The sequence below is a fragment of the Mesorhizobium sp. CNPSo 4689 genome, from assembly GCF_057784325.1.
This window is the reverse complement of record NZ_JBWLUZ010000036.1, coordinates 1-48,244: the sequence shown is the minus strand read 5'-3', so window position 1 is coordinate 48,244 and position 48,244 is coordinate 1. Positions and strand designations below refer to the sequence as shown.

The 48,244-nt window shown below is 63.2% G+C and carries 50 protein-coding genes and 1 pseudogene; 26 read left to right on the top strand and 25 right to left on the bottom strand.

The window, feature by feature from the left end; translation table 11 throughout:
- Positions 1-151 precede the first annotated feature (151 nt).
- Entirely contained in the window at positions 152-883 is a 732-nt protein-coding gene (locus AC04SI_RS28305; RefSeq protein WP_404281322.1) for a DUF2270 domain-containing protein, read from the top strand.
- An 89-nt stretch (positions 884-972) separates the two neighbouring features.
- Here AC04SI_RS28305 and AC04SI_RS28300 read toward each other — a convergent pair whose 3' ends face one another.
- The 8 genes from AC04SI_RS28300 to AC04SI_RS28265 form a co-directional block, all read right to left on the bottom strand.
- Positions 973-1,602, bottom strand: coding sequence for an ATP-dependent DNA ligase (locus AC04SI_RS28300; RefSeq protein WP_488475323.1), 630 nt, complete (start codon positions 1,600-1,602; stop codon positions 973-975).
- Positions 1,603-1,893: 291 nt separating this feature from the next.
- On the bottom strand, positions 1,894-2,232 hold the full coding sequence (locus tag AC04SI_RS28295) for a slr1659 superfamily regulator (RefSeq protein ID WP_404281324.1): 339 nt from the start codon (positions 2,230-2,232) through the stop codon (positions 1,894-1,896).
- Between the two features lie 18 nt (positions 2,233-2,250).
- The gene (locus AC04SI_RS28290; protein WP_404281325.1) at positions 2,251-2,811 is read right to left on the bottom strand and encodes a slr1658 superfamily regulator; all 561 of its coding nucleotides are present in this window, start codon (positions 2,809-2,811) and stop codon (positions 2,251-2,253) included.
- Positions 2,812-2,813: 2 nt separating this feature from the next.
- On the bottom strand, positions 2,814-5,180 hold the full coding sequence (locus AC04SI_RS28285; RefSeq protein ID WP_404281326.1) for a SpoIIE family protein phosphatase: 2,367 nt from the start codon (positions 5,178-5,180) through the stop codon (positions 2,814-2,816).
- A complete protein-coding gene (locus tag AC04SI_RS28280; RefSeq protein ID WP_404281327.1) occupies positions 5,177-6,346 on the bottom strand; it encodes a methyltransferase domain-containing protein in 1,170 nt (389 codons plus the stop codon). The genes AC04SI_RS28285 and AC04SI_RS28280 overlap by 4 nt, the downstream gene beginning before the upstream one ends.
- On the bottom strand, positions 6,343-6,864 hold the full coding sequence (locus AC04SI_RS28275; RefSeq protein ID WP_404281328.1) for a ubiquinone biosynthesis methyltransferase UbiE: 522 nt from the start codon (positions 6,862-6,864) through the stop codon (positions 6,343-6,345). Before AC04SI_RS28275 ends, AC04SI_RS28280 begins: the two co-directional genes overlap by 4 nt.
- Positions 6,865-7,040: 176 nt before the next feature.
- Entirely contained in the window at positions 7,041-8,783 is a 1,743-nt protein-coding gene (locus tag AC04SI_RS28270) for a putative bifunctional diguanylate cyclase/phosphodiesterase (RefSeq protein WP_404281329.1), read from the bottom strand.
- 330 nt (positions 8,784-9,113) lie between these two features.
- A complete protein-coding gene (locus AC04SI_RS28265; RefSeq protein ID WP_404281330.1) occupies positions 9,114-10,256 on the bottom strand; it encodes a helix-turn-helix domain-containing protein in 1,143 nt (380 codons plus the stop codon).
- Between the two features lie 231 nt (positions 10,257-10,487).
- Between AC04SI_RS28265 and AC04SI_RS28260 the strand changes: the two genes are divergently transcribed.
- Positions 10,488-10,790, top strand: a complete 303-nt coding sequence (locus tag AC04SI_RS28260; protein ID WP_192181569.1) for a hypothetical protein — start codon at positions 10,488-10,490, stop codon at positions 10,788-10,790.
- Between the two features lie 27 nt (positions 10,791-10,817).
- Complete coding sequence (locus AC04SI_RS28255; protein ID WP_488475320.1) at positions 10,818-11,138, top strand: hypothetical protein; 321 nt, start codon at positions 10,818-10,820, stop codon at positions 11,136-11,138.
- A gap of 48 nt (positions 11,139-11,186) precedes the next feature.
- Here the strand turns inward: AC04SI_RS28255 and AC04SI_RS28250 are convergent, their stop codons facing one another.
- Both AC04SI_RS28250 and AC04SI_RS28245 read right to left on the bottom strand, forming a co-directional pair.
- On the bottom strand, positions 11,187-11,777 hold the full coding sequence (locus AC04SI_RS28250; RefSeq protein WP_488475322.1) for a sulfotransferase family protein: 591 nt from the start codon (positions 11,775-11,777) through the stop codon (positions 11,187-11,189).
- Between the two features lie 37 nt (positions 11,778-11,814).
- On the bottom strand, positions 11,815-12,714 hold the full coding sequence (locus tag AC04SI_RS28245) for a VOC family protein (protein WP_404281331.1): 900 nt from the start codon (positions 12,712-12,714) through the stop codon (positions 11,815-11,817).
- A 155-nt stretch (positions 12,715-12,869) separates the two neighbouring features.
- On the opposite strand from AC04SI_RS28245, the gene AC04SI_RS28240 reads away from it, so the two are divergent.
- Together AC04SI_RS28240 and AC04SI_RS28235 are read left to right on the top strand one after the other, a co-directional pair.
- On the top strand, positions 12,870-13,676 hold the full coding sequence (locus tag AC04SI_RS28240; RefSeq protein WP_404281332.1) for a class I SAM-dependent methyltransferase: 807 nt from the start codon (positions 12,870-12,872) through the stop codon (positions 13,674-13,676).
- A gap of 223 nt (positions 13,677-13,899) precedes the next feature.
- Positions 13,900-14,205, top strand: coding sequence for a hypothetical protein (locus AC04SI_RS28235; RefSeq protein WP_192181564.1), 306 nt, complete (start codon positions 13,900-13,902; stop codon positions 14,203-14,205).
- A gap of 56 nt (positions 14,206-14,261) precedes the next feature.
- Here the strand turns inward: AC04SI_RS28235 and AC04SI_RS28230 are convergent, their stop codons facing one another.
- Entirely contained in the window at positions 14,262-14,894 is a 633-nt protein-coding gene (locus AC04SI_RS28230) for a Vgb family protein (protein WP_404281333.1), read from the bottom strand.
- A 35-nt stretch (positions 14,895-14,929) separates the two neighbouring features.
- The gene (locus AC04SI_RS28225) at positions 14,930-16,150 is read right to left on the bottom strand and encodes a helix-turn-helix domain-containing protein (protein WP_488475319.1); all 1,221 of its coding nucleotides are present in this window, start codon (positions 16,148-16,150) and stop codon (positions 14,930-14,932) included.
- A 118-nt stretch (positions 16,151-16,268) separates the two neighbouring features.
- Between AC04SI_RS28225 and AC04SI_RS28220 the strand changes: the two genes are divergently transcribed.
- The 3 genes from AC04SI_RS28220 to AC04SI_RS28210 all read left to right on the top strand — a co-directional run bounded on the left by AC04SI_RS28220 (position 16,269) and on the right by AC04SI_RS28210 (position 17,946).
- Positions 16,269-17,015, top strand: coding sequence for a DUF899 domain-containing protein (locus AC04SI_RS28220; protein ID WP_404281335.1), 747 nt, complete (start codon positions 16,269-16,271; stop codon positions 17,013-17,015).
- A gap of 99 nt (positions 17,016-17,114) precedes the next feature.
- Positions 17,115-17,399 carry a hypothetical protein gene (locus tag AC04SI_RS28215; RefSeq protein ID WP_404281336.1) on the top strand — a complete coding sequence of 95 codons (285 nt, stop codon included), beginning with the start codon at positions 17,115-17,117 and terminating at the stop codon, positions 17,397-17,399.
- A 67-nt stretch (positions 17,400-17,466) separates the two neighbouring features.
- A complete protein-coding gene (locus AC04SI_RS28210; RefSeq protein ID WP_404281337.1) occupies positions 17,467-17,946 on the top strand; it encodes an SRPBCC family protein in 480 nt (159 codons plus the stop codon).
- 49 nt (positions 17,947-17,995) lie between these two features.
- Here AC04SI_RS28210 and AC04SI_RS28205 read toward each other — a convergent pair whose 3' ends face one another.
- Positions 17,996-18,292 carry an antibiotic biosynthesis monooxygenase gene (locus AC04SI_RS28205; RefSeq protein ID WP_120018249.1) on the bottom strand — a complete coding sequence of 99 codons (297 nt, stop codon included), beginning with the start codon at positions 18,290-18,292 and terminating at the stop codon, positions 17,996-17,998.
- Between the two features lie 223 nt (positions 18,293-18,515).
- Positions 18,516-18,979 (bottom strand): annotated as a pseudogene (locus AC04SI_RS28200) (class I SAM-dependent methyltransferase); the annotation flags it as partial.
- Here AC04SI_RS28200 and AC04SI_RS28195 point away from each other — a divergent pair.
- The gene (locus AC04SI_RS28195) at positions 18,956-19,678 is read left to right on the top strand and encodes a LysR family transcriptional regulator substrate-binding protein (RefSeq protein WP_404281338.1); all 723 of its coding nucleotides are present in this window, start codon (positions 18,956-18,958) and stop codon (positions 19,676-19,678) included. The pseudogene AC04SI_RS28200 and the gene AC04SI_RS28195 sit on opposite strands and share 24 nt — an antisense overlap.
- Positions 19,679-19,686: 8 nt before the next feature.
- Here AC04SI_RS28195 and AC04SI_RS28190 read toward each other — a convergent pair whose 3' ends face one another.
- Positions 19,687-19,878 (bottom strand): hypothetical protein, encoded by a 192-nt coding sequence (locus AC04SI_RS28190; protein ID WP_404281339.1) that lies wholly within the window; start codon positions 19,876-19,878, stop codon positions 19,687-19,689.
- A 191-nt stretch (positions 19,879-20,069) separates the two neighbouring features.
- On the opposite strand from AC04SI_RS28190, the gene AC04SI_RS28185 reads away from it, so the two are divergent.
- Positions 20,070-20,381 carry a hypothetical protein gene (locus AC04SI_RS28185; protein WP_404281340.1) on the top strand — a complete coding sequence of 104 codons (312 nt, stop codon included), beginning with the start codon at positions 20,070-20,072 and terminating at the stop codon, positions 20,379-20,381.
- Between the two features lie 120 nt (positions 20,382-20,501).
- Here the strand turns inward: AC04SI_RS28185 and AC04SI_RS28180 are convergent, their stop codons facing one another.
- On the bottom strand, positions 20,502-20,834 hold the full coding sequence (locus AC04SI_RS28180) for a hypothetical protein (protein ID WP_404281341.1): 333 nt from the start codon (positions 20,832-20,834) through the stop codon (positions 20,502-20,504).
- A gap of 171 nt (positions 20,835-21,005) precedes the next feature.
- Here AC04SI_RS28180 and AC04SI_RS28175 point away from each other — a divergent pair, with 171 nt between their 5' ends.
- The gene (locus AC04SI_RS28175; RefSeq protein WP_488475318.1) at positions 21,006-23,123 is read left to right on the top strand and encodes an alpha/beta fold hydrolase; all 2,118 of its coding nucleotides are present in this window, start codon (positions 21,006-21,008) and stop codon (positions 23,121-23,123) included.
- 37 nt (positions 23,124-23,160) lie between these two features.
- Here AC04SI_RS28175 and AC04SI_RS28170 read toward each other — a convergent pair whose 3' ends face one another.
- The gene (locus tag AC04SI_RS28170) at positions 23,161-24,015 is read right to left on the bottom strand and encodes an aldo/keto reductase (RefSeq protein WP_404281343.1); all 855 of its coding nucleotides are present in this window, start codon (positions 24,013-24,015) and stop codon (positions 23,161-23,163) included.
- 244 nt (positions 24,016-24,259) lie between these two features.
- Between AC04SI_RS28170 and AC04SI_RS28165 the strand changes: the two genes are divergently transcribed.
- Complete coding sequence (locus AC04SI_RS28165) at positions 24,260-24,469, top strand: hypothetical protein (protein ID WP_404281344.1); 210 nt, start codon at positions 24,260-24,262, stop codon at positions 24,467-24,469.
- Positions 24,470-24,512: 43 nt separating this feature from the next.
- Here AC04SI_RS28165 and AC04SI_RS28160 read toward each other — a convergent pair whose 3' ends face one another.
- Complete coding sequence (locus tag AC04SI_RS28160; RefSeq protein ID WP_404281345.1) at positions 24,513-25,130, bottom strand: TetR/AcrR family transcriptional regulator; 618 nt, start codon at positions 25,128-25,130, stop codon at positions 24,513-24,515.
- Between the two features lie 355 nt (positions 25,131-25,485).
- Between AC04SI_RS28160 and AC04SI_RS28155 the strand changes: the two genes are divergently transcribed.
- The 3 genes from AC04SI_RS28155 to AC04SI_RS28145 are packed head-to-tail and all read left to right on the top strand — an operon-like array spanning position 25,486 to position 29,248.
- Positions 25,486-25,971 (top strand): (2Fe-2S)-binding protein, encoded by a 486-nt coding sequence (locus AC04SI_RS28155; RefSeq protein WP_404281346.1) that lies wholly within the window; start codon positions 25,486-25,488, stop codon positions 25,969-25,971.
- On the top strand, positions 25,968-26,951 hold the full coding sequence (locus AC04SI_RS28150) for an FAD binding domain-containing protein (protein WP_404281347.1): 984 nt from the start codon (positions 25,968-25,970) through the stop codon (positions 26,949-26,951). Before AC04SI_RS28155 ends, AC04SI_RS28150 begins: the two co-directional genes overlap by 4 nt.
- Entirely contained in the window at positions 26,948-29,248 is a 2,301-nt protein-coding gene (locus AC04SI_RS28145) for a xanthine dehydrogenase family protein molybdopterin-binding subunit (protein ID WP_404281348.1), read from the top strand. Before AC04SI_RS28150 ends, AC04SI_RS28145 begins: the two co-directional genes overlap by 4 nt.
- Before the next feature lie 71 nt (positions 29,249-29,319).
- On the opposite strand, the gene AC04SI_RS28140 is transcribed toward AC04SI_RS28145, so the two are convergent.
- The gene (locus AC04SI_RS28140; RefSeq protein ID WP_404281349.1) at positions 29,320-30,081 is read right to left on the bottom strand and encodes a slipin family protein; all 762 of its coding nucleotides are present in this window, start codon (positions 30,079-30,081) and stop codon (positions 29,320-29,322) included.
- On the bottom strand, positions 30,078-31,445 hold the full coding sequence (locus AC04SI_RS28135) for an NfeD family protein (protein WP_488475317.1): 1,368 nt from the start codon (positions 31,443-31,445) through the stop codon (positions 30,078-30,080). Before AC04SI_RS28135 ends, AC04SI_RS28140 begins: the two co-directional genes overlap by 4 nt.
- A gap of 208 nt (positions 31,446-31,653) precedes the next feature.
- On the opposite strand from AC04SI_RS28135, the gene AC04SI_RS28130 reads away from it, so the two are divergent.
- The gene (locus tag AC04SI_RS28130; RefSeq protein WP_404281351.1) at positions 31,654-32,142 is read left to right on the top strand and encodes a hypothetical protein; all 489 of its coding nucleotides are present in this window, start codon (positions 31,654-31,656) and stop codon (positions 32,140-32,142) included.
- 30 nt (positions 32,143-32,172) lie between these two features.
- Here AC04SI_RS28130 and AC04SI_RS28125 read toward each other — a convergent pair whose 3' ends face one another.
- Genes AC04SI_RS28125 through AC04SI_RS28115 form a run of 3 tightly spaced genes read right to left on the bottom strand, consistent with a single transcriptional unit; the run spans position 32,173 to position 34,238 of the window.
- Complete coding sequence (locus tag AC04SI_RS28125) at positions 32,173-32,583, bottom strand: TadE/TadG family type IV pilus assembly protein (protein ID WP_404281352.1); 411 nt, start codon at positions 32,581-32,583, stop codon at positions 32,173-32,175.
- Entirely contained in the window at positions 32,573-33,013 is a 441-nt protein-coding gene (locus AC04SI_RS28120; RefSeq protein WP_404281353.1) for a TadE/TadG family type IV pilus assembly protein, read from the bottom strand. Before AC04SI_RS28120 ends, AC04SI_RS28125 begins: the two co-directional genes overlap by 11 nt.
- Before the next feature lie 4 nt (positions 33,014-33,017).
- Positions 33,018-34,238 carry a pilus assembly protein TadG-related protein gene (locus AC04SI_RS28115; RefSeq protein ID WP_404281354.1) on the bottom strand — a complete coding sequence of 407 codons (1,221 nt, stop codon included), beginning with the start codon at positions 34,236-34,238 and terminating at the stop codon, positions 33,018-33,020.
- Between the two features lie 314 nt (positions 34,239-34,552).
- Between AC04SI_RS28115 and AC04SI_RS28110 the strand changes: the two genes are divergently transcribed.
- From AC04SI_RS28110 to AC04SI_RS28080, 7 genes are all read left to right on the top strand, one after another.
- Positions 34,553-34,711: a hypothetical protein gene (locus AC04SI_RS28110; protein WP_404281355.1), complete on the top strand. Its 159-nt coding sequence runs from the start codon at positions 34,553-34,555 to the stop codon at positions 34,709-34,711.
- An 843-nt stretch (positions 34,712-35,554) separates the two neighbouring features.
- Entirely contained in the window at positions 35,555-36,151 is a 597-nt protein-coding gene (locus AC04SI_RS28105; RefSeq protein WP_404281356.1) for a CDP-alcohol phosphatidyltransferase family protein, read from the top strand.
- Between the two features lie 23 nt (positions 36,152-36,174).
- A complete protein-coding gene (locus tag AC04SI_RS28100; protein WP_404281357.1) occupies positions 36,175-37,962 on the top strand; it encodes a bifunctional alpha/beta hydrolase/class I SAM-dependent methyltransferase in 1,788 nt (595 codons plus the stop codon).
- Between the two features lie 3 nt (positions 37,963-37,965).
- Positions 37,966-39,306 (top strand): phosphatase PAP2/dual specificity phosphatase family protein, encoded by a 1,341-nt coding sequence (locus tag AC04SI_RS28095; RefSeq protein WP_404281358.1) that lies wholly within the window; start codon positions 37,966-37,968, stop codon positions 39,304-39,306.
- On the top strand, positions 39,303-39,749 hold the full coding sequence (locus AC04SI_RS28090; protein WP_488475316.1) for a hypothetical protein: 447 nt from the start codon (positions 39,303-39,305) through the stop codon (positions 39,747-39,749). The genes AC04SI_RS28095 and AC04SI_RS28090 overlap by 4 nt, the downstream gene beginning before the upstream one ends.
- Positions 39,746-40,414, top strand: a complete 669-nt coding sequence (locus AC04SI_RS28085; protein WP_404281384.1) for a lysophospholipid acyltransferase family protein — start codon at positions 39,746-39,748, stop codon at positions 40,412-40,414. Before AC04SI_RS28090 ends, AC04SI_RS28085 begins: the two co-directional genes overlap by 4 nt.
- 92 nt (positions 40,415-40,506) lie before the next feature.
- Positions 40,507-41,439, top strand: a complete 933-nt coding sequence (locus AC04SI_RS28080) for a phosphatidate cytidylyltransferase (RefSeq protein ID WP_488475321.1) — start codon at positions 40,507-40,509, stop codon at positions 41,437-41,439.
- 8 nt (positions 41,440-41,447) lie between these two features.
- Here AC04SI_RS28080 and AC04SI_RS28075 read toward each other — a convergent pair whose 3' ends face one another.
- Entirely contained in the window at positions 41,448-42,377 is a 930-nt protein-coding gene (locus AC04SI_RS28075) for a hypothetical protein (RefSeq protein WP_488475315.1), read from the bottom strand.
- Positions 42,378-42,643: 266 nt separating this feature from the next.
- Here AC04SI_RS28075 and AC04SI_RS28070 point away from each other — a divergent pair, with 266 nt between their 5' ends.
- Entirely contained in the window at positions 42,644-42,877 is a 234-nt protein-coding gene (locus AC04SI_RS28070; protein ID WP_404281360.1) for a hypothetical protein, read from the top strand.
- Between the two features lie 82 nt (positions 42,878-42,959).
- Here the strand turns inward: AC04SI_RS28070 and AC04SI_RS28065 are convergent, their stop codons facing one another.
- The gene (locus AC04SI_RS28065; RefSeq protein ID WP_404281361.1) at positions 42,960-44,888 is read right to left on the bottom strand and encodes an AI-2E family transporter; all 1,929 of its coding nucleotides are present in this window, start codon (positions 44,886-44,888) and stop codon (positions 42,960-42,962) included.
- A 676-nt stretch (positions 44,889-45,564) separates the two neighbouring features.
- Here AC04SI_RS28065 and AC04SI_RS28060 point away from each other — a divergent pair.
- On the top strand, positions 45,565-46,635 hold the full coding sequence (locus AC04SI_RS28060; protein WP_404281362.1) for a sensor histidine kinase: 1,071 nt from the start codon (positions 45,565-45,567) through the stop codon (positions 46,633-46,635).
- A gap of 895 nt (positions 46,636-47,530) precedes the next feature.
- A complete protein-coding gene (locus tag AC04SI_RS28055) occupies positions 47,531-47,992 on the top strand; it encodes a BA14K family protein (RefSeq protein WP_404281363.1) in 462 nt (153 codons plus the stop codon).
- The last annotated feature ends 252 nt before the right edge of the window (positions 47,993-48,244 follow it).

Sequence of the window (48,244 nt, the reverse complement as noted above, 5' to 3'; positions counted from 1 at the left end):
CCCCCGCCCCCCGCTCGTCGGTCGCCCTATTTTTCCACGCCAGACATTCTGAGCCGCGCTGGAACGTTTCAGCCGGCCGCGCGTTGTGTTTTTCGGGGTGTGGCCGGTTTGTTTCGGCCGGCCACTGCGTTCGGGAGGCGCATGGCAGGGGATGTCCCAGGTCCAGACCGTGAAATCCACCGAGGCGGCAGCAGCGCCGCGGGCGTCGGATGCGTTCGCGATGAAGCTCACCTCATCGGAACTGGCAACGACGATGTCGCATTTCCATCGCGCCGAGATCGGCCGCATGGCCGGCTGGCGCGACCGGCTCGACCGGACCAGCAACTGGGCGATCACGGTCGTCGCCGCCATGCTGTCGGTGTCGCTGTCGACGCCCAGCGCCCATCACGGCGTGCTGCTGTTCGCCATGCTTTTGATCACGCTGCTGTTGTGGATCGAGGCGCGGCGCTACCGCTTCTTCGACGTCTACCGGGCCCGGGTACGCCAGTTCGAACGCTATTACTTCGCGCAAATCTTCTCGCCGCAGCCGGACTACGCCTCCAACTGGCTGGCCATTGTCGGTGAAGGCTTGCGCTCGCCCCGCTTCCTGATCTCGCAGCGTGCGGCCCTGGTGCGGCGGCTTCGTCGCAACTACCTCTTCATGTACACGATCCTGATGCTGGCCTGGGTGCTGAAGATCACGACGCCCAGCCTGCAGCGCGAAGGGTCACCGATCGGCTTCGGCGCCTCGTTCCTCGACGCGATGCGGGTAGCATCGCTCGGTCCCGTGCCCGGCATCGTCGTCGCGTGCATAGTGGGGTTCTGCTATGCCGCGCTGCTCGCCGCGGCCTTGCTCGTCAGCAGTGAGGAAGGCGAGCTGTCGCATGGCACCGTGCATGTGTGAGCATGGCAATTCCGCCATCGTTCCGAAACGTTCGGTTCCTATTTCAGCGACATTGTCGAGCGGAAGTCCTTGCGCTGTTGCGGTTGGGATCAAGGCTGGTCTGGCACGGCAATGGGCGCAGAATATTTGGCCTTCAGCCATGTGTTCGACGATCCGCTCCTGTAGCGGCTGTCGGCGCGCTTGGAGATGATGCCCTCGAGCCCCATCTCATCGACGGCGCGGAAGATCGCTAGCGCACTGCCTTCGAAATGCGCGCTGTACTGGATCTTGCCGAGGCCGGGCTCAACCAGCTGCCACAGCGCCTGCTTGCGCTGCAGCAGGGGCAAGGAGGCAAGATTGCGACCGTCGAGATGGAGAATGTCAAATGCGACGAACACCAACCGGCTCGGCTCGTTCCAGATCGCGGCTTCCAGCGCGGGACAATCGGGAGCGCCCTGCTCGCCCGCTACAATGACCTCGCCGTCGAGAATGGCAGCCCGGCATGGCAGCTCGGCTGCCAGCGCGATGGGCCAGTATTTTGTGGTCCAGTCGTGGCCGTTCTTGCTGTAGAGACGCACGCCGCCTTTATCGATGATGATCTGTGTCCGGTAGCCGTCGAACTTGATCTCGTGAACCCATCCCTCATCTTCGGGCGGGTGCTCGACCGGAGTCGGGATCTGCGGCGGAATGAACTGCAGCCGGCCGCTGCTGACTTTGGGACGCTTACTCAAGACGACCACCTTTGACCGCGTGGCGGCGGCATGATCGGCACAGGCGGCCCGACATCCCCCCAACGTGGACGCCTGCCGCCTGTGCCGAGCCCCCGCCAAGCCACTACGAACATCTACGCACGAGGCCGGATTGTCGTTAGCTTCGCATCCAAATACTTGTCCGGGCGTACATATCTCGCTGTAGGCGGCGATCCTGCACCGTTCTCACTGTCGGTACAGGCTCTCGCACCGTCCCCGGCTGGCCTATGCTATCTCGGGTTGCCGGCCCACGCAGTCCCCTGCAAATTTTGGGCGACCTGGTCAGTCCATCAAAAGCACCACAGCGGGATGCAGCTTCTTCAGATTCGGCAATGATTTCGATTGCCAGGGTATGTCGGGCGTTCCACGCACGATGAGTCGAACATCGGGATGCTTGCGCACCTCGATGGTAAATTTCGCCAGCAGGTTGATACCGGAAGAATTGAGAAACTGAAGGTCCTTTAAATTGAGCGTAACGGAAGAGGGATTTGAGGCAAGAACACCGATCGCCAAAGCCATGATGGGTGCACCAGCCTCGGAACTGGCAAGCCGCATTGCACCGTCGAAAAAGATATCGCTTCCTTCGATCCACACGCGGTAGTCGTCTGTTTTGATTTCCATGGCCTGGCTTCGTTTCATCTAGTTGTGCGTTTGCGAGATCGGAATGGAGGCATATGTCTCCAGGCAAATCCGATCGCTTTCGTCGGCAGAGCTGAATATCCAAGCCAAACGCGCGTCATAGTCGCTCATCAACGTCAGCAATCCGAGTCCTGAGCGTACCACGTCGGGGTTCGCAGCATTCGCTTCGATTCGCTGTATCAGCAGGTCTCTGGGGTCGCCAACCGTGATGTCCGCCAGGAGACTTTGGAACTCGGACGCGTTTTCACCATCGAGGTCATTCGACACCTTGAGCTTGAAGCACTCCGAATCCATCGACGCCTCGATCACGATTTCGCCCGGTGCGCGAAACTTGACGGCATTTTCGATGAGCTCGTTGACCAGATACCCGATGCTGTGCCGCACTTCCTTGTAGTCGTTGCGGGACGACTGAAAGCGCAATGCGAAAAGATCGGCGATGAAGTCCGAAGTCGTAGCACAATGACGCCAACTCAAGTCGAGAGGTCCGTCGAACAGCCGCACCCGGCTGACACTTTCCATCATCCCGATAGCAAGGTCAGGGGTACCGAACAGCGTGGTCATTCCTATGTGTGCCTTATGATTACGAGGGTGATGTCGTCGTGGATCTTCTGGATTCCGATATGGGCCATAAGATCCTCAATGATCCCGGTTTTGATTTCCTCTGCGCTCCTGCCATAACGTTTTCGTGCGCTCTGGCAGAGGCGCTCGAACCCGAATAGCCTTCGGTCCTGGTCTTCCGCCTCGGTCACACCGTCGGTGTGCAGCACGATCACGTCGCCACTCCCGAACACGATGTCGCGCGTGGCAATGAACTGCGAGATGTCATGCTCCAGACCAACCGGCAGACCCAGATCAAGCGTATCGATGCGTTCGACTTCCCCACCCGCACGGACGACCAGAACGTCCTCATGCTGGCCGGATAGCGTTACCTGCTCACCCTCAAAGTCAAGAAAGGCCAGCGAGAGATGCTTGTCCGTGTTCGTGCGCTCAATGTTCTTGTAGATCGCCCTGTTCAGCCGATCCAGAAACTGGTGCGGATCCCCTTCGTTGGTCTCCTGCAGCGCGCGTGCAACGGATTGGACCATCAGCATCAGCACGCCGCTCTCGAGACCATGACCGGTCACATCGCCGATCCCGATCTTGACCCGTGACCCGTTCTGCAGGACGTCGTAGTAGTCACCGCCGACCTCGTCGGCAGGCCGCATGTAGGCTGCGATCTCCAGCCCCGGAATCGCTTCGAGTTCGAATGGTTTCGGCAGGACCATCATCTGGATCTGCCTGGCAACTGCGAGCTCGGCACCGAGGCGGACGTTCTCGTCCCGCAACTTTTCATTGAGTGCGGATATCTCCTGATTTGCGTCCCCGAGCTCTCTGGTTCGGTCGTCGACGAGTTGCTCGAGGTTTTCCGTGTGAAAGCTGATCTGCTCAGCCATCCGGTTGAAAGCTATCCCTGCCGCTCCAACTTCGTCGCGCGTCGGAATGCTCACGCGGACTGAATAATCTTTGGACTGGAGCCGCTGGGCGGCGCTGGCAAGCGCCCTGAGGCCCGCGGTGATCCGCTTCGAAATTCCGAGCACGGCCGCGAAGACAATCAGAAGCGAAACGACGATCGCGGCGATCTGAAACAGCAGGATACGATTGGTTGCGCGAGAAATACTCTCCTGAGCGGCGAACAGGGATGCATAGATCTCCCGTTCGGGAACGACGATGCCGACCGACATCGTTTCGGACTTGATCGGTCCCGAACTCCACAAATTGGTCGGCTTCAATCTCTTGAGGACGACAATGTAGGGGACGCGTTCGCCCTTGTTGTCGAGCATGATATGCTGAATGACCCCGTCATTGTTCTGGTCGAGAGGCAGCGACGCGATAGCCGGCTGTGTACTTCCCCGCAGAGACCTCTCCAGGCCGGTGACGCCCTGCGTGCCCGCATCGCTCGATGAAGTCAGGCCGATGATCGCCTGGCCCGACGGATTGATCGCCACCACGTTGCCAGTCGACATCGTAAGGAAGCCGAACCCGGTTTCAGCGATCTTCACACGTTCGACGACTTCCGCGAGCTGATCGAGAGTGATGTCTGCTCCTGCCGTACCGGCGATACCGGTGCGATCGCGCGTCCACAGCGGGTGGAAAAAGCTGACGATCAGCTTTCCCGTGATTGCATCGGTGTAAGGCGCCGTCTGGGTAATGTCGTCAGGAACCGGACGTGAGGCTGGATCCTTGGCCCATTGCTGCCATGACCCATAGATTCCCGGAAAGAAAAACTCCCAGAACTCCGCCTTGTTGTGGCCTGGATAGAGCCGGTCGAAGGTCTGTGCCTGGTCCGTATACGGTACCGTCCTGAAGATCGGCCGTTCTTTGGGACCAATGTAGTACATCTGCAGTTTGGACGACCCGCTGGCCATGAGAGTCGGCGCGACGAGATCGATCACGGTACTGTCTTCTATTTCCTGCTGAACGGCCGGCAACGGACTGTGGTCGGCGCCCAGCAGGTAGCCCCAGACGCTTACCACGGAAGGCGCGCCCGGCAGATTCTGCGCCCAATCGCCCTGCGTGTCGTAGACGACCTTCACGGAGCCGGGCGTCTCATGCGAAAGGGTCGCTCCGACCTGTTGCTGCCTCATCGGATCGTCGATCTGGGCCTGCAGCACGCCGGCCAGCGCCTTGACGTCCCCATGAACCCGATCGAGCAGCAGGTCGACACTCAATGCTGTCGAATCGGCATAGGAACGAAGGTATTCCTCGTTTGCGGTCGTCAGGCCCTCACCGACTTCCGACGTGGCATCGCGCGACAGCTCTTGAACGTTCCAAAGCGCCAGACCACCGCTCAGCAGGAGATCGAACAGTACGGCGCCGCCAACGACCAATACGAACTTCGCTCGAAAGGAGCGCAGGCCGAAGCGCGGTGTGGGCTCACTGTCGGTTTTCATTGCGGCCGTCGCCCCGATGCGACCCAGATCGGCCAACCCGCATAACCCTTGGGATGGAGCGCAGCGAAAATGTGGTCCTGGAAGCCCTGCCGGAACCGTGCGACGAACTCCGGACAGTCGCCGCGTTTGCTCGCCATCTCGCCCGCATAGACATCGGCCCAGGCCGCAATGACATCGGCAAAATCCTGCGGATCGCCGTCCAGGTTAGTGACCATGAAGGTCTCGACACGGATGTCTTCGAATCCGGCTTCGATCAGGTATCGCCGGCTCTTGGGCCCAAGCTCGACGTCCATCTCGAAATGCCCGAACAGCTTCGCCACCTCGTTGTAGGTCCAACGAATGCTTTCGGCGCGCGGCTCGCCGAGGCAATGCGAATTTTTCTCGTTGGTGATGTAGACCCGCCCGCCTGGCTTGCATATGCGGTAGAGCTCCTTGAGGATGAGTTCAGGTCGATTGAAGATTTGAAGGGAGTGGCGGCAGGTCACCAAGTCGAACTGCGCTTCGTCGAGCAGCATCTCCGACGCATCGCCATAGGTATATTCGATGCCCCGGATATCGAACTCCCGCATCACGCGTCGAGCATAATCCAGGCTTGATATGGAGTGGTCGAGGGCGACGATCCGCGACGGCTGGAACTCCTTCTGCACGAGCACGGCGAAATCACCGATCCCGCAACAGATGTCGGCCATGACAATCCCGGGCCTCATGCCGTGTCGCGGCAAGATCGCGCGCTCGTGGCGCCAGGTCATCTTTGTCTGTGTGCGCAGGATTGGAACGAACCCGCCTTCCTCAAGGAAGCCCTGCCCCGGATAGAATTCGCTGTCATACTCTTCGACCGTGATGTTCGGTTCGATTCCGCTCAAGCGACCGAATTTTCGCGACGTCCATCCGACGACACTTGACGTGATGACGACGAATTTGAGATCGGGCCGAGCGCGGCAAGCGTCAATGATGATCCTTGAAAAGGCGTGAAACGCAGCGTTGTTCATCTGCGTCAGGCGTCTGACGTTGACGTAGAGAACGCCGCGCACCCGGCCGATCGCATCGCGGAGCAATGCTATGCTGGGCCCAAGCTCATCGATGGCCTGAGGCCGGACCACCCCCGATATGGAGAACTCCTGGTTGTTGGCGTCGTATTGCGCCTTGAAACGCGGGAGAAGGCTCAATTTCGCAGGCCCTCAAGCGGAAGATCCACGACAAGCTTGATTGCATCACCATCGGCTTCCTCCAGCCTGAGTGTCGCGTTGTAGTCGACAGCCAGTTCCAGGAGTACGACCTCCCGGCTGGGCGCGAGATCGCCAGACACCGAATTGAGGTATCGCTCCCTGGCCTCTATTCCTGCGACTTGCGATACGGCTTCTTCGTAGAACCGGCGCTCCTCTGGCACACAAGGAAGTATCAGCTCGATCCTGTCCGTCGCGCCATGGCGGGACACCCTGCATGCCAGTTCGCCGTCGGCATGGCGCGTACGAAAGGCGACTTCCAGCAATTCGTTGAAGGCAGAGGAAAAGAGATTTGAATGCCGGACCGAGTCTGACCTGTTTTGACTGATCATCCGGGCCATGTATGTCGAGACATAATCGCAGTGTCTCCAAACGGAGACAAAAGCTTTGATTTCCATGTCAATCTGGATCATGGGCTCAAAAGCCGGCCCGCCAGCCAGGTCATGATGAACAGGTTCCATCGGCATCCTCCCTTGTTCCATCAGTACTGTGCCCTGGTGGGGCGATGACCTCCGAGGCGGATAATTTCACCGCGGCCCGTTATGAGTCAGTCTCGCATCGACTCGAAGAATGCGCGGTATCTGCCTCGATCGTTTCTACAAATCTCCCCTTCACAGTTAACAAAGGGTGCAAGGCGCTAGACCGCCCGATTTGATCCCTCCATCGCTCGTACCACCCTCAGCGGGGACCGCCTGATGAAATCGCTGGTTGCCTCGGCTCCGAGCGGGCGTCCCAGGAAATTCCCTTGCAGGCAATCGCAATTCTCCTTGATCAGCCACCGTGCCTGTGCCGACGTCTCGACCCCCTCGGCGGTAACGCTTATTCCCAGGCCGTGCGCCAGATTCATGATCGATCGCACGATGGTCTGGCTTTTGAGGTCGGTCTCCAGGTCCGCGATGAAGTATCGATCTATCTTCAGCGTGTCGAAAGGAAAGTTCTTAAGGTAGCTCAACGATGAATAGTATGTTCCAAAATCGTCGAGCGATATTCGTATCCCCAAGACGTTCAGGGTATTTAACGTGTCGATATTGTCGATCGTCTTCTCAAGAAGAACCGTCTCGGTTATCTCGAGTTCAAGTCGGTCTGCTCGGATTCCCACTGCGTCGATGACCTGAGCGACCGTGTCCGTCAGCGAACCGCTAAGGAACTGAGCCGGCGACAGGTTCACCGCGACCGTCAGCGAGGAGGGCCACGTCAATGCCTGGCGACAGGCTTGCTCGAGCACCCATCGTCCAATCTCGTCCATCAGACCGTCGGCTTCGGCGATCGGTATGAACACACTGGGTGGAATGATTCCGATCTCGGGATGCCGCCACCGCAGTAGCGCTTCGAAACCGATCACCGACGAGGGAGGCCGAATGAGCGGCTGATACTCCAGATAAAGCTCGCCCCGCTCCAGAGCGGTTCGAAGGCTGCGCCTCAGATTCTCGCGTTGCTCGAGCAAGAGCAGCATCGAACGGTTGAACGTTCGAGCGCAACCGCGCCCATCCGTCTTGGCTGCGTAAAGTGCAATGTCAGCAGCTTTCATCAGCTGCTCGCCATCGGTCCCGTGCTCCGGCCCGAAAGCAATTCCGATACTCGAGCCGACGAAGACGGCAATGCCGTTGATGACGAACGGCTCCTTGAACGCTTCGACCAGCGATCCGGCGAGGCGCTCGGCTTCCGCCGGCTGATCCTTTCCCAATTGGATGACAGCGAACTCATCGCCGGCATACCGGTACGCGGATTCGCCGTCCTGCAGCGCGTCGCGGATTCGACCTGCCGCGAGCTGAAGAAGCGTATCGCCTGCTCCATGGCCGAGCGTGTCGTTGACCGCTTTGAAATCGTCAAGGTCGATTTGCAGCAGGGCGGCTTTCGGTTTTGGTCCGCCGATGGCCTCCAGTGCCTGCTGCAGCCGCTCGCCGAATCTCCGCCGATTCTGCAGGCCGGTCAGCACGTCGTGCGTCGCCTGGTGGAGCAGAATTACATGCTCCTGTTCCTCCGCCGCGCTCCGCCCGCCGTGCTCCCTTGATTCGATGATTCCCACACCATTTGCAGTAGCGAAGACGAAAGCGGACCGTGGCGCTTGGCCCGACGATCGCGGCAAATCGATGCTGGCCGGAGAGCCGCCGTGGAGCACACGAAGAAATTCGTCGCGATGCCTCGCATCGAGGAAGCTCGGGTAGATCTCCCAAACAGCGGCGCCCGGCGCCACCGCGCCTCCGTACACACCTTTGAGCCTGGTTGCGTAGTGCGTCAGGTTGAAGTCGCGGTCATAGAACGACAAAAGTTCGGTCGTGTTCGCCAAAAGGTCAGCGAGAAGCGCTTCGCCGGCACGTGGAACATCGCTCGAGGAAGGCCCCTCACTCTCGGTGCCGACGCCTGATGCCTCTGGATGCAAGAGCCACCTCCGTAAACGGTGCAAATCCGCGTCCCCCAGTCTAGAAATAACATAACTATCAAGCTTGGCAAACTTTCAACTCGCAGTCTTAACAAGCGCCGCATGCGGCGTAGTTGCAATGTACGCTCCGCTGCAATTGGCGGAAAATTATCAATAACGATGAACAGTCGCAACTCGTTAATAAATCGGGAATTGGCGGGGATTAGCCATACGATTGGCGGCGCGGTGGACGCGACACGAAGTATTGTGATCTATGAGGCGGCGTGGCCTTCCCCGCCCCGGCAAGCCTGTTTTGAGCCCCGCCCCGTCCCAAGATCGCCGATCCCCAATTCAGTTTCCGAGCGCTTTGAGCCAACCTTCAAAGGAAGGGGCCTTCTCGTGTCCCGCAAGCGAAACAGAGTTGGCGGGGCGCGGCAATACCACAGCAGTCCGGCCTTCGCGGGGGCTGTAACCGAATTCCTTGCTGAATGCCCGGCTGAAATTCGCCGCAGAACTAAACCCGAAGGCTTCAGCAATTTCAACTATACGCCGGCTGTCCGCCGGATCGCTAAGCGCAATATGGGCTGCCAGAAGGCGGCGACTTTGTATGTAATGGAGAACACCACCGCTCGGTTCGAACAACTGATAGAGACGAGAGCGTGATACGCCGAGCGCCCGGCACATTGTATCCGGTGTCAAATGAGCCGCATCCAGATTGTTTTGGACGTATCGACGCGCTCGCTCCATCAACGCGACACTCGTCAATTGTTCGGAGGCCGCAACATGTTCCGCCGGAGGCGTGAGGCAGGCAATGATCATGCTGCGTGTTGCGTGTACGATGCGAGGCAGATCTTCAGCCGTGAGACTGCGCAGCCTTGCTTCAATGCTGTTTACGTAGTCAACCAAGAGGTTGGCAAAGTTGCCGGACAGAATTGAATTGTTCTTTGCGTCGAGAGTTGCCGCCGCATCAGAGAACAAATCACGCGGCAGATAGAGAAAGAGACTTTCGGAGTCCGTTGTCCTCCCGCGAAACGGATAGCCAAGCGACCTGATCTCCAATTTGCCCGGCTGGCCTTCTGCAACACGGCGATCGACCTCTGTCCACGACCGGCCAATACGTGGCAAGACGATATACCAGTGATCGATCGAGCTGGACCGAAGCTTAGCGGCAGAACGGATGTAACTATGTGCCGGAGCGTGCTGCTGGACGATCAGCATGCCACCGAGGTTCCAAGCCGTGTGGTTGGCGGGAAAGCCATCGTCCAGCGATCTGTCATCCGGCAACCTGACCTCGACAAGCGGCGCCATATGCGCTTGCCAAGCGGCGAATTGATCCTCTGGCGCCAGTTCGAGCGTTGAAAAGGGCAGAGGTTCGAGCGCCGGCGCGAGTAACGGAGCAGCCTCATTGTGAGGTTGAGCTTCGCGTGCCCAGCGACGTCGATCACGCTCCGGTGCCTGCTTCGCAGAGGTCTTGTCTTGCCTTTTAGCGTCCATCGCGTGGTGCCATATCCGAATCGGCTATGCCCATGCCCCTCTCAATCATGTGGTGTAACTCAGGCATCTGGCAAGACTGGCGGACTCGAGTCGACTGAAACGGCGATCACGCTGGATTACGGCAAGAAATGCATTCCGAGATAAGTTTCTGGATGCGAAGCTAACGACACTCTTCAACCTGATGCGTATAGAATCGAGCATCGTGAAATATTAGTTGAGGAGACCACCGAAGTGACCACAAAGCTCAACAGCGAAGCTCGTCGCAGGATAATTCTTGATGGATACGGTAACAACGAACCGTTGAAGGATATTGCGGCAAAGATCGGATGCTCCCTGGCGAGTTTGAAAGTCACCGCCAGTAAACTCGGCTGCACTCGAACACCGAAAGAGGCGGCGGAATTTCGACGCGGCTTTCATGTTCCGGAACACAAACGGCAAGATTATTACCAACTTATGGTTGCTGGACAATATAAAGCTCGTGAGTGTGCGCTGATTTTGGGATTAATTACAGAGCAATCATCAGCAAACAAGTAAACTTATTCAAATACACTGCAGACGATATTGTCACTTAAGCAGTCCATCGCTTCAGCGGTTCATCAGCAAAAAAGCCCGCCGCAAGCACGGGTAGCGGGCCCTGAAAGGTTCGCACGGATGCTGCGTCGACGTTTCAATCGCACCTGCCTCAGCCTTCACGATCTGGCTATTTGCGAACGCGTATTCGATCAGGTCTGTGCGGATGAGCATCTCGACCCTTTGGACCCGGACACCGAAATCTTGGCGGTGATGGTTGTGGCCATTTTTCGAAATGCTCACACCAGCGAGCGCGAACTGATGGAGGCGGTCAGATCTCGTCGGCAAAAGGTCGGGGGAAGCGGGCATTAGAGCGTGTCTGAGCGCGGCAATCGCCCATCGCTTTGAAAAGTGCGATCCCTATTTCAGCGACAGCCATGTCGAGCGGAAGTCCTTCGTGTTGTTGCGGTTAGGATAGGGCTGGTCCGGCACGGCAACGCCAAGATGGGCGCAGAGCGGCTCCCAGCCGTCGCCCAGCCTGTGGACCAGCAGGCGCTCGGCCGGCACTGTGGCAATGACACCCTCGACATTGGCCTCATAGGCGGCGATCGCGGCCGCGCGATCCTGCGGCCGGCCGGCGAAGACCTGCTTGGCGATGAGGGCGACGCCTAGCGAATCCGGCTCCTGGCTAGTGGCGATGCCGGCAACGATCGTCTTTTCGAAACTCTCCCACCAGCTTTCCGGCGAGCGCCAGGTGAGGATGACGCGGGCGTCGGGGTAGAAATCGATCAACTCCCGCCAGTAATAGGCCGACGGCCAGTCCATGCAGGAGACATAGCCGGAGAACAGCGTGTTCCAGTCGGGCGCGGCACCCTTGGCCAGCGCGCGCCAGAGCCGCTTCTGCTCTTCGTTGGTGTTGACCGCGGACATGTGGTGGCAGGGGCCGTAACCCAGGATCGCAAGCGCCTCGCGCATCGAATCCGTGCCGGTGCGGCCGAAGCCGGTTCCTATTATTTTGATATGCCACCCCTCCCCTTGATCGAGCAGATCAGTCTCCCGCCACCACGATCCGCAGGCGGTTGCCCTCGGGATCAGCGAGGTGCAGTGCCCCATCCGTTTGCGTCGAAGGCAGGTTCGCGTTGCCGAGCCGCCGCGCGACCGCAGCGAGATCTTCAGCCGATGGAACCACCACGGTGAAATGATCGAGACCGGCGGCACCGGGCGGCGGTTCGCGCAATTCGTCGCGAGCCCAGATATTGAAGGCGACCATGTGCGGGCGCCGGTCGGTGCCGCAGTCGAACAGGCCGAACGAGCGGGACTGGATGTGCGGCCCGAAGCCGAGCGCGCCGAGATAGAATGCCATCAGCGCTTCCGGCGAGCGGGCGCGCATATGAATATGGCCGATGAAGGCGTGCGCCGCCAGCATGGGTTCGACATGGCCGGAATTGCCGAGCTCGCGCAGCAAGCCCGCGACATCCAGCGGCTCGAGGCCGGAATGGGCGCTGCCGTCTCTGGCGATCAGGGTGACGCGGCCGTCCGCGGTCTCCTGTCTCGAGGCATAACGCTCGGGCGTGTCGAAACAGATCTCGATGCCGTTGCCGGATGGGTCGGAGACATAGAGGGATTCGGAGATCAGGTGGTCCTGGGCGCTGTGTCTCAGCCCCGACGCCTTGAGCCGGGCGGCAACGCGCGCCAATTCCTTGCGCGTCGTCACATGGATGGCGACATGGAAGAGATCGCGCGACTTCGGCGGCAGCACGGCATCCGCCCCGGCATGAAGCACGATCAGCGCCTTGCCATCGACGCCGAGTCCGACTGTTGCGCCATCATCGCTAAGCACCGCGAGGCCGACCGCGTCGACCCAGACCGGCAAGGCCGCTGCGATATCGATGACGCGCAGATGAACCGGCCCGAGACAGGTCGCGCTGGCCAGCAATTCTTCGCTCATCGATCGTCGTCCGGATTGCAGCCTCAGAACATTAGCTTTGAACGATATAGCTGTCTTGTGCAAAGTGACCGGTCGCGCGTCCCACTGGTCCTGTCAGGGAGGCGGGCGTATCCTGCAGTCCAATGGTCTGAAAACGATCTCGCTAGGAGATTGCGATGGCTCAGGCAACGCGTCACGACGCTTGGCAGGCGGGAGACAGCTACGACCTCTATATGGGGCGATGGAGCCGTCAGATCGCTCCTCTCTTCCTGGATTGGCTCGATCCGCCCGAGGGGCTGGATTGGCTGGAGGTGGGGTGTGGAACCGGGGCGCTGTCCGCGGCCATCCTTGCGCGATGCAGCCCCGCGAGCCTGGTCTCGATAGATCCCTCGGAGGGCTTTCTCGCCAAGGCGCGCGCAAACGTGCCTGACGGCCGTGTCGAGTTTGCCCAAGGTGATGCGCAGGCGCTGTCCGTCCAATCGGGCAGCAAGGACGTGGTCGTGTCGGCGCTGGTCCTCAACTTCATCCCCGACAAGCAGAAGGCGCTCGCGGAGATGCGGCGGGTTGCTCGCCCTGGAGCGGCGATCGGGCTCTATGTATGGGACTATCCTGGCGGCGGCGTGGAATTCATGCGGGCATTCTGGACAGCAGCGACGGCCCTCGACCCCGCCGCCATCGACCTTGCCGAGGACAAACGCTTTCCATTCTGCACACCGGACGGATTGACCGACCTCGTGAAGACGGCGGGACTGGTTTCCATCGACTGCACCCAGATCGAAATGCCGGCTGTGTTCAAGGACTTTGACGACTACTGGCGCCCCTTCACGCTGGGCGCAGGTCCGGCGCCGGGCTACTGCATGAGCCTCGAACCGCCAGCCCGCCAGCGCCTGATGGAGAAATTGCGTGACAGCCTGCCGCGCGGCGAGGACGGATCAATCCCCATGAAAACCAGAGCCTGGGCAGTGCAAGCCAAGGTAAGCTGAAGGTCGCTGCGCCAGACCAGGAACGATATCGCTCTCCGGAGCGGTTCACCGTTTCGCGGAACGCAGAACCGCTCCATCCTTTTGTTTTGACGCAATTCCGGACGGAAAACCGCTACGCATTTTTCCTGGAATTGCTTTAGCGGAAAGTTCGGGTTGACCGCTCCCGGGCACGAAGCGACTATCGGGTCCAGCCAGCCGGCGCAGACTGCAGGGAGGAAATGCAATGGACGAACCCGATCAGTGGCGTCACATGTCGAGCGCGCCACGGGACGGCAGCCGCATCCTGGTCACAGTGCGGCCGTCCGAACAGGGGCCAGCGGAAGTCGACATGGCCTATTGGTCGCGCGCCGACCAGTTCGGCGCCGAAGGCTGGCGCGCCTCCGACTCCTCGCCGGGCCGGGTGGTCGAATATGCCGACCCGGAGCTGAAATGCTGGATGCCGCTGCCAAGGGCCAATCCGGGCCGGGCCTCGATGCCGGCGCCCTGGGAAGGCGAAGACGTGCCGCTGCTCGACGGCTCCGGCATATGAGCGGGAGCGGCCGGCGACGACCAGTGCAACCGCATCGGGTTTGACCCCTTCGGTCGTTACCTCGGCCGGCGCACCGCTCGCACCGTTCCGCCGGATCCGCTGCCGCAGAAGAAGCAGTCGCCGCCATCGGATTCGAGGCCGGACACGCCGGTGCCGGCCGGCATGTCCAGCCGCTCCAGGACCTTTCCGGTTTGCGGGTCGACGCGCCGCACATCACCCTGGTCGCCTTCCCAGGTGCCGTGCCACAGTTCTCCGTCGACCCATGTCACGCCGGTGACGAAGCGGTTGGATTCGATGGTGCGCAGGATTGCCCCTGTCTCGGGGTCGATCTGGTGGATCTTGCGCTCTCGGTACTGGCCCACCCAGAGCGTCCCTTCGGCCCAGGTGAGCCCGGAATCGCCGCCGCCGCCCGGTGCTGGAATCGTGGCCAGCACCTGGCCGGTGTCCGGATCGATCTTCTGGATCCGGTCCTTGGCAATTTGGAACAGGTGCTTGCCGTCATAGGCGGTGCCGGCATGGGCGGCGACATCGATCGAGCGCAGCGTCTCACCGCTTGCCGGGTCGAAGGCGGTCAGCTTTTCGCCGGAGGCAAACCAGACATTCTTTCCGTCAAAGCTCACCCCATGCACGGCGTCCACCCCCGGAAAGGGTCCGTATTCGCGCAGGATTTCGGCCGCTGCATGTTTCATATCTTTGTCCTCGCCAAGATTATCAATGATAGCTCCTAGCCGTTCGGCAGCGGTGCCGGGAGTAACAAGGTGGTCGTGAATCCGGCCACCGGTGGCGTCATCCAGCGGCGCGCGCGGCCGTGCCCGAATGACTGCACCTTGCCGGTCAAGGCGAGCTGCTCCAGCGCCCGCTGCACGCTGCGCTGTCCGGCGCCCAGCGCCAGCGCCAGCGCCGAGCTGGCCCAGGATTCACCATCGGCAAGGAAGGCCAGCACCGCCGCGTGCCGCTCTTCGATCGGCCGCGCCAGCACCAGCACCTCGCCGGCCTGGCGTGGCGTCAGCGCGAAGCCTCGCTTGGTCGCGCCGATGTCGGCCAGCGGCCGCAGTTCGGCGCGCAGCCGGCCGATCTCGACCCGCAGCCTGGCGCGATGCGATTCATCGGCGTGCTTGCCGCCGAAAGCCCGTGCCACGAGTTCCTCTCTCGACACATCCCCCGGCCACGCTTCGGCGAGCGCCCGTGCCAGCGCAAACAGCACCGGGCGCGTGGCCAGCGAGATTGTCGCTTCCTGCTTGCGCACGAGATGGCGCAAGGCATCGACGACCAGAGCCGGCGAGGCCTGCAACGCCTCGACCTCCTCGAGCAGCAGCGGGCGCTCTTCGCCCTTGGCGATCAGCCGCGCCGCGGGTGTCTCCAGCGCCAGGAATGCACTGTCGACCTCCGCCGTCAGCCCGGCAATGCCGGCCCGGTTCGCGGCCAGCCTCGCCCACTCCAGCGCCTCGCGCGCTGCTTTCGTCCTGAGGCGACGCATCGCGATCCCGGCGACGGCGAGCTCGTGCGCGGCCCGCGAGGCCGGCGGAAGGGGCGCCGGGTCGAGCCCGGCCAGCACACGCTCGGCTTCGTCGAGGCGGCCGATCAGCAGCAGGCGCCGCACCGTGAGGTGTCCAGCGTGCGCTGCGTTCAGCCGGTCGCCATGCTTTTCCAGCGTCGCCCGCGCCGCGTCGAGCGTCTTGGCCGGCCAGCCGAGATCGCGCGAGACCAGCGCGATCTCGGCCTCGGCAACAATGCATCTGGCGCGCGCCACGGGCTCTTTCGGGCTGAAGCCGCGCACGGCGCGCCGCAGCAGCAGCTTGGCGCGATCGAGGTCGCCAAGCTGTGCCATGGCGATGCCGCGCAGCGCCAGCGCCGGTGCATCCTCACGCAAGGCGACGCGGTCGAGCGCGCCGAGCGGATCACCGGCCGCCAGCGCCAGCCCAGCCGCGGTGATCAGCGAGTCCATTCAAATCCCGTCACACTTGTAACTCCCACCTTTCGGCACAGGGCCCTACTCTATCTCACCATCGGCAACCAACAACACGTCGCAACGGCGTGACGACAGACTGGCAAAGGAGAAGACCATGACCAAGCACACCGCAATGAAGACACCGCCTGTTGTTTCGCAGCAGCAATGGGAAGCCGCGCGCGAAAAGCTGCTGGTGAAGGAGAAGGCCACGCTCCGCGCCAAGGACGCTTTAGCCGCCGAGCGCCGGCGGATGCCGTGGATGGAAGTGGACAAGACTTACACGTTTGAGGGACCCAACGGCAAGGCGAGCCTGCTCGACCTGTTCCACGGCCGCCGACAGCTGATCGTCTACCGCGCCTTCTTCGAGCCCGGCGTCTATGGCTGGCCTGATCACGCCTGCCGCGGCTGTTCGCTGGGCGCTGACCAGGTCGGCAATCTCGCCCATCTCAACGCCCGCGACACCACGCTCGTCTACGCCTCGCGCGCTCCGCAGGCAGACATTGCGCGGCTGAAGAAGCGGATGGGCTGGGAGATGCCCTGGTACACCATCACCGACAGCTTCGACAAAGACTTCGGCGTCGACGAATGGCACGGCCACAACGTGTTCATCCGCGACGGCGACCGCATCTTCCGCACCTACCTCATCAACAGCCGCGGCGACGAGGCGATGGGCACCGTCTGGAGCTACCTCGACGCCACGCCGCTCGGCCGCCAGGAGGTCTGGGAGGACTCGCCCGAAGGCTATCCGCAAACCCCGACCTACAAATGGTGGAACTGGCACGACAATTACGACGCCGCGCCCGACAAGAAATGGGCCGAAGTGTCGGATGCCGGAGAGGCAGCTTTCCGGGACAACAACTAGCTGGCGGGTTTGGCAGGGCGCCCGGTGCCGTCGGCGAGCGGGCGGCCTCCCCTGACACGTGCCAGTGGCGCAATTGCGCTCCATCAAGGGAAAGAGACCATGAGCGAGACCCATGCAGGCACCGGTGGTGCGATCCCCAGTGATCAAGCCAATGCAGTTACCCTTGGCACCACCGACTGGCTGTGCCTTGCCGCGGCACCGACCTTTGCGCTGATGGCGCTGCTCACCTGTGTTCAGGGTGGCGATGCGGCCACGCTGTGCATGGGCGCGAATGCCTCGCCGCTCACCGGAATGCCGGCGATGTATCTGTTGATGAGCGCCTTCCATTTGGCGCCCTGGCTGCGGGTGATTTCCGGCCGGCAGGCACGCCCGGGCCGGGAATAACCAACCTCAGGCATTTGAACCCTTTTGATCGCTGACAAGCAGACCCATCACGAAACAGGAGACCGTCATGACCAATCGCAATTTCACCACTGCCTTCACGGTGGACCAGACGCCGGAAGCAGCTTTTACGGCCATCAACAATGTCCGTGGATGGTGGTCGGAAGAAATCCAAGGCCGAACCGACAAATCCGGCGAAGACTTCAACTACCACTATAGCGATCTCCACCGCTGCAAGATCAAGGTGACGGAGCTCGTCGCCGGTAAGAAGGACGCCTGGCGCGTGCTGGACAATTATTTCAGTTTTACCGAGGACAAGACCGAATGGACGGGCACGGAGATCATCTTCGATATCTCCGGCAAGGACGGCAAGACCGAGGTCCGCTTCACCCACCAGGGCCTGGTTCCGGACTATGAGTGCTACGACGCCTGCTCCGACGGATGGCGCACCTATATCAACGGCAGTCTGCGCAGCCTGATCGCAACAGGCAAAGGGCATCCCAATGTCGGGGACCCCATGACCGACAGCGAACGGACGCTTGTTGCCTAGCTGGTTCCCCCGAGGGGTGGATCGCGAGGGGGGATTGGCTGTTGCTCCCTCAGTGCACTTCCGCGACAACCGTCCCCGAGACCGGGTCCGTCACGCCGAGATTGCCGCCGAGGTCTTCCAGCGTATCGCGGAATGTGTCGAGAAGGCCGATCATCGATGGCCGCGCGGCGGCGAGGCTGTCCATGTCGTTCCACTCGCCGACAAAGCAGAACGTGCCTTCGCCGGTCTTGATCAGGGCGCCCTTGCGAAAGCCCGCGGCGTTGAGCGCGATTTTCTCATGCGCTTCGATGAAAGCCTTTTCCTTGCCTGGCTTGGTGCGAAAACGGACGACATTGTAGGCGGTCATAATTTCCTCCCATCGGTTCAAGTCATGCGCTCCGGTCCACATGGAGCAGAACGCTGCTCTAACCATCTGTTTTTCCGCATTTATGCGGACACCATAAAATAGCATTCGGCAGCAGAATACTCTATAGCGGTTCTGCTTCTGATAGAGTGGCTGGCCCGCTCTAAATATTTGTTTTTTACGCAATTCCGGACGGAAACCGCTACGCACTTCTCCTGGAATTGCTCTATGGACGTGCCTCCAGAACCATGTTGAACGGCGTCTCGGTGGCGCGGCGGAAGCGCTTGAAGCCACCGCCGGTCACGACCTTGCGCAATCGCGCCTCGCCGGCCTGGGCGCCGAGCCCGAGCCCGACCTCCTGCGACAGCGACGCCGGCGTGCACACGAAGGTGGAAGCGGCATAGTAGACGCGTCCGACGGGATTGAGGTTGGCGGCCAGATGATCATGCGCGAAAGGCTCGACGATCATCCAGGTGCCGTCCGGCTTGAGCGAGCCATGGACATGGGTGGCCGCGCCTGCCGGATCGCCCATGTCGTGCAGGCAGTCGAAGAAGGCGACGAGATCATAGGTGTCCGGATAGGTCTTGGCGGCTGCGACCTCGAAGCGCGTGTTGGCGCTGACCCCGCTTCCTCGGCGGCCTTGCGGGCGCGTTCGATCGAAGGCGCGTGATAGTCGAAACCGACGAAGCGATGCGGACCCATCTGGATGAGATATTGCAGCGCTCGGAGACGGCGAAGAAGACCGCCAGAAGCTTCCTCTCGCTTGAAAGCGCCTCGCTGACGCTGGGCGTCATGTGCACCATCGGCCCGTTGTGTTTCATCAGTTTCCTCAATGCCTTTCGCGAGCGCTATCCAGGCGTCGAGGTGACGGTGATCGAGGGCGCGGCCAACCACCTCACCGACCTGCTGACCGAGGGCACGCTCGACATCGCGCTGCTGGCCAGGCCCGAACCGTTCGACCACCGGCTGAGGGCCGAGCCTGTCTATCGCGAGCGCTTCGGCCTCGCCTTCTCGACCGGCCATCCCTTTGAGACGCGCAACACGCTGCATCTGACCGACGTCCAAGGCGAGGCCTATCTCGAGCGCATCAACTGCGAATACGGCAATCACATAGACGAGCTCTGCCGCAACATCGGCTTCGACATCCGCAGCGCCTTCCGCTCGGAGCGCGAGGACTGGATCCTGGCAATGATCGCCGCTCGCATGGGTGTCTGCTTCATCGCCGAGTACTCGGCCAATCATCCCGGCGTCTGCCACCGGCCCGTCGTCGACCCTGAGATTATCCGCGAAGTTTCGCTGGTTTCGGTGGCCGACCGCGCGCCCTCACCCGCCATCTCGGCCTTCGCCAAGGCAGTGACCGAGCACGACTGGCAAACGGCGGAAGCCTGAGCAAGGCCTCATGGCCAGGCGCGCACCATTGCATTCGTCGAAAGCCAGGCCGTCAACGGCAGCGTCAGCAGGAGCGCCAGCCGCAGGCCCGCCGATCGTGCCTCGTTCATTTCGCCACGCCGGAGCCGTCGCCAAGTCTGCATGGCTGCCACAAGGGCGAACAGCGCGTAGAGGCCGGCCAGAGCCCAAATGAGCTGCATGCCCGTTACCGGGACGCCGGCCATTGCGCCATGAACGCGCCTTGCTTGTGAGGGGCAGGATGGGCAACGCCTCGGCACCCGGCCTCAGCGCTCGCATCCTCTTTAATTGTCGCGAAATCTAAGGCTTTTGGAGAGCTGGTGCCCTTAGACAGAAACACTAAAGTAAATGTGTTGAAAGTGAGGGTTTTAACATGGCAACGGAAAGCCCAAAACTGTCGGAGTCCGAGAGTCTGGTTTCAGAAGCTCAGGCGCGGCGCGATTTTCTCAAGAAGGCCGGGCGCTTCGCGGCAGTGACACCGCCGTCCGTAACGCTTCTGCTCGGCACAAGCCTGAGCTCCGCGGCGATCGCCAAATCGGGTGGATCACGTCCCGGCAATGGCTGGGGGGACAAGAACCACATCCACCGCGGCCCTCCCGGTCAAGCCCGGAAGGCCGCTCATGGTCGTTCCGACAACTCCGGCGGCGGGTCTCACGGGGGCTCGAGGTCCGGCGATCCTAACTAGCAGGGTACTCGGCATTTATATGATGGCCCGGGCTGCTGTGCCTCGCCTTCTCTCCTTGTGGGAGAAGGCCTCACCACTCAGCCGCCTCACCCTTTCCCGCTCCGAACCTCAGCCCGCCCATCAGCGGCTTGACCAAACGGCGCGAGCGGTCGCGCCAGTCATGTCGGGTACGGTATCCATGCCCACGCTGGGTGGCGATGCAGTCGATGAAGCGCTGCGTCCGCGGCGTGGGAACAGGATGCTTGCGATCCGCGCTGCAAGCGCCCGCAGGCGGCTTGCCGTTTCCGTGAGATCGATCCCGCCGGGTCCCGTTTCCCGGCAGGCCCGTTGTTTTTCAACATAGCGCGCAAGTTCGATGTCGTGGCGCTGCGGCACGGGCTCGTCACGCCCATGCCCGTTCCGCCGGGGGTCGTCATGCCAGATGGGCCATTCGACTGTGTTCGGGGGCAGCATGGCATCGCTCCTTGACTGATCGTATCGACCAACTGTCGTCCGCGGCCGTGACGAAGGCGGTGAAGCCAGCGTGATGGAATCGTGAAAAACGGCGCTCAGGGCAGATCGCGGTTGAATTAGCGGCCGCTACACGAAAGAATTGCCGCCAAGCCATGGCTGGGGCGAAATCCAATGACGGGGCCTCATCTTCATCTGCTGGGTGGTTTCGACTTTGCCGGTGTCGGGGCCGCGGTCCCGGTCTTCAGCCGCAAGGCGCGCGCCATGGTGGCTTACCTCGCGCTGCAATCCGGGCATTCGCAATCACGCGAGAAGCTCGCCACGCTGCTCTGGGGCGTCAACAGCGAGACCCAGGCCCGGATGAGCCTTCGCCAGGCAGTGTCTTCCGTCAGGAAGGCCATGCACGCGTCCGGCGGGCGCTTCATGACGGACGGCGACAACATCGCCCTCCATCTCGATGGCCTTGATTTCGACGTCGCGCGGTTCGAGGCGCTGGCCGCCAGTTCGGCGCCTGAAGACCTCGAACAGGCGCTTCTCGTCTACCGCGGCGACCTGCTCGATGGATTCGGCCTGAAGGCGGAGCCGTTCGAGGACTGGCTGCGGATCGAACGAGAGCGCCTGCGGGCTATGGCCGTCGCGGCGCTGGACAAACTCGTCGTGCACTATTCCGCGACGAACGATCCTGCCTCATGCGTGCGCGCTGCAACGCGGCTGCTGGCCATGGAGCCCCTGAGGGAGGATATCCACCGCGCCCTGATGCGAGCCTATGCGGCGCAGGGCCGGATCAATCTCGCGCTCAGGCAATTTGAGCATTGCCGCGATGCGCTGCAGCGCGAACTCAAGCTGCAGCCCGAGCCGGAAACCCGGCATCTCCACGAAGAGCTGCGGACGCGGCGCATGATGCCGCAACCCACCTCCCGCACGGCCGCTCCGGCGTCGTCAGCGTCGCCAGCCCGAGCCGGCGAACGGCCGGCGTTCGGGAGCGAGCCGATGCGCCCTCCGACCCACTATGTCAAATCGGCCGGGATCAACATCGCTTATCAGGTGACCGGCGACGGGCCGATCGACCTGATCTATGTGCCTGGATGGGTCTCCAACCTCGACCTTGCCTGGGCCTCGCCGCGGCTTTCGCATGTCCTCCGGCGGCTTGGCACTTTCTCGCGCCTGATCCGCATGGACAAGCGCGGCACCGGGCTGTCCGACCGCAATGTCGGCCTGCCGACGATGGAAGAGCGGATGGAGGACGTGCGTGCGGTGCTGGATGCGGTCGGCTCGAAGCGCACGGTGCTGTTCGGCAGTTCCGAGGGCGGCCCGATGTGCATGCTGTTTGCGGCGACCTATCCCGAGCGCACGGCGGCACTCGTGCTCAACGGAGCCTATGCCAGCGGCAGATGGTCGAGAGGCTATCCGTGGGCGAAGACAAGCGAGCAGGTGGAAGAAGATCTGGCGGTCGTCGAGAGAGAGTGGGGAGCGGCGGCGGATATGAGCAACGCGGCGCCCAGCCTGATGAGCGACACGTTCGAGCGGGAATGGTTCGCCGCCTATCTCAGGAATTCAGCCTCGCCCGCCGACGCTATCGCGCTCTGGCGCTGGGGAACCGAAATCGACGTTCGCGATATTCTGCCTGCCATTCATGTTCCGACGCTGATCGTGCAGACGGCCGGCGACCGCTGGATAAAGCGGGAAGAAGGACGCTACCTGGCGACGCATATCGAGGGCGCCAGATACATCGAGCTTGCCGGCCGGGATCACGTGATGTGGGGCGAGAATTCCGATCGCCTCGTCGACGAGATCCAGGCTTTCGTCACCGGCGCCTTGCCGGCGGCGCCGGGCGAACGCGTCCTGGTGTCGGTGCTGTCCGTGGAGATCGAGGGCTCCGATGCCGGCGCGGATCCGATCGAGCGGCATGCCGAGGATATCCGGGCCGAACTGCTGGTTGCCGAAGGCAGGCAGATCAGGCGCTCGGCAAGCGGATTTCTCGCCGTGTTCCAGCGGCCGACGCGGTCGATCCAGTGTGCGATCGCGATCCGCCATCGCCTGAGGCAATCCGGTCTCGACGTCCGCGCTGCAGTCCACACTGGCGAATGCGAGGAGCGTAGCAATGATTTTTCGGGCATCGCGATCGACCTTTCATCGCGGCTGCTCGACCGGGCGCGGCCGGGCGAGATCATCGCGTCGCGAACCGTGCGCGATCTCGTGGTCGGCTCCGGCCTGACGTTCGAGGAGCATGGTGAGATGGAAGCCAGCGGCCTGCCCGGCGTGCTTGCGTTCTTTACGGTCGACGGGGGATGATCTCCCTCCTCCCACAAGGGAGAAAGGAGAGCATAGCTCAGAACAAAAACGCGGCCGTCGCGGGATTCGCCCCGTTGCGGCCGTCGGGTGAATCCATGCCGCCGATCGTCTCGAGGTCTTTCGCGTCCAGCTCGAAATCGAAGACATCGAAGTTGGCGGCGATGCGGTCCTGGTGGTTCGACTTCGGGATGACGATCAGCCCTTCCTGCAGGTGCCACCGGATGACGACCTGCGCCACCGACTTGCCATGCTTTCTGGCAATGCCCGCAAGCGTCGGATCGCTCAACAACCGGCCGCTGCCCAGCGGACTCCAGCTTTCGATGCGGATGTTGCGCCTGGCTGGAAAGTCCCTGGCGTCGCGCTGCTGGAAGCGAGGATGCAGTTCGATCTGGTTGACGACTGGGGTCACTCCGGTCTCGCCGATGATGCGCTCCAGATGGTCCTGGTTGAAATTCGAAACGCCGATCGATTTGATCCGGCCGGCCTGCCTGAGTTCGACCAAGGTCTTCCAGGCCTCGACATATTTGCCCTGGCTGGGCACCGGCCAGTGGATCAGGAACAGGTCGAGCTGCTCGATGCCGAGCTTCTCCATCGTCTCGTCGAAAGCCCGCAACGCGGTGTCGCGCTGATGCGCGCCGTTGCGCAGCTTCGAGGTTATGAACAGCTCGCCTCTCGGCACGCCGGCCTTGCGGATCGCCTGCCCGACCCCTTGCTCATTCTGGTAACCTTCGGCGGTGTCGATCAGCCTGTAGCCGGCCTCGATCCCCCAGCCTACCACCTCAGCGGTGATGGCCGGATCGACCTGCCACACGCCGAGGCCAAGCTGGGGAATGGCGGCGCCGTCGTTCAGCGCAATCAGGTCAGGTCTATTCAGGGTCATCTGTTCAGGCATGTCCAAGTCCTTCCGCAACGTTGCGCCCCAGCGCAGGCCTTATCTAGGCACTGCGGACGCCAGGGCCAGTCACCATCACCAGAAAGTGCGGCGGTGGGTCTGCCAGGAGACCGCCGCTCCCTCGCCGCAGTCGACTCGGACCGCAGCGGAACTTTTTGCATGGCTAATGTTTTCTTAACCACGCACCCGCAATTTCATCGGAGCGCGTTGCAATCGTTGCGAAAGCGTCTGCACGGGAGGCGTCATGCCGATTCGCCGAAAAGCTCAGGATGCCGGCATTTTCGATCCGTCCGAATTGGCTTTGCTGGCGCGGGTCTTCGAACGGCTGAAACGTGAAAGCGATTCGCCCGATCGTCTCGAGGGGCTGGCGTCGCGCATTCTTGCCAACTACATGGCCGGCATCCTCGACGAGGCGGAACTTGTCTCGCTGTCGAAGCAACCGCTGGGACGATAGCGAAGCGCATTCAACGCCCGATTGTCGAAGCAGCTTCGACGCCTCAACTCGCTTTCGCGCCGAACCGCAACCCATCCATCAAGAGCTTGACCAGCCGGCGCGAGCGGTCGCGCCAGTCCTTGGTGTCGGGCGCGGAATAGATGCCGCCCAGCGCATGCAGCACGTCGGAGGCGTCAACGTCGCCGCGGATCGAGCCGTCGGCGACCGCTGCCTCGACCAATCGGCGGAGCGCGAGCGTCACCCGGCCCGACATGTCGGAGAACAGGGTGGAATTGGTGGTGAGCAGAATACGCAGGCTGGTCGAGAGCCCGCGCTTGGTGGCGATGTAGTCGACGAAGCGCTGCATCCACTGTTCGAGCGCGACATCGGGCGGATGGTGGAGCGCAAGTTCGTCGGCGGCTTGGCAGAGCCCCTCCACCTCGCGGCGGTAGACCACCTCGACCAGATGTTCGCGGGTCGGGAAATGCCGGTAGAGCGTGCCGATGCCGACGCCGGCCTGGCGGGCGATCTCCTCCAGCGAGGCGTCGACGCCATTTTGGGCGAAGGCCGCCGCAGCCACTTCGACCAGTCGGTCACGATTGCGCTGCGCGTCGGCGCGCAACGGCTTTTGCTGAGCGGCGGGTGCCTTGTCCTCGACGGTTTCTGCCGGCTCTAGAGCCAATTTTATCTCCACATGCAATTCGGGGCTTGAACCCAGGCGGGTCAGCCCCCACGTAATAAACGGAGGCGCCTCCGTTTTAGTGGAGCACCTTTATCATATAATCAGGGGGGCCGGTATGTCACGTGCTGAGAGTTTGAAGGCCAGAACTTCCCCTGCCCGCTGGAGAGGGGCGGCCGAGAATCTGCCGATCTCCCCCACGAGGGGGGAGATTGGCTCTCCGCCGCTTTCGCCAATCGCCAGCCTCTGCCGGCTGCCAGCAATTGCAGTCGCCCCTAGCCATCTGACGCCCTTGCCGTCCCCCGGTAGGGCACCAGATCAATCCCCTCAGCGTCAAGCAACTGGAGCCAGACGCCCCATGACAAGCCCAACCACCATCCCCATCCATCTCACCATCAACGGCCATGATCATTCACTGGAAGTCGAGCCGCGCGTCACTTTGCTCGATGCGCTGCGCGACCGCCTCGACCTGACCGGCACCAAGAAGGGCTGCGACCAGGGCCAGTGCGGCGCCTGCACCGTGCATGTCGACGGCGAGCGCGTGCTTGCCTGCCTCACTCTTGCCGCGCAAGTCGAAGGCCGCTCGATCACCACCATCGAAGGGCTGGCCGAGGCCGACGGCACGCTGCACGCCGTGCAGGCCGCCTTCCTGCAACAGGACGCCTTCCAGTGCGGCTATTGCACGCCGGGCCAGATCATGTCGGCGGTGGCCTGCATCCGTGAAGGCCATGCCGGCTCGGACGAGGAAATCCGCGAATACATGGCCGGCAATCTCTGCCGCTGCGGCGCCTATCCGCACATCGTCGCCGCCGTGCGCCAGGCAGCCCTGGAGGTGCAGTCATGAGGGATTTTTCCTATCTTCGCGCCACCTCGCCCGCTGCCGCGCGTGAAGCGGCCGCGCTCCCCGGCGCCATGCTGCTTGCCGGCGGCACGACGCTGGTCGACCTCGCCAAATGCGGCGTCGCCGAGCCCGATACGCTGGTCGATATCAGCCATCTCAAAGGGCTGGACACGATCGAGGTCGGCGAGCACGGCGCCAGGCTGGGGGCACTGGCCAAAATGAGCCAGGTCGCCGGCCATGACGGCATCAAGAGCCGCTTCCCCGCCGTCTCGGAGGCGCTGTGGCAGGCGGCTTCGGCGCAGATCCGCAACATGGCGAGCATCGGCGGCAATCTAATGCAGCGCACGCGCTGCCCCTATTTCCGCGACCCGGCCAATTTCTCCGCCTGCAACAAGCGGGAGCCCGGCAGCGGCTGCTCGGCGATCGGCGGCGTAACCCGCGGCCATGCCGTGCTCGGCACCAGCGAGGCCTGCATCGCCATGTATCCCGGCGATCTCGCGGTGGCGCTCGTCGCCTTCGATGCGACCGTCCATCTCGGTGAGCGCCAGCTCTCCGTCGACGACTTTTTTCTCCTTCCCGGGACCACGCCGGAGCGGGAGCACGCGATCCAACCCGGCGAGATGATCACCGCGATCAGCATTCCGGCATCGGCCGCGGCGCGGCGTTCGACCTATCTCAAGGTCCGCGACCGCCAGTCCTATGAGTTCGCCGCGGCCAGCGCCGCCGTCGGCATCGAACTCGAAGCTGACGGCCGCACCATCCGGGACCTGCGCGTCGCGCTCGGCGGCGTCGCCACCAAACCGTGGCGGGCGCGGGCCGTGGAAGAAGCGCTCAAAGGCAAGGTGCTGGAAGAGGACGCGGTCCGTCGCGCCAGCCTGCTCGCCGTCGAGGGCGCCGTCGACCATGGCGCCAACCACTACAAGATCGAACTGGCGCCGCGCGTCGTCGCCCGCGCCATCCTCAAGACGGGAGCCATGGCATGACCATTCACGACCTCAGAACCCGGCACGGCGACGCTTCGGACGGCAGCGCCGATCAGGTCGGCGGGCGGCTGTCGCGAGTCGACGGTCCGGCCAAGATCACCGGTGCTGCGAAATACGCGGTCGAGCAGCAGCTCGAGGGCCTCGCGCATGCCGTGCTGGTGGAAAGCACGGTTCCCGCCGGTAAGGTGCGCGCGATCGACACCGCAGCGGCGGAAGGTGCACCCGGCGTGCTTCTGGTGTTGACGCCCGACACCATCCCGCCGCTGAAGACAGCGTCGGACTGGTTCGGCACGCCGCCGCCGGATGTGCCCTATTGCCCGCTGGCGCGCGACATCGCCTTCAGCGGCCAGCATGTCGCGGCCGTGGTTGCCGAAAGTTTCGAGCAGGCGGTCGCGGCGGCGGCTTTGGTCAAGGTCAGCTATGACGAAGCACCGGCCGTCGCCGACCTCAGCGATCCCAAGGCCGGCGACGGCATTGCGATAGACATGATGACCAAGGAATGGGGCGAGGCCGAAGCCGCCTTCGCCGCGGCACCGGTGCGCATCTGCGCCGCCTATAATACGCCGCGCGAATACCAGGCGCCGATGGAGCCGCATGGGCTGATCGCCGCCTGGCAAGGCGACCGGCTGACCGTGTGGGAGCCGAGCCAGTGGCTCGACGGCATGGCGCGCACCTATGCCGAATGGTTCGCCATTCCGTTCGAGAATGTGCGGCTGGTCTCGCCCTATATTGGCGGCGGCTTCGGCTCCAAGGCGCTGGCACTTTCGCATGGCGCGGTGGCGGCCAGTGCCGCGAAAATGCTCGGACGGCCGGTGCGGCTTGTGATGAGCCGGCCGCAGACCTTCACCGGCTATGGCGGCCGGGCGGCGACGCGGCAGACGGTGACGCTCGGCGCCGACCGCGACGGCAAGATCCAGTCGATCGTGCATCGCGGCGTCAACGAAACCTCGATGGGCGGCATGTGGGTCGAGCCGCTTGGATCGGTCACCTCGATCATGTACGCGACGCCGAATTTTTCTTCGAAGCAGAATGTCGTGCGGGTCAATTCGGTGGTGCCGGGCGCGATGCGCGCGCCGGGCGAGAACCCGAGCGCCTTCGGCATCGAAAGCGCCATCGACGAGCTCGCCTATGAGGTCGGCATCGATCCGCTGGAGATCCGGCTCAGGAACTATGCCGAGCAGGATCCGCATGCCAGGAAGGCCTGGTCGACAAGGCAGTTGCGTGAGGCCTTCGCTGCCGGCGCCGAGGCCTTCGGCTGGGCCAGGCGCAGCCCTGCCCCGCGCTCGATGCGCGACGGCAACCAGCTGATCGGCTGGGGTGTCGCCGCCGGCACCTATCCGGTGCGGCGCGCCTATGGCGAGGCTCTGGTGCGCATCCTCGCCGACGGTACGGTCGAGGTCGAAAGCTCGTCGATCGACATGGGCCAGGGCACCTACACGATCCTGGCGCAGACGGCGGCCGAGACGCTCGGCGTGCCGGCGGACAATGTCGTGGTCAAGCTCGGCGACTCGCGCTTTGCCCGCGCCGGCGTCACCGGCGGCTCGAGGCTGGCCGGCATCATGACCGGCGCCGTGCACAAGGCGGCCGGTGCAGCACTCGACCAGCTGGTCGGTCTGGCGATCTCCGATCCGCGCTCGCCCTTCCATGCGCTGCAGGCCAACACGCTGGTGGTGGCGGGCGGCCGTGTTTCATCGCCGCGCGGCGACGGACCGGAGGTTTCGATCGCCGAGCTGCTGGCCAGCGTCGGGGCTGATCAGATCGAAGCCAAGGGCGACACCATGCCGGCCAATTCGACGACCGAGGATCGCTACAAGGCCTACACCACCATCGCCACGCCGCTGACGCACACCGATGGCGACTATTCCCGGCATAGCTGGTGCGCGCATTTCATCGAGGTGCGCGTCGACGAGGATTTCGGCACGGTCAGGGTATCACGCGTGGTGTCGGCGCTGGATTCGGGCCGGCTCTACAATCCGAAGCTGGCGGAAAGCCAGTGGAAGGGCGGCATCATCATGGGCATCGGCCAGGCGCTGCTCGAAGAAGGCATCGTCGACCGCCGCCACGGCCGAATCGTCAACAACAACCTCGCCGACTATCTGGTGCCGACCAATGCCGACATTCCGGATATCGAGGTGATCTCGGTCGGCATCCCCGACCTGCATTCGTCAGTGCTCGGCGGCAAGGGCGTCGGTGAGTTGGCCATCGTCGGCGTGGCTCCGGCGATCGCCAATGCGGTGTTCCACGCCACGGGCAAGAGGGTGCGGGATTTGCCGATCACGCTGGAGAAGTTGATCTAGAGGCGGTGGAGCTGCCGATCTCCCCGCAAGAGGGGAAGATCGGCTGCCGTCTTGGCCTTCCCCAATCTTCACTACTTTGCCCCACCCTGCTTCAGGAATTGGCTGAGCAGGTCCACCGGCAGCGGGAACACCACCGTGGACGAGCGCTCGCCGGCAATGTCGTGCAGGGCTTCGAAATAGCGCAGTTGCATGGCTTGCGGCTCGGCCGCCAGCATCCGGCCAGCCTCGACCAGCTTTGCCGCCGCCTGCTGCTCGCCATCGGCATTGATCACCTTGGCGCGGCGCAGCCGCTCGGCCTCGGCCTGCTTGGCGATGGCGCGGACCATGCTCTCGTTCAGGTCGACATGCTTGATCTCGACATTTGAGACCTTGATGCCCCAGGCATCGGTGCGCTGGTCGAGAATCTCCTGGACGTCGTTGTTGAGCTTGTCGCGCTCGGCCAGCATCTCGTCGAGCTCGTGCTTGCCGAGCACAGAGCGCAGCGTGGTCTGCGCCAGTTGGTTGGTGGCGGCCATGAAGTCCTCGACCTGGATGATCGCCCGCTCGGCATCGACGATGCGGAAATAGAGCACGGCGTTGACCTTCACCGAAACATTGTCGCGCGAGATGACATCCTGAGGCGGCACGTCCTGGACCACGACACGCAGGTCGACCCGCACCATCTGCTGGATGAAGGGAACGAGGATGATGAGGCCAGGCCCCTTGACCCCGGTGAAGCGGCCGAGCGTGAAGACCACGCCGCGCTCATACTCCCTGAGAATGCGGATGGCCGCGGATAGGAACATGACCACGACCAGAGCGAGTACCAGATAGGCCACATAACCAACCATCATTGTCTTGCTCCATTCTGTCCCGCATCGCGGCGCCGCACCGTCAACACGAGGTCGCTGACACCGATCACCTCGACGCTGTCGCCCGGTGCGACGTGTTCGTCAGCCTTCGCCCGCCAGCGCTCTCCTAAAGCCAGCACATGGCCCTCGCCGCCTTGCCAGTCGAGGATCTTAGCGGGCTGGCCGCGCATGGCCTCGCCGCCGACACGCGGCAGGCTCCGGCGCGCCGCCCACAGATAGCTGCCGGTGAGCAGCGCCAGGCCAAGCGTCAAGGCGGCGGCGGCGCCGATGACCGCCCATGACATCTCGAAGCCGGGACCCTCGACCTTGAGCAGCATGGCGGCGCCAAGCAGAAAGGCGCTCACGCCACCCAGCCCAAGCACCACGGTGGGATTGAAGGCCTCGACGGCAAGGAAGGCAATGCCGAGCAGCATCAGGGCAAGGCCGGCATAGTTGATCGGCAGGAGATTGAGCGCGTAGAGCCCGAGCACGAGGCAGATGGTGCCGACCACGCCGGGCGCCACCGCTCCGGGGCTGGTGAACTCGAAGACGATGCCGTAGATGCCGACCAGCATCAGGATGACGGCGACATTCGGGTCGGTGATGACGGAGAGAAGCCGGATGAACCAGCCGGGCTCCAGCGTCTCGACCGGCAGCCCTTTCGTCGCCAGTGTTTTTTTGGCGCCGGCCGCCTCGACGGTGCGCCCATCCGACAGTTGCAGCAGCTCGGTCGTATCGCGGGCGACGAAGTCGATGACACGCTCCTGCAATGCTCCGTTGGCCGACAGGCTGGCCGCTTCGCGCACGGCCTTTTCGCCCCAGTCGCCATTGCGCCCGCGCAGTTCGGCGAGCGAGCGGATCAGGGCAACCGCGTCATTGGTCACCTTGGTCGTCATCGCGTCGGCGGCCGGCGGCCCGGTGCTCTTGTCGTCCTTCTCTTTGTCGCCGCCCGGCAGCGACGGCAGCCCGCCCATCTCTACCGGTGTCGCGGCACCCAGATTGGTTCCGGGCGCCATCGCCGCCACATGGGTGGCATAGAGGATATAGGTGCCGGCACTTGCCGCATGGCCGCCCGCCGGCGCGACATAGCCGATGACGGGCACCGGCGAAGCCAGGATGTCGGCGATCATCTCGCGCATCGAAGTGACCAGCCCGCCAGGTGTGTCGAGCTGAAGGATAAGGACTTCGGCATCCCGCCTGGCGGCGACATCAAGCGCTTCCTCGAGCTGTCTTGTGCTTGCCGGCCCAATGGCACCGTCGATCGCGACGCTCAGCGCGACTTTCCCGCTCCCGGCCGATGGCAAGGGAGAAAGGAATGCGGCGGCGACGAAAGCCGCGGCAAGAAGGGCCACCCGCGCGAAGGTCACGCTCAAAGCTCCATGGATTCAATATGGGTTGTATTCCGGCGAAGTCCATGAGGTGGCGAAGGCAGAGGAGCGAGTGATCTCCCCCCTCGTGAGGGAGATTTGAGCGCTCCGCCGCTTTCGCCAATCTCCTTGCAAATAATGCCACGCCATCAGTTATTCTGTATGGTCCCTAATGCCTGCGGAGCCTCGATGGCTTGGGAGGGGGATCATGCGAAGCGGATTGGCGATACTCATCGTGGCTGGCTCCGTCGTGGCCACCCTGCCGGTGCTTGCAGCACCTTGCGGCTGGACGGAGAAGATGGAGGAAGACGAGGGCGGCAGTGTGCTGACGGCCTCGGTGTGCGGCGGACCGAAGGCCGATGCGCATCTGATGCTGACCTGTTTTGGCAAGCCGACGCTGAGCTACGATCTAGGCCCCACCGGCGAGCAGCTGGAACCCGGCATCAGCGCTTCGTTCGTGTTCAGGGCCGGCGGCAAGGCCGTGATCAAGACGCTCGAACTCGAGGCAATGTACAATTACTTCACCGTGCAGATGGACAGTGCCGACCCGTTGCTGACCCTGTTGCGCGCCAAAGGCGAAGTGGCCGTCGTCTCGGACAAACATGGCGAGAACAGCTTTCCGCTTCGCGGCTCGAGCGCCGCCATCGGCAAGGTGCTGGCCGAATGTGGCAAGGCCTCTTCCGGCGATGGCGACTGAAGCCGGCAAAAACTGGCCGCCTCGCGCCTCCTACGAGGCAACCAGCGGCACGGCCACGGTTGTCGTGTAATTTATGGGGTACTGGTCGAAATAGGGAAAGTCGATGACGAAGGCATAGCTGGCGTTGACATGCGCCATCTTGAAGCCGCCGCTCGCCGGATCGGTGGTGATCGTGACGCTGACGTTCTTTAGGCCGAGCGCCTCAAGCTTCTGTTTCGCGATCGCCTGGATCTGGGACTCGGTCATAGTGTTGTTGAGCTGCAGGGAGCGCGCGGACGCCTCGAGCGCGTAGCGCGCGCTGGACATGTTGTTCATCGACCAGCCGAAGGCGAAGATGCCGAACAGGAGCATGATCAGGAAAGGCGCGATCAGCGCGAATTCGAAAGCGGCGCCGCCCGAGGCATCGCCGGCAAACGCCCTGGCTCTCTGTTTAGCGGACACGGACCACCTGCTGATGGGAAATCGCGCTGTTGCCCGGGAAGACGCCGAAGGTGAAAGGCGGAACCCAGGTGCCCGACGCCTGGATCTGGACGAAGACCGAAGACACCTTCGGGCCTGCGCAGGTGGTCGTCGAAGTGACCACGGTCGTTCCGCACTTGTAGCTGCGGGTAACCGTGACCGCCGCATCGTCCGGTTTCTTTTCCCAGCTTGCCACCGCCGCGGCCTGGATGGCGTTGTCGTCGGTGGCGCCGGCCATCACCAGGTTCGCCGCCGTCTTCACGCCGGCCCGCATCGCCAGCGAACTGGTGACGTAGGACCAGCCGTCAGCGATGCCGAAGAGCGCGGTGCACAGCACCGGCAGCACGAGCGCGAATTCCACCGCGGCGGCGCCGGAGCGGTTCTTGCGGAAGCGGATCGCGAATGGCCCCATGCCGCTACTCGACGATCCGCACGGCTTGGGCGGCCGGAATATTCTTCATCCCAAGACTGGTGCAGTCCTGCTTGATGGTCGTGCTGCCGGACCACTGGATCGTGTCCGCAACCACCTGGGTGCAGCCATTAATGCCCGAGAAATTGCCGAGATAGTTGACCTGCTGCCTGGGGAAATAGATGGCCCCGGTCAAAAGCGAGTTCGCGGTGCCGTTGAAGGTGCTCTGCGCCGCGGTCCCCGTCCTGTCGCCGTAAAACAGCACGCCGGAATAGGCGCCCGAGGTCGGCGCGCTCAGCGTCACCGTGGCATTGCCGTTCATGCTGACGGTGTTGCTGCCGGACATGAAGATGGTCACGCCGGTTCCGGAGACGATCGCGTTGGCGTTGACCTTCAAACTGCCCTCCACGACATAGACACCCGGAGAAAGCGTGACGTTGCCGTTGAGGCTCATGCCGCTGCAATAGGTGCCAGGCTGGAGCGTTTGTGAGGTTTTGTTGCCGTTGACGTTCTTGCACGGGTTCGAGACCGTGGGTGTCGGCAGGCTGGCGTAAGGATCGGCCGCAGGCAAGGCCTGGGTAATCGGGGCCTTGCAGACCATCGTGGGTGTGTTGCCAAGCGAAACGCCGCCAACCGATATCAGGCAGTCAGTCTCGAGGGTCGCCGAGCCCTGAAGCTTGATGGCATCGCTGGCGATCGAATTCGACATGGTGACGCAGCCGGTCTGCTTGGGGCTGGTGTTGCCGGAAAAGAGCACCGCCTGCGAGGCCGACGCATTGAGCGCTATGTTGCAGGCATAGGCGCCATCGGTGATGAGCGCCACCGCCCTCGCCTTTTCGGGAACCTGCCCCTGAACGAAGATCGAGGTGAATATCCGGTCAAGGTTCTGGTTGAGGATCACCTCGACCGCCTTGTTGGCCGTGTTCGGCCCCGAGGTGGGCGGCGTGTGGACGACGATGGTGCCGGTGCCTAGTCCGTTCGAGGTGGCCGATTGGGCGGCGGCCGTCGTGATCGCCGCGGTGTCGGATCCCGCGATCTTCTCGAGCGCACCGGCATAGGCGGCGGCGTCCGCCGTCGCCTGCAGCTTCAGGCTCGAATAGTACCAGTAGGACGTCTCCACGCCGAGACCTGCCCCGCCGACGACGACGGGCAAAGTCAGCGCGAAAACGACGGCGACGTTGCCGCCCGCCTCGGCGCCGCGACGCAGGCAGTGGGAGACAAAGTCCAAAAAAATATTCAGAAGCATCCGCATAGCGCATTCAAGCAATCATGAATACGCTAACTATTTCCTAAGGATTTGCCTCGATTTTCGTTCATCACCACATCTTCAGGGGACGACCACCCGCCATCGGGCCGGCGTTGCCGCATTTAAGCTGGCTGCCGTTTGCCCCCGCGCATCGTTTAGTGACGTGAGAGGCTGCTGTTTGCGCCTCCCCCAACATCGCGCGGGCGCGGTGGCGCCTTCGATGGTGAGCGGCGCGGCGCTGGCCAGGAGCGCTCGACAACCCGGAGAAGATGACTCCCTTCTTCACGGATAGCGGCATGAAGACCATGAAGCCGGAAGCCGATTTCAAGGCGGCCTGGATGGCCATGAGCGAGGAAGACCGCACCAGCATGTCGAAGGAATGCAGCGACGAGGGAACCGCCAAGGAGCACAACGACTTCTGCGCCATGACCAAGAAGCTCGGCGGCGCCAACTGAACGCTCGTCGCACGGGACACTGTTGGAAATGGCGGGCTGCGGCCCGCCATTCCTGTTTCCGGCGAGCGAGAGCAGAGGCTTCACGGCAGTGGCAACGCAAGCTCCCCCGGCGGCGAAGCACGCCGAAAGAGCCGCCACGAAAATACACCCAAAAAAAGTCAGGTTGAAAAGCCCGGCGCGGAGCGCGCCCGGCCAGCGAAAAGTAAACCGATTCAAGCGCCTAGATCAGGGCTGACGCATCGTCCCCTGCAACCGCGAAAAGCCCGGAAAACCGGCTTTCTCGAGGTCTTTTCATGCCAGCAATAGCGTGATCGAGCGGTGCCCCGGGCGGCCGCCCGAAGACGGAGAATCCTCTCTTTCAGACCCACCCGGGCGGCGTTGACAGGCGGCAGCGCCAATGGATATTCGCACAGCTACGGGTCACGCCATAACCGTGGCTGTTGGGGACGGACGGGGTTTCAACAGCATTGGCGGCGGCGCCGGACGGGCGGGCACTTGCAAGTGTACCGCCCGCTCCTGGCCAGCCTCTCCCTCGCGGGAAACTCAAGCCTGGATCAAGCTTTGGCCTGGATCAAGCTTTGGCCTGGATCAAGCCTTCGGGTTGGCGTCTGAAACGGGCGCGCCTGCCGTCACCACGGACAGCTTTTCGCGCCGGCTAAGCGTCGGCTTGCTGTAGGCCTTTTTCATCGGCATCCCCTCTGCCAGAAGCGATCAGCGAAAGTGATCCCGTGGCGCTCGCTTTGTCAAGCATATGCTAAAATATGGGTGTACTCCTTCGCCCTTGCGTCTTGTCCGTCGATTGATCATCTTCGCCGGAGTGAGGCACGGGTTGGGGAATCGCAGATGCCGACGCTCTATGCGTTGAAACCAGCCTTCCAGGCGAGGTTGAGGCCGCTTGCCGACTGGCTGGCAAGAACCGGCGTCACCGCCAACCAGATCACACTTCTCGCTGCCGCACTCTCGATCGCCACCGGCGCGGCGGTCGCCGCGTTTGCCGATCATCGCGGGGTGTTCCTCTTGATGCCGGCGGTGCTGTTCGCACGCATGGCGCTGAACGCCATCGACGGCATGCTCGCCCGGGAGCATGGGCAAGCCTCCAGGCTCGGCATGTATCTCAACGAACTCTGCGACGTTGTTTCGGACCTGGCGTTGATCCTCGCCTTCGCCATCGCCTTCCCTGTCTGGGGCGTCGTCGCCTTTGCGATTGCCGCGATCATCGCGGAATATGCCGGCGTGCTCGGCGTCGCGGCCGGCACGGGCCGCAACTATGCCGGCCCGTTCGGCAAGAGCGACCGGGCCCTGGCGCTCGGCATCATTGGCTTCCTCATCGCCTGCGGGCTTTGGGTGCAAGTCCTTACACCCTTTGTGTTTCCGGCCATGGCTACACTGTCGCTTGCGACCGCCATCAACCGGATACGCAGCGGCCTTAGTGGGGGCTGATGACCAGCCTCGAAGGAACCGCCATGCTTCACGAACAGAACATCACCGCCGCCACTGTCGCCGACGGGAAGCGCGTGGCCGAGGAGCGGACCTTCAAGAGCCACGACGGCAACGAGATCTTCTACCGCTACTGGCCGGCCGTCGGGGAATCCGCCAAGGGCGCCATCCTCCTGTTCCATCGCGGCCACGAGCATGGCGGCCGCATGGCGCATCTGGTCGATGAACTGGCCATGCCCGACCACGCCTTCTACGCCTGGGACGCGCGCGGCAATGGCCGCTCGGCCGGCGAACGCGGCTATGCGCCGTCCTTCGCCGCACTTGTGCGCGACATCGACTGTTTCGTGCGCGAGATCGGCAGGGACGGGTTTGGCCAGCGCGACATCGCGCTGATCGCGCAATCCTTCGGCGCCGTGCTCACTGCCGCCTGGGTGCATGACTATGCGCCCGACATCCGCGCGATGGTGGTGGCTTCGCCGGCCTTTTCCGTCAAGCTCTACGTGCCCTTCGCCAAGGAAGGCATCGCACTCTGGCAGAAGCTCAAGGGCCGCTTCTTCGTCAATTCCTACGTCAAGGCGAAATTGCTCACCCATGATGCCGAGCGCATCGCCTCCTTCGAAACCGATCCACTGATCACACGGCCGATCGCCTCCAACATTCTGGTCGAGCTTTACGCCCATGCCGCGCGCATCGTTTCCGATGCCCGCGCCATCGCAGTGCCGACGCAGCTCCTGATCTCCGGAGCCGACTGGGTGGTACGGCACGGGCCGCAGCACGAGTTCTTCGTCAACCTGGCGAGCCCGGCCAAGGAGCGGCATGTGCTGCCCGGCTTCTTCCACGACACGCTGGGCGAGCGCGACCGCAAGATGGCGCTCGACCTGATCCGACCGTTCCTGGAGAAACAGTTCGCAACATCGGAGAAGAAGATCGACCTGACCTCCGCCGACCGCGCCGGCTACACGCGCGACGAGGCCGACCGCCTTGCCTCGCCGCTGCCGCTGCTGTCGCCAAAGGGCCTCTACTGGGCGATGAGCCGCGCCTCGATCCGCATGGGCGCCTGGCTGTCGCCCGGCATGAAGACGGGCATCGCCACCGGCTTCGATTCCGGCTCGACGCTCGACTATGTCTACGAGAACGAGGCGCGGGGCACCGGTTTCATCGGCCGCATGATCGACCGCACCTTCCTCGACGCCATCGGCTGGCGCGGCATCCGCCAGCGCAAGCTTCACCTGGAAGAATTGATCGGCAACGCTGTCGCGGCGCTGAAGGCGGTCGCCCGTCCCGTCAACATCGTCGACATCGCCGCCGGCCATGGCCGCTATGTGCTCGATGCCGTCGCCAAATGCGCCGATCCGCCGGCGAGCGTGCGGCTGCAAGATTATTCCGACATCAATGTCGGGCTGGGCTCGAAGCTGATCGCCGACCGGAATTTGCCGACCAGCGTCTCTTTCCGCAAGGCCGACGCCTTCGACGCAAAGATGCTGGCCGCCCTGAAGCCGGCGCCGGACCTGGCCATCGTCTCCGGACTCTACGAGCTGTTTGCAGACAATGCTATGATCGCGCGCTCGCTGGGCGGACTGGCCAGCGCCATGCAGCCCGGCGGCCTGCTGATCTACACCAACCAGCCCTGGCACCCGCAGCTGGAGATGATCGCGCGCAGCCTGACCTCGCATCGCGGCGGCCAGGCCTGGGTGATGCGGCGGCGCACGCAGGGCGAGATGGACCAGCTGGTGGCGGCTGCCGGCTTCGAGAAGATCGATCAGCGCATCGACCAGTGGGGCATCTTCACTGTCTCGGTCGCGCGGCGCGTTTAGAGCATGGCCGTGCCTGCCGCAGACCCTGCCCCCATTGCGGCCGAGCGGCCGAAAGATCGCTTCAGCGCCATCCTGCTCAGGGCCGCACTTTGGCTGGTACTGCTGGCGCCGCTTTTCTACTCGACCTACGGCTTCGCCAACTGGCTGGCGTCGCGGCGCGACGATGTCGGCAGCATCGTCTTTGCGTGGGAGCGCGACATCCCGTTCATGGCCTGGACGATCGTGCCCTATTGGTCGATCAATCTGTTTTACGGCCTGTCGCTGCTGCTCAACGATACGAAGAACGGTGTCGACCGCCTCGCCGGCCGCTATCTCACGGCCCAACTGGTCGCTGTCTCCTGCTTCATCCTGTTCCCGCTGAAGGCGACCTTCGTGCGGCCGGAAACCTCAGGGCTGCCCGGTTTCCTGTTTGCGGTGCTCGGCGGCTTCGACAAACCGTTCAACCAGGCGCCATCGCTGCACATCGCGCTGCTGGTGATCATCTGGGACCACTGGCGGCAGCAACTGAGCGGCATCACCGGTGTCTTCTGGCACATTTGGTGTTTCCTGATCGGCGCCTCGGTGCTGACGACCTGGCAGCACCATTTCATCGACATCCCGACCGGCGCGCTGCTCGGTTTTTTTGCGCTGTGGCTTTTCCCGGCCAAGGGCGAATTGCCCTTTTCCGGCTTTCGCCTGACAACCGACCCGAAGGCCAAGCTGCTGGCGCGGTTCTATGCGCTGGGAGCGGCTCTGGCGCTGGCGGGTGCTGCTCTCGGTGCTTTCGCCTCGCCTGTCGCGCTGATCCTGTTGTGGCCGGCCTTGGCGCTGGCCATCGTCGCCTTCGCCTATGCCGGGGCCGGACCCAAAGTGTTCCAGAAAGCCGCCGACGGCACCGCGCCGCTGGCCAGCCGCATCGTGCTCTGGCCATACCGGCTCGGTGCCCGGATCAATCAGTGGGCGTGGACACGAAAACTGCCCGCGCATGTGGCGGTCACCGACGGCGTGTTCCTCGGCCGTTTTCCGACCGCCAGCGAAGCCAGTGGCTTCGGCACGGTCGTCGACCTTGCCGGCGAACTGGAACGGCCGCGCGGCACCTCCTGCCGCTGGATCAGTCTTGCCGTGCTCGACCTCCTGCCGGCTCCTGAGCAAAGGCTCACTGAAGCGGTGGCGGCGATCGAGGCGGCACGCAAGCGCGGTACGGTGCTGGTCTGCTGCGCGCTCGGCTTCCAGCGCAGCGCCGGCGTCGTCGCCGAATGGCTGGTCGCCACCGGCCGCACGCACACGGCAGCACAAGCGCGGAAAGTGCTCGCGGCATCCGGCCGTCCGGTGCACATTCATACCGGGGTGGACGAAGCGGCATGACGAGCAATGCCTATCAGGACAAAGCCGGCGCCTTTGCCGCCGGGCTGATGGTGCAGGCGGCGTGGCCGCTGCTGCTGATCGCGGCCTGCGTGCTTGCCACGCCTGTCATCGGGCTTGCGACCGGGCTGCAGGCGACGCCGCTGTCGGCGGCGGCCTGGTTCGTGGCGGCGGTGGGCGCCCTGACCACCCTCGCCTTCTCCATGCTCATCCTGTTCGACGCGCTGCTGTTCCGGCTGATGGCCAGCCACGACAATGAAGCAGCCGGCGGTGCGGCGATCGACGACGTGCTGGCGCGCATGCGGCTCAAGCCCGCACCTGCCGCCACTCGCTCGCTCGACCAGCGCATGGCGGGCACGCGCCGCCTGCTGATGAAGCAGCGCCTCGCCTTCGCCCTGTTCGTGGCGGCGTCGCTCGTCGCGGCATTCCTATGGGCCCTTCGATGACCAAGCTCCACCTCCGCGCCAACACATTTACCCTGCTGCAGACGGTGACCTCGGTCGGCCTGTCGGCGCTGGCCTGGGTGGTGACCGGGGTGCGGCCGATCTGGAACGGCAGCCAGCCCTCGGAGCGGCAGCGCATCTACTTCGCCAACCATGCCAGCCATGGAGACTTCATCCTGCTGTCAGCCTGCCTCAGCGAAAAGGTGCGCGCCCGCACCCATGCGGTGGCGGCGGCGGAATACTGGGGCAAGTCGCGGCTGCGCCGCTACATCGCCGAGGACATGCTGTCGTCAGTGCTGATCCACAGGCAGTGGACCGACGAGGCGCAGAACCCGATCTCGATCATGCTCTCCGTGCTCGACCAGGGTCATTCGCTGATCCTGTTTCCCGAAGGCACCCGCAACACGTCAGACGAGAAGCTGCTGCCGTTCCGCTCCGGCCTCTACAATCTGTCGATGGCGAGGCCCGAGGTCGAACTGATCCCGTGCTGGATCGAGAACATGTCGCGCGTGCTGCCCAAGGGCCAGTTCCTGCCGGTGCCGCTGCTCTGCCGCGTCGTCTTCGGCCCGGCGGTGACCATCGCGCCCGGCGAGGACCGGCGCGCCTTTCTCGAGCGCGCCCGCCAGACGCTGCTTGCGCTCAACCCCCGCCCGGATCGAGACGATTAGACCATGATCCCAAAAAGTGGCTTCCGGTTTTTGGACAAGATCATGGTCAAGCAAAAATCAAGGGCCGGAGGCCCGGTATGATAATGCCGCCGATGCATGAAACCATGATCCTGGTGATCGGCCTGGTCGGCGTGCTGACCACGGCCAGCCTCGTCGCAGGCATATTGTCGTGGCGGGCGCCGAAGCCGCTGTCCTCGACGCTGGTCAATCTCACCCAGCGTATCAATGCCTGGTGGGTGATGGTGGTGGCGATCACCGTCGCCTTCTTCTTCGGCCGCACCGGCATGACCATCCTGTTCGCGCTGATCTCGTTTGCGGCACTGCGCGAATTCGTGACGCTGACGCACAGCCAGCGCAGCGACCATTGGGTGCTGCTCGGCATGTTCGGCCTCATCATCCCGTTCCAGTACTGGCTGGTGTGGACCGCCTGGTATGGGCTCTTCACCATCTTCATCCCGGTCTACTGCTTCCTGCTGATGCCGGCGATCACCGCGCTCAACGGCGACACCGAGCGCTTCCTCGAACGCGTCTCGGCGCAGCAATGGGCGGTCATGATCTCGGTCTACTGCGTCAGCCATGTGCCGGCGCTCTTGACGCTCAACGTGCCCGGCTTCGAGGGCCGCAACCTGCTGCTCATCGCCTTCCTGATCATCACCGTGCAAGGCAGCGACGTGCTGCAATACATTTTCGGCAAGCTGTTCGGAAAGCACCTGCTGTCGCCGGCGGTCTCGCCGTCGAAAACCTGGGAAGGGCTGGTCGGCGGGCTGGCGGCATCGAGCCTGCTCGGCGCGCTGCTGTCCTTCCTGACGCCGTTCTCGCCGCTGCAGGCGGCGGCTGTCGCCCTCGTCGCCTGCCTGATGGGATTTCTCGGCGGACTTGTCGCCTCGGCCATCAAGCGCGACCAGGGCGTGAAGGACTGGGGCCACCTGATCGAAGGCCATGGCGGCATGATGGACCGCGCCGACAGCCTGGTCTTCGCCGCCCCGGTGTTCTTTCACACCGTGCGCTATTTCTGGTCGGTGTGAAGGCCCGCCTAGCCCGCATGGCTCAGCCAATCGCGGTCGAACACGTCGAGGATGGCGCGGAATTCCGCCGGCGGAATCTGGTCGGCGCCGCCGTCGCCAAAAAGGAATTCGGTGAGCCGGCGCTCGACCGCCTCCGGGTGCTCGATGGCCATGCCGAGCGAGGCCAGATCCTCTGTTATCGACTGTTCCGGCAACAGATATCCGCCTCGTGCCTCGGCGCCGGGCAGCGGATCGCGCAGGCGGAAGACGAGGATTCTGGTGATCGAGGGCTGCGGTTCCGGGCCGATGATGGTGGTGCCGCACATGTAGCCGCCAAGCACGCTTCCCGGCTGCGACTGCGGGAACAGGCAGAGGAAGAACTGGGCATCGCCGCCGGCTTCCCTCAGATACATGTAAAGGCCGCGCTTTGCCGGCATGACCGGACCGCCAAGCGCGAGCTGGCCCGTCGGCAGGGCCTCGCGATAAATGGCGCTGAGGCCATGCGCGCCAGGCCCGGCCTCTATCGACAGGTCGCCCCTGATCAACTGGCCGCGATAATAGGGCGACAGCGCGCGTGAGTAGCAGGCATAGGTGCCGGCGAGCGCGATACCGAGACCGCGATCGTCATGCGAGGACGATGCTTCGAGCTGGGCGCTGGCGCGGCGCTCCAGTTCGTTCCTGTCGATGCCATGGCGGGCCGATATCGCCGCCGTGAAGCTCGCCAGATCGCATTCGGCGATCCAGGCGCCGGACTGCTCCAGCCGCAACACTTTCGCCCAATCGTCATAGACGCTGAGCTGGCGCGGCTGCGCGCGGCCTTGCAGCCATTTGTCGGCACGGCCGAGGTCGAACGACGTCTCCGGATTGACGCGCCGGAACGCCGCCGCCAGGTCCTTGCGGGTGACAGTGCCCAGAACGGCTGACGTCAGCCGCAGTTTCTGCGCGATGTATTGTGCCATCCGGCTGCTGCTCCCCAGGGCATGTCACATTTCCGGTCCGCGCATGGATCTTGTCCAAACCCGGTTCCCAATTTTTGGGATCATGCCCCTGCCCGGGCCATGCCATGCGCCGGCATTTCGCCGGCGCAGCGTTCCCTGCCCCATATTATATTTCCATTGGCTAATAATCCAGCAATTCCAAAGAATTCCATGGCATTCCACGTGCCTGCCCTTCCAGGCCCGGCAGTCGGCGGTAACGTCACGCCGGGAAAGACAGGGGAGCCGTCATGAAACTCGTTCTAACCATGCTATCCACGCTGCTCGTCGCGCTTGCACTGTCGCAAGCGGCGGAGGCCAAGAAGCAGACCCCAGCTACTGGGGACAACGCCGCCAAGGTCGAGAAGACCCGGCCGCCGCTCGACAACACACCGACGGGCGGGATCACGCCTGCCGACGCAAAGGCGGCGCCGGCTACGGACGGATCGCAGTATCCGCCGGCGCTGTATTTCAATTTCCAATAGGTCGCTTTCTGCTAGCCGTGACGCCCGGATCCAATGGTCCGCGCGCGACGACGGCTAGGCCTGCAGCCCCGTCGCCGCGGCCTCAGCCGGCAACAGCGAGAGCCGCCTTCTTGCGGGCGGGCGGGCGTCGCCGCAGGCGACGCTTCGCGGCGAGCTTGAGCTTGACTGGCGGCGCGTCGGTCAGCGCGCCCAGCACGGCGTCGACCATGCCATAGGCGACGAAATCGGCGTTGATGTCGCCGGCCAGCGCTTCGGCGGATTGCCTGTCTTTGTTGCCGGCCTCCGACCAGAACACGATGCCGACCCTTAACGCCGGCCTGGCGCGCTTCAGCCGGCGCACCAGGAAACGGGCGTGCTTGACGGAATCGCGATTGAGGAAGCCGACCACGACGCTGTCGACGGCGTCGAGTTCGAGGCGGCGAATGCTGGCGGGCTCCATATCGGTAAAGCTTGCCTTCGACACCGTCGCGCCCTGGACTTCCAGCACCTGCGCCAGCATGGCGGCGGCGGCATCGTCGAGTTCGCCGCGCCCGCCGGTGCAAAGCACCGACATGCCAGATCCGTCGGGCAGCTCGATGTCGTCCTCGCCCTCTGCATCCTTGCCTTCCCCGGCCGCGGCTTTCTGCGCAGCCGTGCTGGCGTCTTCGGTCGCGGTCAGCTCATCCTCCTCGGCCGCTTCCTCCTGCGCGCTGTCGTCGAGATTGGCGACGAGCGTCAGCGCGCTGGCCGCCACCTGCTGCCGCTGCTGCTCGTCCATGACTCCACGGACACGATCCTGCTCGCCAAGCAGCAAGGCGGGAATGGCGACCTTGTCGTAGAATTCGACCAGATACTTCTCTTCCAGCATTTCCTCGGCATGGTCGGTGGCTTCATCGGGATCGCCCGCCAGCAGCCGCTGGTAAAGCCGGGCATGCGGCTCTAGCACCGGCTCGTTGCCGAACAGGACGTCGAGGAATTCGAACTGCGGCACGTGCCGGCCGAGCACGACCAGGCAGACGGTGAGCGGCGTCGACAGGACCAGGCCGAGCGGTCCCCAGAGCCAGGTCCAGAAAATCGCCGCGACGATGATGGCGAGCGGCGACAGCCCGGTGCGCGAGCCATAGAGCCAGGGTTCTATTACGTTGCCGGTGAGCATCTCCATGACCACGAACAGCCCGGCGGTCCACAGCAGCAGCGACCAGCCGGGCGCCACCGCCAGCGCCAGGAACAGCGGCAGCAGCGCTCCGATGACCGGGCCGATATAGGGAACGAAGCGCAGCGCGAGCGCCAGCAATCCCCACAGCAGTGCATTGGGAATGCCCAGGATCCAGAGCCCGATGGTAATGGGTATGGCGTAGACGATATTCACCACCAATTGCATCAGCAGATATTGGCCGACCCGCGTGCCGGCATCCTGAAGCGCCTGGGTGGTTCGATGCAGGTCGCCATAGCCGACAAGGCGGATGAAGCGGTCGCGTAGATCCTCCCGCTCCAGCAGCATGAAGATGACGACGATGATGATCAGGCCGGCCGAGGCCAGTGGGCTGATCAGCGGGCCGACCAGGTTCTGCAGCACTTCGAGCGGCCTTTCGCGGGCGACGATCTCGACCGGCAGGGGCTCGCGTTTCGGTGCCTCGGCAGCGGATGGCAGCTGCGGCTCCTGGCGCTCGATCTCCTGGCCGATGCGCTCGACCACGCGGCTCAATCTGGAAACGATGCCGCCGCCGACGCCGGTCTCCTTGAGGGATCTGACCTTGGTCAGGATGTTTGTCTGGTAAACTGGGATGTTCTGCGCCAGTTCGCTGACCTGCGATGCGACAATGAAGGATAACAGGGCGAGTGCCGCGAATGCGCTGAGCACACTGACGATGACAGCAGGGGTGCGAGGAAGGCCTATTCGTTTGAGGGCGGAAACGACCGGAGCGAGCGCAAAGGTCAGCAGCAGCGCGATGGCGATCGGCAGGAAAACCTCGCGGCCGAAATACAGAGCGGCGATCGCCGCCACGACAGTCGCGACGGTGGGCAATGACATGCGCGGGGCCGTGGCAGCGGAAAGAATGCTCCCCAGCCCGGGGCCCGACGGGTCTCGACGACTGGTCGTCACTTGATGCCTCCACCCTGCAAGGTCATGATCGGGTATATTTAGTCGGCGCGCAATGTTTGCGTTCCACAGGATAGTGCTGCCTCACAAGGCTTCGCCCGCCACCCGGGGCGGGTCGCGGGCAAACCCTATCGACACAGGAAGGGACGTTACTGTGTAGATACCGGTGCATCTAACCCATACTTAAGACGCATCTTCATAGATCAGCTAAAGAAGACGCCAATCGTCATGAAAATTATACATACTCCAAAAACTGGCGCCAATAGCCAGCGAGCTTGACCGACGCTCTCATCCATCTTTTCCTCCTGAAAACTTGCTTCTGGGAACGAGTACTGGGCCCCAAGGTTCCGGGCGATATGACACTGCAGACCTTTTCGCGCGGCACTCAGACTTAGGTCCGATAGCAGGATCAGACCGAAACCCCGGCGGGGAACATGTGGAGGGGCGCCACCGATCGGTGTCTGCATGACCTGATCCGGCTGCTCGCCCCCCAAGAGGGAGAAGGCAGGCTGGCACTGGCGGATCGATTCAATTCGCGACAGAGGCCCGGCAACGGTGTAATAGGTGGAAGAAGCGGGGCAAAACTCCCCCGGACCGGCTTAAAGCCATGTTCCACCCCATTGCCAATATCGAAGATGCGCAGACCCTGGCGCAGGCGATCGTCAATACGATCGTCGAACCCTTCCTCGTGCTCGACGAGCAGTTTCGCGTGCTGGCGGCCAGCCGCTCCTTCTACCAGACCTTCCAGGTCGATCCCGCTCAGACGCACGGATCGCTGCTCTATGCGCTGGGCGATGGCCAGTGGGACATTCCGGCACTGCGCCTGCTTTTGGAGACGATCATCCCCGAGAAGACCGCCATGGACGGCTTCGAGGTCGAGCATGATTTCCCCAATATCGGCCAGCGCACGATGCTGCTCAACGCGCGAAAGGTGCTCTACGACCACAGTTCGGCCACTACCATCCTGCTCGCCTTCAACGACATCACGGCCCGCCGTTCGATCGAGAAGGAAAAGGAAGAGCTTCTCGGCCGCACCGAAGAGCTGCTGCGACAGAAGGACGTGTTGCTGCGCGAGATGGAGCACAGGGTTGCCAACAGCCTGCAGATCATCGCCAGCATCCTGTTGCTGAAGGCCCGCTCGGTCACCTCGGAGGAAACCCGCCAGCACCTGAAGGACGCCCATCAGCGGGTGCTGTCGGTGGCCGAAGTGCAGCGTCATCTCCACACCTCGACCGGCATCGAGGAAATCGACGTCGTGTCCTACCTGTCGAAGCTGTGCAGCAGCCTGGCCTCGTCGATGGTCGGTGAAGACCAGCCGATCAAGGTCAACGTCACGGCGCAAGGCGGCAGGATAGACTCGCAGAAGGCGGTGAGCCTCGGCCTGATCGTCACCGAGCTTGTCCTCAACGCGATCAAATATGCCTTCCCGTTGGAGAAGGCCAAGGCGCTGATCCAGGTGACCTACGAGACCGACGGCAGCGACTGGAAGCTGACGGTCTCGGACAATGGCGCGGGCAAGGCGGCCGGCGAAGTGCCGAGCGTGGGCCTCGGAACAGCCATCGTCGAGGCACTGGTCAAGCAGCTGGAGGCCAAGATCGAGGTCATCAGCGACATCGACGGCACCAGCGTTTCGGTGACCAGGGCGACATTCATCTCGCGCATTCCGCGGGCGGCGTAGCCTTCCGCGACATTCGGGCCTGCTCAGCCACCCCTGGAACCAATCCGCTGCCGCTTCCCCGTGTCGAGCGCCTGAGTGTTCGGAACTATCGGGCCGCGCTGCCCGTTTGGAAAGGAAACCAAACGGGAGGCCGGGTACCCGGCGGCATGCCTGTCGAGCTAGCATCAAAGCCTGTATGAAGCATCCTCAGGAAGACCTTCGCAATGGAACTTCTTTGGCCAGTCGTCCCTTCAAGGAACGGAAGCCGATGTCGTCCGTTTATCTTCGAGCGATTCTTGGGAAAGCTCCTGGGCAGAAGCATTTGCGGTGATAGTCGCACCGCTATTTTGGGCTTGCGTCTGAAACGCTTGGATTTTTTGTAATCTGAAAAGGAGATAAATTATGGCTGACGGCCCAACTGTTATCAATTCAGGCGGAGGCGGAGGTGGCACCACAGTTATCGCCGTCATCGTGGCAATCGTCGCAATAGTCGTATTGCTGTTTGCGACGGGTATCGTCCACATGCCTGGGGGCGGCGGGGGTGACGTCAACGTGAAGGTTGATGCGCCTGCGGCCCAAGCGCCTGCCGCACCCGTTCCGGCTGCACCCGCTCCGGCTGAACCGGCGCCTGCCGCGCCGGCTCCCGCGCCTGCCGAACCCGCACCGGCGCCTGCCGAACCCGCACCGGCCCCGGCTGCACCCGCCAGCGGCGGCTGACACACTCGCCGCTCTAGGACCGCTTCAGCGATGAAGCGCAGCCCATCGGTGTCAAAGCCGGTGGGCTTCCTTTTGGCCTCGAACTTTCGAAAGGCGATCTGATATTGCCGGCGCGGCCCTTCCAGCACCGGGCGGAACCATAATGCGGTTAAATCGTTTTAAATCCATAGGGACGTCAACCACCCTTCAAGGAGGAAAAATGAACAAGATCGTATCGGGTTTGCTGGCGGCCACATTGTCAGTATCGTTCGCGGCCGCCGCTGCCGGGCCTGCCGGCGCTGCCGGGATATTCCAGCCGCAAGCGCCTTCCGCCTCGTCTGATGTGCAGGCGATCGATCACAAGCCGTGGAGGAAGCACCGGAGCGTCAACCGCAATCGCAATTTTTCGCAAAATGATGGCGCCTACTGGAATGGCCATCGCGGCTATCGTGACTACCATCGCGGCTATCGCCGTCATGGCGACTACTGGTTCCCGCTGGCGGCCTTCGCCACCGGCGCGCTGATCACCAGTGCGATCATCAACAACAACCAGAGCCGTGTCTATCGCGGCGGTGATGCCCATGTGGAGTGGTGCTACGATCGGTACCGGAGCTATCGCGCTTCGGACAACACGTTCCAGCCCAACTACGGCCCTCGTCGGCAGTGCAATTCGCCCTACTGATAAAGTACGAGCCCGCGCTGGTGACGGCGCGGGCTTTTCAATCCATGTGGACCCCCCTTTCGCGCGGGTTTTTGGTGCTGCGCCTTGATTAGGATCAATGGTTACGATGCCTGACAAGTCCGAACAGCAGAAGGACGCCGAAGCCGAAGTCGAGAGCTTTCAGCACGACCTTGGCCCGTTCGTTGTTGCTGCCGAGACAACGCGAATGGCCATGGTTTTCACTGATGCAAACGAACCCGGCAATCCCATCAT

Coding starts and splice junctions, on each gene's coding strand:
- AC04SI_RS28305 (WP_404281322.1), top strand. CDS start 152: ATGTCCCAGGTCCAGACCGTGAAATCCACCGAGGCGGCAGCAGCGCCG.
- AC04SI_RS28295 (WP_404281324.1), bottom strand. CDS start 2,232: ATGGAAATCAAAACAGACGACTACCGCGTGTGGATCGAAGGAAGCGAT.
- AC04SI_RS28290 (WP_404281325.1), bottom strand. CDS start 2,811: ATGACCACGCTGTTCGGTACCCCTGACCTTGCTATCGGGATGATGGAA.
- AC04SI_RS28285 (WP_404281326.1), bottom strand. CDS start 5,180: ATGAAAACCGACAGTGAGCCCACACCGCGCTTCGGCCTGCGCTCCTTT.
- AC04SI_RS28275 (WP_404281328.1), bottom strand. CDS start 6,864: ATGGAACCTGTTCATCATGACCTGGCTGGCGGGCCGGCTTTTGAGCCC.
- AC04SI_RS28265 (WP_404281330.1), bottom strand. CDS start 10,256: ATGGACGCTAAAAGGCAAGACAAGACCTCTGCGAAGCAGGCACCGGAG.
- AC04SI_RS28245 (WP_404281331.1), bottom strand. CDS start 12,714: ATGAGCGAAGAATTGCTGGCCAGCGCGACCTGTCTCGGGCCGGTTCAT.
- AC04SI_RS28240 (WP_404281332.1), top strand. CDS start 12,870: ATGGCTCAGGCAACGCGTCACGACGCTTGGCAGGCGGGAGACAGCTAC.
- AC04SI_RS28235 (WP_192181564.1), top strand. CDS start 13,900: ATGGACGAACCCGATCAGTGGCGTCACATGTCGAGCGCGCCACGGGAC.
- AC04SI_RS28230 (WP_404281333.1), bottom strand. CDS start 14,894: ATGAAACATGCAGCGGCCGAAATCCTGCGCGAATACGGACCCTTTCCG.
- AC04SI_RS28225 (WP_488475319.1), bottom strand. CDS start 16,150: ATGGACTCGCTGATCACCGCGGCTGGGCTGGCGCTGGCGGCCGGTGAT.
- AC04SI_RS28220 (WP_404281335.1), top strand. CDS start 16,269: ATGACCAAGCACACCGCAATGAAGACACCGCCTGTTGTTTCGCAGCAG.
- AC04SI_RS28215 (WP_404281336.1), top strand. CDS start 17,115: ATGAGCGAGACCCATGCAGGCACCGGTGGTGCGATCCCCAGTGATCAA.
- AC04SI_RS28210 (WP_404281337.1), top strand. CDS start 17,467: ATGACCAATCGCAATTTCACCACTGCCTTCACGGTGGACCAGACGCCG.
- AC04SI_RS28205 (WP_120018249.1), bottom strand. CDS start 18,292: ATGACCGCCTACAATGTCGTCCGTTTTCGCACCAAGCCAGGCAAGGAA.
- AC04SI_RS28190 (WP_404281339.1), bottom strand. CDS start 19,878: ATGCAGCTCATTTGGGCTCTGGCCGGCCTCTACGCGCTGTTCGCCCTT.
- AC04SI_RS28185 (WP_404281340.1), top strand. CDS start 20,070: ATGGCAACGGAAAGCCCAAAACTGTCGGAGTCCGAGAGTCTGGTTTCA.
- AC04SI_RS28180 (WP_404281341.1), bottom strand. CDS start 20,834: ATGCTGCCCCCGAACACAGTCGAATGGCCCATCTGGCATGACGACCCC.
- AC04SI_RS28175 (WP_488475318.1), top strand. CDS start 21,006: ATGACGGGGCCTCATCTTCATCTGCTGGGTGGTTTCGACTTTGCCGGT.
- AC04SI_RS28170 (WP_404281343.1), bottom strand. CDS start 24,015: ATGCCTGAACAGATGACCCTGAATAGACCTGACCTGATTGCGCTGAAC.
- AC04SI_RS28165 (WP_404281344.1), top strand. CDS start 24,260: ATGCCGATTCGCCGAAAAGCTCAGGATGCCGGCATTTTCGATCCGTCC.
- AC04SI_RS28155 (WP_404281346.1), top strand. CDS start 25,486: ATGACAAGCCCAACCACCATCCCCATCCATCTCACCATCAACGGCCAT.
- AC04SI_RS28150 (WP_404281347.1), top strand. CDS start 25,968: ATGAGGGATTTTTCCTATCTTCGCGCCACCTCGCCCGCTGCCGCGCGT.
- AC04SI_RS28145 (WP_404281348.1), top strand. CDS start 26,948: ATGACCATTCACGACCTCAGAACCCGGCACGGCGACGCTTCGGACGGC.
- AC04SI_RS28140 (WP_404281349.1), bottom strand. CDS start 30,081: ATGATGGTTGGTTATGTGGCCTATCTGGTACTCGCTCTGGTCGTGGTC.
- AC04SI_RS28130 (WP_404281351.1), top strand. CDS start 31,654: ATGCGAAGCGGATTGGCGATACTCATCGTGGCTGGCTCCGTCGTGGCC.
- AC04SI_RS28120 (WP_404281353.1), bottom strand. CDS start 33,013: ATGGGGCCATTCGCGATCCGCTTCCGCAAGAACCGCTCCGGCGCCGCC.
- AC04SI_RS28110 (WP_404281355.1), top strand. CDS start 34,553: ATGAAGACCATGAAGCCGGAAGCCGATTTCAAGGCGGCCTGGATGGCC.
- AC04SI_RS28105 (WP_404281356.1), top strand. CDS start 35,555: ATGCCGACGCTCTATGCGTTGAAACCAGCCTTCCAGGCGAGGTTGAGG.
- AC04SI_RS28100 (WP_404281357.1), top strand. CDS start 36,175: ATGCTTCACGAACAGAACATCACCGCCGCCACTGTCGCCGACGGGAAG.
- AC04SI_RS28095 (WP_404281358.1), top strand. CDS start 37,966: ATGGCCGTGCCTGCCGCAGACCCTGCCCCCATTGCGGCCGAGCGGCCG.
- AC04SI_RS28090 (WP_488475316.1), top strand. CDS start 39,303: ATGACGAGCAATGCCTATCAGGACAAAGCCGGCGCCTTTGCCGCCGGG.
- AC04SI_RS28085 (WP_404281384.1), top strand. CDS start 39,746: ATGACCAAGCTCCACCTCCGCGCCAACACATTTACCCTGCTGCAGACG.
- AC04SI_RS28080 (WP_488475321.1), top strand. CDS start 40,507: ATGCATGAAACCATGATCCTGGTGATCGGCCTGGTCGGCGTGCTGACC.
- AC04SI_RS28075 (WP_488475315.1), bottom strand. CDS start 42,377: ATGGCACAATACATCGCGCAGAAACTGCGGCTGACGTCAGCCGTTCTG.
- AC04SI_RS28070 (WP_404281360.1), top strand. CDS start 42,644: ATGAAACTCGTTCTAACCATGCTATCCACGCTGCTCGTCGCGCTTGCA.
- AC04SI_RS28065 (WP_404281361.1), bottom strand. CDS start 44,888: ATGTCATTGCCCACCGTCGCGACTGTCGTGGCGGCGATCGCCGCTCTG.
- AC04SI_RS28060 (WP_404281362.1), top strand. CDS start 45,565: ATGTTCCACCCCATTGCCAATATCGAAGATGCGCAGACCCTGGCGCAG.
- AC04SI_RS28055 (WP_404281363.1), top strand. CDS start 47,531: ATGAACAAGATCGTATCGGGTTTGCTGGCGGCCACATTGTCAGTATCG.